General features: G+C 29.1%; 46 protein-coding genes and 1 pseudogene (2 of these 47 running past the window's edge). 18 read left to right on the top strand and 29 right to left on the bottom strand.

The features are described 5' to 3' along the window. From lpdA to PWA39_RS01750, 7 genes are all read right to left on the bottom strand, one after another. Window positions 1–239 carry the 5' end (the start) of a dihydrolipoyl dehydrogenase gene (lpdA, locus tag PWA39_RS01780; RefSeq protein ID WP_069099450.1) on the bottom strand. The gene continues 1,597 nt to the left of window position 1, outside the view, so 239 of the gene's 1,836 nt are visible here — the first part of the coding sequence; it begins with the start codon at window positions 237–239; its stop codon lies off the left edge, out of view. Beyond that, entirely contained in the window at window positions 239–1,168 is a 930-nt protein-coding gene (locus PWA39_RS01775; RefSeq protein WP_069099451.1) for a 2-oxo acid dehydrogenase subunit E2, read from the bottom strand. The genes lpdA and PWA39_RS01775 overlap by 1 nt, the downstream gene beginning before the upstream one ends. Before the next feature lie 879 nt (window positions 1,169–2,047). Then, on the bottom strand, window positions 2,048–4,378 hold the full coding sequence (locus PWA39_RS01770) for an ATP-binding cassette domain-containing protein (protein WP_069099452.1): 2,331 nt from the start codon (window positions 4,376–4,378) through the stop codon (window positions 2,048–2,050). Next, complete coding sequence (locus PWA39_RS01765; protein ID WP_069099453.1) at window positions 4,378–5,418, bottom strand: ABC transporter ATP-binding protein; 1,041 nt, start codon at window positions 5,416–5,418, stop codon at window positions 4,378–4,380. The genes PWA39_RS01770 and PWA39_RS01765 overlap by 1 nt, the downstream gene beginning before the upstream one ends. Continuing rightward, window positions 5,418–6,575 (bottom strand): ABC transporter permease, encoded by a 1,158-nt coding sequence (locus PWA39_RS01760; protein WP_069099454.1) that lies wholly within the window; start codon window positions 6,573–6,575, stop codon window positions 5,418–5,420. The genes PWA39_RS01765 and PWA39_RS01760 overlap by 1 nt, the downstream gene beginning before the upstream one ends. After that, window positions 6,562–7,608, bottom strand: a complete 1,047-nt coding sequence (locus tag PWA39_RS01755; protein WP_044284193.1) for an ABC transporter permease — start codon at window positions 7,606–7,608, stop codon at window positions 6,562–6,564. Before PWA39_RS01755 ends, PWA39_RS01760 begins: the two co-directional genes overlap by 14 nt. Window position 7,609: 1 nt before the next feature. Further along, a complete protein-coding gene (locus tag PWA39_RS01750) occupies window positions 7,610–10,420 on the bottom strand; it encodes an OppA family ABC transporter substrate-binding lipoprotein (RefSeq protein WP_069099455.1) in 2,811 nt (936 codons plus the stop codon). A 1,238-nt stretch (window positions 10,421–11,658) separates the two neighbouring features. Here PWA39_RS01750 and PWA39_RS01745 point away from each other — a divergent pair. The 7 genes from PWA39_RS01745 (at window position 11,659) to PWA39_RS01715 (ending at window position 18,165) form a co-directional block, all read left to right on the top strand. Continuing rightward, a complete protein-coding gene (locus PWA39_RS01745) occupies window positions 11,659–12,327 on the top strand; it encodes a 3-keto-L-gulonate-6-phosphate decarboxylase UlaD (RefSeq protein ID WP_069099456.1) in 669 nt (222 codons plus the stop codon). Then, window positions 12,302–13,198, top strand: a complete 897-nt coding sequence (locus PWA39_RS01740) for an L-ribulose-5-phosphate 3-epimerase (protein ID WP_069099457.1) — start codon at window positions 12,302–12,304, stop codon at window positions 13,196–13,198. Before PWA39_RS01745 ends, PWA39_RS01740 begins: the two co-directional genes overlap by 26 nt. Further along, the gene (locus PWA39_RS01735; protein WP_069099458.1) at window positions 13,182–13,904 is read left to right on the top strand and encodes an L-ribulose-5-phosphate 4-epimerase; all 723 of its coding nucleotides are present in this window, start codon (window positions 13,182–13,184) and stop codon (window positions 13,902–13,904) included. The genes PWA39_RS01740 and PWA39_RS01735 overlap by 17 nt, the downstream gene beginning before the upstream one ends. After that, entirely contained in the window at window positions 13,888–14,766 is an 879-nt protein-coding gene (locus PWA39_RS01730) for an HAD family hydrolase (RefSeq protein ID WP_069099459.1), read from the top strand. Before PWA39_RS01735 ends, PWA39_RS01730 begins: the two co-directional genes overlap by 17 nt. Next, a complete protein-coding gene (locus tag PWA39_RS01725) occupies window positions 14,759–15,289 on the top strand; it encodes an MPN499 family protein (RefSeq protein ID WP_069099460.1) in 531 nt (176 codons plus the stop codon). Before PWA39_RS01730 ends, PWA39_RS01725 begins: the two co-directional genes overlap by 8 nt. Window positions 15,290–15,385: 96 nt before the next feature. After that, window positions 15,386–16,933 (top strand): hypothetical protein, encoded by a 1,548-nt coding sequence (locus tag PWA39_RS01720; RefSeq protein ID WP_069099461.1) that lies wholly within the window; start codon window positions 15,386–15,388, stop codon window positions 16,931–16,933. A 5-nt stretch (window positions 16,934–16,938) separates the two neighbouring features. Further along, window positions 16,939–18,165, top strand: coding sequence for a YbhB/YbcL family Raf kinase inhibitor-like protein (locus PWA39_RS01715; RefSeq protein ID WP_069099462.1), 1,227 nt, complete (start codon window positions 16,939–16,941; stop codon window positions 18,163–18,165). 604 nt (window positions 18,166–18,769) lie between these two features. Here the strand turns inward: PWA39_RS01715 and mnmA are convergent. Together mnmA and PWA39_RS01705 are read right to left on the bottom strand one after the other, a co-directional pair. Further along, window positions 18,770–19,885: a tRNA 2-thiouridine(34) synthase MnmA gene (mnmA, locus tag PWA39_RS01710; protein ID WP_069099463.1), complete on the bottom strand. Its 1,116-nt coding sequence runs from the start codon at window positions 19,883–19,885 to the stop codon at window positions 18,770–18,772. A gap of 18 nt (window positions 19,886–19,903) precedes the next feature. After that, on the bottom strand, window positions 19,904–20,776 hold the full coding sequence (locus PWA39_RS01705) for an MAGa3780 family membrane protein (protein ID WP_069099464.1): 873 nt from the start codon (window positions 20,774–20,776) through the stop codon (window positions 19,904–19,906). 296 nt (window positions 20,777–21,072) lie between these two features. On the opposite strand from PWA39_RS01705, the gene PWA39_RS01700 reads away from it, so the two are divergent. Together PWA39_RS01700 and PWA39_RS01695 are read left to right on the top strand one after the other, a co-directional pair. After that, window positions 21,073–21,501: a DUF3899 domain-containing protein gene (locus PWA39_RS01700; RefSeq protein WP_044285954.1), complete on the top strand. Its 429-nt coding sequence runs from the start codon at window positions 21,073–21,075 to the stop codon at window positions 21,499–21,501. 153 nt (window positions 21,502–21,654) lie between these two features. Further along, the gene (locus tag PWA39_RS01695) at window positions 21,655–23,565 is read left to right on the top strand and encodes an Mhp366/Mhp367 family surface (lipo)protein (protein ID WP_081311146.1); all 1,911 of its coding nucleotides are present in this window, start codon (window positions 21,655–21,657) and stop codon (window positions 23,563–23,565) included. A 56-nt stretch (window positions 23,566–23,621) separates the two neighbouring features. Here PWA39_RS01695 and PWA39_RS01690 read toward each other — a convergent pair whose 3' ends face one another. Further along, window positions 23,622–24,350 carry a YebC/PmpR family DNA-binding transcriptional regulator gene (locus PWA39_RS01690; RefSeq protein WP_069099465.1) on the bottom strand — a complete coding sequence of 243 codons (729 nt, stop codon included), beginning with the start codon at window positions 24,348–24,350 and terminating at the stop codon, window positions 23,622–23,624. Then, entirely contained in the window at window positions 24,351–25,091 is a 741-nt protein-coding gene (gene nadE, locus PWA39_RS01685) for an NAD(+) synthase (RefSeq protein WP_069099468.1), read from the bottom strand. 93 nt (window positions 25,092–25,184) lie between these two features. Between nadE and PWA39_RS01680 the strand changes: the two genes are divergently transcribed. Beyond that, window positions 25,185–25,652, top strand: a complete 468-nt coding sequence (locus PWA39_RS01680) for a hypothetical protein (protein ID WP_069099466.1) — start codon at window positions 25,185–25,187, stop codon at window positions 25,650–25,652. A gap of 723 nt (window positions 25,653–26,375) precedes the next feature. Then, window positions 26,376–27,574: pseudogene (locus PWA39_RS01675) on the top strand (IS256 family transposase). A gap of 921 nt (window positions 27,575–28,495) precedes the next feature. Here the strand turns inward: PWA39_RS01675 and PWA39_RS01670 are convergent. Next, on the bottom strand, window positions 28,496–29,680 hold the full coding sequence (locus PWA39_RS01670; RefSeq protein ID WP_069099199.1) for a hypothetical protein: 1,185 nt from the start codon (window positions 29,678–29,680) through the stop codon (window positions 28,496–28,498). 185 nt (window positions 29,681–29,865) lie between these two features. After that, entirely contained in the window at window positions 29,866–30,984 is a 1,119-nt protein-coding gene (locus PWA39_RS01665; RefSeq protein WP_211264765.1) for a hypothetical protein, read from the bottom strand. Window positions 30,985–31,186: 202 nt separating this feature from the next. Here PWA39_RS01665 and PWA39_RS01660 point away from each other — a divergent pair, with 202 nt between their 5' ends. From PWA39_RS01660 to PWA39_RS01650, 3 genes are all read left to right on the top strand, one after another. After that, entirely contained in the window at window positions 31,187–31,453 is a 267-nt protein-coding gene (locus PWA39_RS01660) for a hypothetical protein (RefSeq protein WP_240534004.1), read from the top strand. Between the two features lie 185 nt (window positions 31,454–31,638). Beyond that, window positions 31,639–32,832: a DNA cytosine methyltransferase gene (locus PWA39_RS01655; RefSeq protein WP_124983459.1), complete on the top strand. Its 1,194-nt coding sequence runs from the start codon at window positions 31,639–31,641 to the stop codon at window positions 32,830–32,832. A gap of 17 nt (window positions 32,833–32,849) precedes the next feature. Further along, window positions 32,850–35,900: a DUF262 domain-containing protein gene (locus PWA39_RS01650; protein ID WP_069099197.1), complete on the top strand. Its 3,051-nt coding sequence runs from the start codon at window positions 32,850–32,852 to the stop codon at window positions 35,898–35,900. Between the two features lie 180 nt (window positions 35,901–36,080). Here PWA39_RS01650 and PWA39_RS01645 read toward each other — a convergent pair whose 3' ends face one another. The 7 genes from PWA39_RS01645 to PWA39_RS01615 form a co-directional block, all read right to left on the bottom strand. Continuing rightward, window positions 36,081–37,454 (bottom strand): M17 family metallopeptidase, encoded by a 1,374-nt coding sequence (locus PWA39_RS01645; protein WP_069099196.1) that lies wholly within the window; start codon window positions 37,452–37,454, stop codon window positions 36,081–36,083. Window positions 37,455–37,626: 172 nt separating this feature from the next. After that, complete coding sequence (trmB, locus tag PWA39_RS01640) at window positions 37,627–38,232, bottom strand: tRNA (guanosine(46)-N7)-methyltransferase TrmB (RefSeq protein ID WP_069099195.1); 606 nt, start codon at window positions 38,230–38,232, stop codon at window positions 37,627–37,629. Window positions 38,233–38,264: 32 nt separating this feature from the next. Beyond that, the gene (locus PWA39_RS01635) at window positions 38,265–39,149 is read right to left on the bottom strand and encodes a hypothetical protein (RefSeq protein WP_069099194.1); all 885 of its coding nucleotides are present in this window, start codon (window positions 39,147–39,149) and stop codon (window positions 38,265–38,267) included. A gap of 138 nt (window positions 39,150–39,287) precedes the next feature. After that, window positions 39,288–40,229 carry an aromatic motif membrane protein gene (locus PWA39_RS01630; RefSeq protein WP_069099193.1) on the bottom strand — a complete coding sequence of 314 codons (942 nt, stop codon included), beginning with the start codon at window positions 40,227–40,229 and terminating at the stop codon, window positions 39,288–39,290. Then, window positions 40,216–42,285 (bottom strand): aromatic motif membrane protein, encoded by a 2,070-nt coding sequence (locus PWA39_RS01625; RefSeq protein ID WP_069099192.1) that lies wholly within the window; start codon window positions 42,283–42,285, stop codon window positions 40,216–40,218. The genes PWA39_RS01630 and PWA39_RS01625 overlap by 14 nt, the downstream gene beginning before the upstream one ends. Further along, window positions 42,285–43,001: an ABC transporter ATP-binding protein gene (locus tag PWA39_RS01620; RefSeq protein WP_069099191.1), complete on the bottom strand. Its 717-nt coding sequence runs from the start codon at window positions 42,999–43,001 to the stop codon at window positions 42,285–42,287. The genes PWA39_RS01625 and PWA39_RS01620 overlap by 1 nt, the downstream gene beginning before the upstream one ends. Further along, the gene (locus PWA39_RS01615; RefSeq protein ID WP_240534003.1) at window positions 43,001–44,656 is read right to left on the bottom strand and encodes an ABC transporter permease; all 1,656 of its coding nucleotides are present in this window, start codon (window positions 44,654–44,656) and stop codon (window positions 43,001–43,003) included. The genes PWA39_RS01620 and PWA39_RS01615 overlap by 1 nt, the downstream gene beginning before the upstream one ends. A gap of 263 nt (window positions 44,657–44,919) precedes the next feature. On the opposite strand from PWA39_RS01615, the gene PWA39_RS01610 reads away from it, so the two are divergent. Beyond that, window positions 44,920–45,834, top strand: coding sequence for a Rossmann-fold NAD(P)-binding domain-containing protein (locus PWA39_RS01610; RefSeq protein ID WP_069099189.1), 915 nt, complete (start codon window positions 44,920–44,922; stop codon window positions 45,832–45,834). A gap of 71 nt (window positions 45,835–45,905) precedes the next feature. Further along, window positions 45,906–47,642 (top strand): phosphoenolpyruvate--protein phosphotransferase, encoded by a 1,737-nt coding sequence (gene ptsP / locus PWA39_RS01605; protein WP_069099188.1) that lies wholly within the window; start codon window positions 45,906–45,908, stop codon window positions 47,640–47,642. Between the two features lie 97 nt (window positions 47,643–47,739). Here ptsP and PWA39_RS01600 read toward each other — a convergent pair whose 3' ends face one another. Next, window positions 47,740–48,207: a hypothetical protein gene (locus PWA39_RS01600; protein WP_069099187.1), complete on the bottom strand. Its 468-nt coding sequence runs from the start codon at window positions 48,205–48,207 to the stop codon at window positions 47,740–47,742. 140 nt (window positions 48,208–48,347) lie between these two features. On the opposite strand from PWA39_RS01600, the gene PWA39_RS01595 reads away from it, so the two are divergent. Then, complete coding sequence (locus PWA39_RS01595) at window positions 48,348–48,650, top strand: adenine nucleotide alpha hydrolase family protein (RefSeq protein WP_274827489.1); 303 nt, start codon at window positions 48,348–48,350, stop codon at window positions 48,648–48,650. Between the two features lie 606 nt (window positions 48,651–49,256). Here the strand turns inward: PWA39_RS01595 and PWA39_RS01590 are convergent. From PWA39_RS01590 to PWA39_RS01555, 8 genes are read right to left on the bottom strand one after another with little or no spacing between them, the layout of a single operon-like run. After that, the gene (locus PWA39_RS01590; RefSeq protein ID WP_069099256.1) at window positions 49,257–51,200 is read right to left on the bottom strand and encodes a transketolase-like TK C-terminal-containing protein; all 1,944 of its coding nucleotides are present in this window, start codon (window positions 51,198–51,200) and stop codon (window positions 49,257–49,259) included. After that, on the bottom strand, window positions 51,175–52,695 hold the full coding sequence (locus PWA39_RS01585) for a PTS sugar transporter subunit IIC (RefSeq protein WP_069099255.1): 1,521 nt from the start codon (window positions 52,693–52,695) through the stop codon (window positions 51,175–51,177). The genes PWA39_RS01590 and PWA39_RS01585 overlap by 26 nt, the downstream gene beginning before the upstream one ends. Window positions 52,696–52,711: 16 nt before the next feature. After that, a complete protein-coding gene (locus PWA39_RS01580) occupies window positions 52,712–52,987 on the bottom strand; it encodes a PTS sugar transporter subunit IIB (protein WP_010321201.1) in 276 nt (91 codons plus the stop codon). Further along, a complete protein-coding gene (locus tag PWA39_RS01575; RefSeq protein WP_069099254.1) occupies window positions 52,977–53,432 on the bottom strand; it encodes a PTS sugar transporter subunit IIA in 456 nt (151 codons plus the stop codon). Before PWA39_RS01575 ends, PWA39_RS01580 begins: the two co-directional genes overlap by 11 nt. After that, entirely contained in the window at window positions 53,419–53,733 is a 315-nt protein-coding gene (locus PWA39_RS01570) for a hypothetical protein (RefSeq protein WP_069099253.1), read from the bottom strand. Before PWA39_RS01570 ends, PWA39_RS01575 begins: the two co-directional genes overlap by 14 nt. Beyond that, complete coding sequence (locus tag PWA39_RS01565) at window positions 53,734–54,402, bottom strand: hypothetical protein (RefSeq protein WP_069099252.1); 669 nt, start codon at window positions 54,400–54,402, stop codon at window positions 53,734–53,736. Beyond that, window positions 54,395–55,018, bottom strand: coding sequence for a hypothetical protein (locus PWA39_RS01560; protein WP_069099251.1), 624 nt, complete (start codon window positions 55,016–55,018; stop codon window positions 54,395–54,397). Before PWA39_RS01560 ends, PWA39_RS01565 begins: the two co-directional genes overlap by 8 nt. Next, window positions 55,005–55,658 carry a beta/alpha barrel domain-containing protein gene (locus PWA39_RS01555; RefSeq protein ID WP_069099250.1) on the bottom strand — a complete coding sequence of 218 codons (654 nt, stop codon included), beginning with the start codon at window positions 55,656–55,658 and terminating at the stop codon, window positions 55,005–55,007. The genes PWA39_RS01560 and PWA39_RS01555 overlap by 14 nt, the downstream gene beginning before the upstream one ends. A 343-nt stretch (window positions 55,659–56,001) precedes the next feature. Between PWA39_RS01555 and PWA39_RS01550 the strand changes: the two genes are divergently transcribed. Next, window positions 56,002–57,671, top strand: the 5' end (the start) of a protein-coding gene (locus tag PWA39_RS01550) for a ZmpA/ZmpB/ZmpC family metallo-endopeptidase (protein WP_069099249.1). The gene runs 2,314 nt beyond the window's last position; the window shows 1,670 of its 3,984 coding nt (coding positions 1–1,670); the start codon lies at window positions 56,002–56,004; its stop codon lies off the right edge, out of view.

The raw sequence follows: 57,671 nt of genomic DNA, 5'->3' as shown, positions 1-57,671 counted from the left end.
CCTGATCCATCATCAATATAATAAATTTCTTGACCAACGTGAATTGTATCACCTTCAGACATTAAAACTTTAACAATTTTTCCGGTTTTTGGCGAAGGTATGTCAGCGGTAATTTTGTCAGTTTCAACTGAGAATAACGAATCACCTTCATTTACTTGGTCGCCTTCTTTTTTGTAAATTTGGGCGACAACTCCTTCATGGAGCCCTTCTCCAATGTCAGCAAATTTAAATTTATACATTATAAAATTCCTAAAATTTCTGGTTTTTCTAATAATTCTTTAACTCTTGCGGCAAAACGACCAATTGTTGCTCCATCAATTCAACGGTGATCGGCTGCAACTGTTAGATGCATAATTTTGGCCGCAACAATTTGTCCGTCTTTAACTTCGGCAGAATCAATAATTGCGCCAACACCAGCAATTGCTAGTTCTGGATAATTAATTACTGGAACACCGTAAAGAGAACCAACAGATCCATAATTAGTAATAGTGAATGATCCGCCTTGCATTTCACTTGGTTTGATTTTACGCTCACGAGCTGCTTTGGCCAGTCTAACAATTTCACTGGCAATTTCAACGATTGAAAGAGTTTGGGCATTTTTTATTACTGGAACCATAAGACCAGCTTCAGTATCAACGGCCAAACCTAAGTTTATAGTATCAGGATAGACAATTTCATTTGCAGCTTCGTCGTATTTTGCAGCAATAATTGGGTATTCGCTAAGTGCAATTAAAATTGCTTTTGCAATAAAAGCTAAAAATGTTAGTTTTATTCCAGTTGTTTTTTGCACTGATTCTAAAACAGATTTACGAAGTTTTCAAAGATCTGTTACATCAATTTGGTTTACTAAATTAACGTAAGCCACAGAATTTCATGAATTTGTCATTGCTCTTGCAATCGCTTTACGGATTGGAGCAATTTTTTCGCGTCTTCCATCTAGTTTTGATGTTGGACTTACTGTGGTTGTTGAGGCTGGTTGGGTTTTTGGAGTAGGAGCCTCAACTTTTGGAGCTTCGACTGCAGGAGCAGGCGAAGATTTTAGAGAATTTAGATAATTCTCAACATCGGATGACTCAATTTTTCGTCCTTCAATTTTAAGATCAGCAAGATCGATATTTGCTTGCTTAGCCATCGCTCTTGCTTTTGGGGTTGCTAAAATTTTTGACATATAATTTCCAAACTAATAATTTAAAATATAAAGATTTTCGGGTTGTCTAGATAAAAAAATAAAGATACTTAATTAAAAATACAACAATTAATTATACATTAAAAATCGGCAAAAAAAAGAATTTTTTCAAATTTTCCAGCATAAAAGATTTTTATCAACAAAAAAGTTTAGTATTTTAAATTTTTAGACTAAAAATTACTTATTTTGGCTAGTTTAACTTAAAAAGCTAAATTATAAAATATTTAAACTGCTTTTTTAGTTAAAGGCCCCGGCAAAAATTAATTTATGGACAAAATAACAAAATCATGAAAAATACAACTACTATTTAAACTCAATGCAAATAGAAAACTCGTTTTTATTTGCAGCGAGCCTAAAAAAACATATGAAGTTTTGAAAGAACAATAACCAAAAGCCCTAAATTTGTAGATTTCTAAACGGTAAATTTAAGGCATTCCATCATATTTATAAATATAATGGATAATTCGCAATATTTAATTTTTTCAGACAAAAAACATAATCAAATCCTCCTTAATTCAATATCAATTTATTAATTCATTCTTAGTGTTGTTTATTATAACATAATTTTTTCTTAGACCAAACATTTTTTTTTTTTTTTTTTCAAAAGGTTAGTTTTAAAATAATAAAAATCCCCTCCGCTGAAACTCAAAGGGGTATTTTATATTTGTTTAATTAATCTATTTATTAAGGTTTATTTAAGGTTGCTTTTTTGTAAATGTTGAATTCTTTGAAGATTTCTCCAAAAGCACTGCTAGCAAATCGACGCTCTGGGCTTTTTTAAGGCCTAAAGGATCAAAGATAATATTGCCAAAGTCTAGATTTTAAATTTTTAGACTAAAAATCACTTATTTTTGGTTAGTTTTAACTTTTTTTCAAAGTTCAGCTATCAAGTTGTTTTTTTGTACCATAGACAAAATGGTTTTGGGTAAGTTTTAATTCTTCAATAACATTAGGGAATTTTTGTTCTTCAAGATAAACATTATTAAATAAAATTGGACTAAACGGAATGTGCGCGTTTGAAATTTTCGGGATTGAATTTAATAAATTAATTGTATAAGGATGAGTTGGATTTTGGAAAATTTCGTCAGTTTTACCTTTTTCGACAATTTTGCCAGCATGCATAATTAAAACTTCATCAGCAAGATATTCAACAACAGAAAGATCGTGGGCGATAAAAATTAAGGAAAGATTTTTTTCTTTAACTAATTTTTTTAACAAGTTAATAATTTGTGCCTGAATTGAAATGTCAAGTGAAGCAATTGGCTCGTCAGCAATTATAACTTTTGGCTCAACAATTAAAGCCCGAGCAATTGCAATCCTCTGACGCTGACCGCCCGAAAACTCGTGCGGATAACGGTAGGCAAATGAGCGTAAAAGCCCAACATTTTCAAGTGCTTCATAAATTAGTTCGCTCAGAATAAATTTCTTAATTGAACGCTTTAGTAAGAAAAATGTAGGCGCTTTTTTGATTCCATAAAAAAGTTGAATGTTTTTATAAACATTCCTAATGTTGATTTTCTCAACATTAAGCGTCTTGATTATGGCGATTTTTTCATTAAAACGGTTGTCAATGTTTCTAATTTGGTCGCTAAATTCCCCAGTAGATTTAATTTTTGCAATAAATTTTTGGTGAATTGCAAGAACTTTTTTCTCTAAGAGTGAAATTTTGCTAAAAAAATCAGTTTGAGCCTGTTTTTGAAAGTTTATTTCTTTGGTTTGCTCGCTAAGTCAGTTGTTGTAATTTTGAATAAATTCGTTCTTAATTGTATCATATTCGACTTGTTTTTTGGCCAAAATTTCTTCTAATTTTGCAAGTTTTTCAATATTTTCAGTGCTAAAATTTCCTCTTTCTTTATTAACAGTATAAATATTTTTAAATTGGAGATATTTTGTTCTAAAGTTGACTTTTTGAGCAAAAATTTGCTTGTTTTTCTTTGCACTTTCAAGGAAGCTATTTAATTCAAGTTTCAAAAGATGTTCAGAAATTTTAGCACGAAAATCTTTTGTGCTCATGTAATTTTTGGCATTAGTTTTGTCAAAAATTACGTTTTTATAAGTTTCTGACATCGTTTTTTTGAAATTATTCAAAATTTCAATGATTTGCTCAATTTGGCTGATTTCCAAAAAGGAAAATAAATTTTTTTCTCAGATTTTTCGGGCGTGATGAGCTAAAAACTTGCTAATTTGACGGTTAATTATTGCCTGTTTTTTAAAAAAGGAATATTTTTCCAAATCCCTTGAAGTTAGGGCGTTATTATTTGCAATTTTGTACTCATAGAAAAATTCGGCAATATAAGATGAGACTAAATTATTTTGATTTGTGAATTTAAATAGTTCTTGACTAGCCTCTTTTTTTAAATTAATCCCTGATTCATTGAGTGTTTTTTTGAAAAATGATTTTTGAGACTTAATTAGTGATCTTAGGTCTTCGACATCTTTTAGTGCTTGGCGATATTCAGCCTCGACTTTTGCCTGCTCTTTTTTACGGTAAATTTTTTGAATTTCGTAAAAATAATCGTGTAATTTGGCCACATTTTCGTAAGCTAAGTTATAAATGCTTGCCAAAAGTTTTTGTTTGCGTTCAAAATAAAGCAAATATTGGCCAAAAAATTCGTTATTTAAATTTTGATTGCCACTTTCTGGACTAAATTTTTCAAGTTCATTTTCAATTAGTTTGATTTGCTCTTGTCAGTAGGCAAAAAATTGCTCCATTTCGTGATTTTGGCCTTGGAGCATTAAAAGCTCAATTTCAAGGTATTTTTTTTCAAGAGTTCGCTTGAAGTGAAAAATTAAATCATTTCAGTCAAGAAAAATATCTTTCATTTTGGATTTAATTATGCCGTTAATTACGAGTGTTTCTTTTAAAATTGAGTAAATATTTTTTTGCTTATTAAGTGAAGAAAAAGGATCTTGAAAAATCATTTGCATGTTTTTTCGTAAAAACAGGTTTTGTTTGCGCGAGAGTTTTTTACCGGAAATAATTTGACCCAAAAGTTGAACTTGACCACCAAAGTTTTCATAAAGCCGAACAAGACAGCGACCAATTGTGGTTTTTCCTGAACCTGACTCGCCAATTATGCCTAAAATCTGGCCTTTTTTTAACAATAAATTAATTCCATCAACAGCTTTGACGGTTGCAAATTTGTTTATAAAATATTTTTCTAATTTTTTTGTCTGTAATGCAATTTCCATTATAATACTTCTTTAAATAATTTTATTCTCATTTTTAATTCAGGATTTAGTTCAACTTTTGGCGCAGACGGATGTAAAAGTCAAGTGGCGGCATAGTGGCTTTCAGAAATTTTAATAAGTGGGGGCTCTTTTTCAAAATCAAGTTGCAAAGCATATTCATTTCTTGGAGCAAAAGGATCTCCGGCTGTTAGGTGTCTTAAATCGGGCGGAGACCCGCTAATTGTATAGAGTTCTTCTTTTTTTGAACCCTCAGGAATTGCCGAAATTAGCGCTCAGGTATAAGGGTGTTTTGGGTTTGTAAAAATATCTTGGCGAGTTCCTTTTTCAACAACACGGCCAGCATACATTACATAAATATAGTCACAAAATTTAGCAACTATTGAAATATTATGGGAAATAAAAATAATTGAAACTTTATATTGATGGCGAATTTCATCTAAAAGTGCCAAAACAGAAGACTGGACCGTTGGATCAAGTGCCGTAGTTGGCTCATCGGCAATAATAATTGAAGGCTGAGCGGCGACTACCATTGCAATCACTACCCGCTGTTTCATTCCGCCAGATAAGGTATGCGGATAAGAATAAAAGCGGTCTTTTGCATTTTCAAGTCCAAAAGACTCAAGCAGCTTAATTAAAAAGTCAATTTTTTCTTGTTTATTTTTAAAACGCTTGTCGTTTTTGAGACCATCAAGCAATTGTTTGCCAATTGTCCGGGTTGGATTTAGGGCAACTAAAGGGTCTTGAGGAATATAGCCAATTTTGTGACCACGGATTTGCCGTCACTGATAGTCTTTCTTGAAATTTCCAACATCAAGGCCGTCAATTTCCATTTTGGTGGCAGTAGTTTTTGCAAAGTTATTGATTCCTAAAAGCGATCTTGAACAGACAGACTTTCCTGAACCCGACTCGCCAACAAAGGCAACAATTTGGCCTGAATAAACACTAAGATCAATGCCTCTGATCACTTCAAGATACTGTTTTTTGCCGGTTTTGAAACTAACACGAAGATTTTTTACGTCTAAAATACGTTTTTTTTTCATTATTTTCTGCCTCCAACACGAGGATCAAGGGCATCATGAATTCCGTTGGCAATAAATCGACTTGTAACTGCTAAGGCAACCAAAACCATTGAAGGTAAAAGCAAGGCAATTGGATTTTTGTCAGCCAGAGGAACTGAAGAGTTAATAATTAGTCCTAAATTTGCTGATGACTCAGGTCCTTCTTGTAAAAATCCAAGGAAAGCTAGTGATGCGATTGTTGAAATTGATGAAAAAATACTTGCAATAAAAGTTGAGAGTAATTTTCCGAGAATATTTGGCAAAATGTGTGAATAAATTTGTCTGAATTTTGAAGCTCCAATTACTTTTGCCGCATAAATATATTCTTCGTCTTTGACAATAACAGTATAGGACCTTGCTTGATAAGTTGGAATTGTCCAGCCTGTAAGCGACAAAAGAACAATAATTGTGATTGTATATGGCCCTCAAATTGCAATAAAAATAATAAAGATAATAATTCAAGGAATTGCACCAAAAATGTCAATAATTCTAAGAACAATATTGTCAATTCAGCTTCCAATGTGATAGCCAAGATAAGTTCCTAGCACAATTCCGATTAAAAATTGAATTAAAGCAATAAGTACTGAAATTCCAAGTGCATTCAGAGTTCCTTGTCAAGTTCTGAGTCAAATATCACGGCCAAATTGGTCTGTTCCAACTAGTGAAATGAAATTTTTGCCATTTTCAAGGGCGCTCATAACTTGATAAGGATTCACATTAATTTCTCAACGGTTTGGAAATAATTCTTTGGTCGCACCTTGAATAAGAGTGATATTTTTTTCAACTTCAATTGCCCGGATTTTTTCGAGAATATCGGTTGAAATTGTTGTTTTTATTGTCCCTAAAGTGCTTGGCAGCTGTTCATAGACAAGCGAAGGATCGGCATTTGAAATTGGCTTATTGACACTATAGGGGCTAAAAATTATTGTAAAAATGGCAATAATTAGCACACTAAGAAATAAAAACGTGGAAATAAGTGAGATTTTTGATTTAAAAAATTTTTGGACTGTATCTTTTCAGAGTTCAACAATTTTTCCTGTTACTTGGTAGTTTTTTTCCGAAAAACTTGCTAATTTAAGGAGTTTTATCTGGTTTTCTTTGAGATTATATTTTTGGTTAAATTCTTTAGGATCGAGCATTTTTTTCCTCCGCAGGTCGATAATTACGTGCTTTTCAATTTTTAATTCGCGCTCAGTAACTTACTGGTGAGTCTTGACCAAAAGAAATTCGCGGATCCATAAAAACATAACTTAAATCACCAATAATATCAACAACTAATGAAAGCGAAGTAAAGAAAATAATTGAAAACATTGAAATATTAATCTCACCATCAAAGGCAGCGCTAACTAAGATAGTTGAACTACCGGGAATTCGGAAAAATTGCTCAAGGACAATTGAACCTGAAAGGAGAATAATATAAGAAAAAATCAAAGATCTTACAAGCGGAATTGCTGCGTTTTTTAGCACATATTTGAAAAAAATGTCCAGTTTTGAAAGCCCTTTTGCTTTTGCAATCAAAATGTATTCAGACGACAGCACACTAATAACTTGGTTTCGAACTAAAAAAACATAGCCCGCAATTGAAGTGATCGTAAAGACAAAAATTGGCGGCAAAAGTGAGGCAAATGACGTTAGACTCCCATAGGTTTCGGCATCTTTAAACTCAAAAGGAAGTCCAATTTTAATTGCAATTAAAACAACAAAAGGCGCTAGGACAAACGATGGAATTGCAACAAAAAAAGTTGAAATTCCCGAAATTGCCGCATCTTCAAGTCGATCACGCCGATAAGCGGCAATTGTTCCAAGAACTAGTCCTAAAGTGCTACTTATTAAAAATGAAGGCAGCGACACTAAAATTGTATAGCGCAAAGGCATGAAAAATAATTCAGGAATTTTGCCATCTTCACCAGTTTTAAAACGGGCGCCAAAATTTCCTTGAAAAATATCGGCCGTATAATAAGCTAGTCTTGTCAGAGTCGGCTGGTCAAAATAATATTTTGCGTGTAAATCAGCGATTTTTTTGGCCTGATCGGTCCCTTTTGCACCTTTATCGATAACATCACCAAAAGGATCAGGCGAAAAATTAGCAAGTAAAACAAAAACTAAAATATAAATTGCCACAAAAGTTAAAAGCGCAAGTCCTAACCGTTTGAGAGAATATTTTAATATCATTTTAATTTGTTCCTTTTTTATTAAGGTTTTGGAATTTTTCTTTGAGTGGCTTAATTGTAATCATGTCTGGCGGAACATAACCTGAATAAGTATTGTTTGAATATGGAATTGAAATATTTGGATTTTCTAAAAATGCATATGGCGTTGAAGATGCTACATTCAAAAGATCATTAAGTCCAAATCCTAAAAGTGAGGTTAATTCCGCGGTTAATTTAATCAGTTCTTCATCAGAATTTTCTTCTTGGTAGGACAGGTTAAAAATTGCTGACTGGGCGCTAAAATCAAAAGAAACCTTGTTTTTGTCGTCTTTTTGTTCATTAATTTGGTCAACAAAAGTCTTGTATTTCATAACTTTTTTAGTTGCATCTTTTGGATCAGGGCCTTCTTTGACCTCGCCAGTAAAAAAATAAGTAAGATCAGGAGCCAAATGCTGATCTGTTGCACCAAAATCTGGCGCATTTGGTGCATCTTTTCAGTCTTTAAATTCTCTTATATAACCTTTTTGGGCAAATTTGTCAAAAAAATCTTTAGCAGCAAGGGCATAACGATATACGTGTGGATAGGATTTTGCAATTTTTGACTCTGGACCTTTGGCATAAATAGCTGACAGCATTGCATAACCCACACCATGTCGTTGAATTTTACCGTCTAAAGCCGTCCCAATTCCGTCATAATCATAGCCCCAACCACCAAAATCAAGTCCGCCTGTTCGTGTTAGTAAATAATTTAAACGACGAGTTCGGTCTGTCAGTGGCCAAACTAGCTTAATTTTTAGCCGTGGATCAAGATCCATTATCGCTTTTGCGCCGTTAGTAATTGCGCCAATTTCTTTGTTGCCAGAATTTACAAAATAACTGTGGTTGGTTCATTCAACTTTTTGGTCAGCGGGAATGTTATTTTTGGCATAAAAATCATCAAGTAGCGCTTTCATGCGTGCTTTTAGCACTTCAAATTGAGGCGCCTGGAATTGTTTAGTGGCATCATTGACATTTTCAAAATTTTTTTTCTTCTCATCTTCGGGAGTTTTGGTATAATATATTTCCCCTGTTTGATCAAGGAGTTTAATTGTATTTGCTTCTTGGTAAAAATCGCGGGGTGTTTTTGAATCTGGCTTTGAGGTAATTTTGTTATCTGGAGAGACAAAATTGTATCAAGGCAAGCTTGAGTTTGAAATTGATTGGGCTGTTGTGTATAAATTTCAGGCATTTGCAATTATTTGCCGAAATTCAAGACTTGGACCTGAAATGAGATTTTCAACAACTTTGGCATTTCCCTTTGCAATATCAGCAAGTGAAGCACCAAAATTTAATTTTGCAAAATTATCATTAAATCCATAGTATTTTTCATCAAAAGCAACACCAACTTCCGGTCTAAATTCTTGTTTTAGCGAACCTGGAACAAGTATAGAATAATACCATTTGTGCAAATCATCTTTACTTTCTGCTTTTTTTAGTTTTCAGCCGTATGTTTCTTGATCACCTGAGACTAAATTTTTAATTGAATCATTTAGCGTGTCAAAGCTGATAGCCAATTGTGTCTGTTCGCGATAAGAGTTGAATTTTGCATTTTCAAACGCCGAAGGACTGCTATATTTAGAATAAAGAGTAGTAATTTTGTTGAAAATGTAAGGTAATTGCTCTTTTCAGCCAGTTCGTGGGTAATATTTGTTGATTTTTCAAGTCTCACGATGAGTTTCCTGACTAAGTTGGGTATAAGGTGAGACAAAAAGCTGATCTTTGCGGAAATCTTCGCCATACCAGTAGGCTCCATATTTAAGTGCTTCGCCAGTTTCGCCAAAACGGCCTGATGGTTTTCCGTCTTTTATAGTTTGAGTTTCACTGTTTCGTTTGTCGATAAATCCAGAAGGCGCCGGATAAATCATCCCGCCAAGTATTGACTTTTGGTAAAATCCGTTAAAAAATACTTTGTCTTTTGAAGCGCCTTTGTAAAAACTTACCGATTTTTGCCCTTGAAAATTAGCGTTTTTGCCTTTGTATTGTTCAATATATTTGTTTTCATCATCCAAATCAGCCAAATCTATTCCAAAAAGATCTAATAAATACCAGTTAATAAGAGTATTTGTAAAATATGTTGACTTTGGATCGAAATTAGGAATTTTTTTCTGAGCTTCTTCGTCAATTTTTTTGCTTCCGCCAACGCTTGCCCGGTATTGTGGATCTGACAGCCTTTGGGCTTTAAATCCGTAGTAATAATCCTCAGGTTTTAGCGTATATTGGCTTGGATTGCCTTGATAGTCTACCCATTTTACGTCATTTTTTAAGAAAAAATGAATTGATTCAGCCTCATCAAGTGCCTGAACAAAAAAGTCAGAATTAATTGAATTTTTTTGGTCTGATTTTAATTTAATAACAAGCGAATTGGTGGTCTGACCAGGTTCAAGATAGCCTTTTTCATGAGCATCGCTGTCAAAAACTAGCTCACTACCGTCTTTTTTTCGTACTACAATCGCCCCGGCATTAACAAAAGACTCGTAACTATATGTTGGCTTTGTAATTGAATAATTAAAACTTTTGTCTTGTTTTTCTTTTGATTCATCGCTAATTCCATCTTGTTTGATCTCAACACTATTTTCATAAACAGTTTGGACTAAATAAGAAGCTGTATAATACCTACTAGGGACTGTAGGCGAGGTAAAAGTGTTAGTTCAAGTTTTAAAAGCACCAGGATCAGAAGTGGCAGAATTAACAGTCGTAATTCATTCTTGCCTTTCTCAAGCGGGCTGAATTGAGCATGAAACAAAAACTGCCGTGCTGAAAACACTAAGTACTGAACCGATAAAAAGTTTTTTCATTTCCCTCCTTTTTTAAAACAAAAACTACTATCTTTTTCGATAGTAGTTTTTGTTTTTTTATCCTATATAACTTAATGTTATGAACAAATTGTGTCAAAAACTACTATTTCAAAGAAAATGGAAAACTTAACATTAAAATTATTAATAATGTTAATTTTGTTTTCTCATGCTTTTTTAATAGAGTTTTTTGATTGCATTATTTTTCCTTGCTAGAAATTATACACTTTTTTTAAAAATAAACAAACAAAAAAAATAATTTTTTTCTTAGGATAAATTCTAGATACATATATAATAAATATAAATTATATATATGATATTTTTTAAGTTTATTGTTTAGTAAATCTAGCTGTAAAAAATTACTTAAAGAAAATGCTTTAGCAAAAATCTGACTAACCGTTTTTAATGACCAATAAAAAAATGATCTAATATTTCAAAAATTTAAATCCGGTCGATTATTTTCCTGAGTTTGCCAGTTTGATGCAAAAATTCACTTTTTAGTGAATACAAATAAGCAAAAATATCGGTTAATCCGTGTTTTTTAACCTAAAATCTTAATTTTTTTTTTTTTTTTTAAAACTAACAGTTTCAAAAAAAAAAAAAAAAAAATGCTTGGTTAAAAATAAAAATAAGTTATAATTAGACTCACTAAGAATAATTAATAAATTTTAATATTGAATTAAGGGGGAATTAAGAATGTTTTTGCCATAAAAAAATTAGAAAATGCGAATTTTCCATTATATTTTTAAATATGATGGTATGCCTTAAATTTAACCGTTTAAAAATCTTCGAATTTAGGGCTTTTAATTATTGTTCTTTCAAAACTTCATATGTTTTTTTAGGCTCAATGTTAGTAAAAACGAGTTTTCTATTTGCATTGAGTTTAAATAGTAGTTGTATTTTCTTTGATTTTTGTTATTTTATCATAAGTTGATTTTTGTGAGTGTTTTAGCTAAAAAAGGTAGTTTAAATATTTCATATTTTGCTTTTTAAGTTAAAAAAGCGGCCAAAACTAAACCAGGGCATTTTTTTAAGATTAACTCATCAAACTAGCAAACTCGTGGAATTAGTTTAAAAAAATACTTTAAACAAAAAAACTAATTAGCTTTTTTAATGACCAACAAAAAATGCTCTAATTTTTCAAAAATTTGAATCACGATCGATTGTTTTGCCAAAAATGATCTAAAAATCATAAAAAAATGTATAATTTATATATAAATTTATAAGGAAAGGAATGAAACATGGCACTACCACTTTTACAAATTGCTCTTGATAATCAAAGTATTGAAGAGGCGATATTGTCTGCAAAAAAAGCAGAAAAATATATTGATGTTATTGAAGTTGGAACAATTTTACTAGCCGCTGAAGGTAAAAAAGCTATTTCCGAACTTCGAAAAAATTTTCCTGATAAAATAATTGTTGCCGATGGTAAGATCGCTGATGCTGGAAACGTTTTTGGAAAAATGTTTTTTGACTCAGGTGCCGATTTTACAACTGTAATTTGCGCAGCTGAAACTCCGACAATCAAAGATTTAGTCAATCTTTCTCATGATTACAGTCAAAAAATGGCGAAAAACCTTGAAATTCAAGTAGAAATGACAAATAATTTTACTTGAGAACAAGTTCAAGACTGAAAAAATGCAGGTGTTCCCCAAGTTGTTTGACACCGTCCTCGCGATTCGCAAGCTAACGGAGTTAAATGAACCCAAAAAGATATTGATATTGTAAAAAAACTCGCTGATTTAGGATTTAAAGTTACAATCACTGGCGGAGTTGAAGTTGAGGATATTAAATTATTTAAAGATATTCCAATTTACATTTTCATTGCCGGCCGTTCAATTCGTGATGCTGAAAATCCTGAAGAAAAAGCAAAGGAATTTAAGGATGAATTTAAAAAATACTGACATTAATTTTCCTTTAGGAATTTACGAAAAAGCAATTGATAAACGTTTGACATTTGTCGACAAAATTAAAGTGGCAAAAAAAGCCGGATTTGATTTTATTGAAATGTCTGTTGATGAAAGTGATGAATTTGCTGCTCGTCTTGATTTTTCTAAAAATCAAATTAAAGAAATTCGCGATGCTTTATTTGAAAATGATTTTTATATAAATTCTATGTGTTTATCATTGCACCGAAAATTTCCTTTTGGCGCAAAAGATGAAAATGTTCGCCAAAAAGCGCTTGAAATTATGGAAAAAGCACTAATTTTAGCAAAAAATCTCGGAATTAGAATTATTCAGCTTGCTGCTTATGATATTTATTATGAACAGCCTCATCCTGATTCTGAGATTTTTTTCATTAAAACAATGAAAAAAATTGTTAAATTAGCAAAAAAATATAGTGTCACAATCGCATTTGAATCAATGGATACAAAATTTGCTGGAACAATCTCAAGACTACTTTATCTTCAAAAACAAATTGGCTCAGGCGTGCTTTTATACCCGGATTTAGGTAATTTATCCCGTTTTTCAAATGATTTAGAAGCAGAAATTAAACTAGGAAAATCAGAAATTGTTGCCTTTCATTTCAAAGATACTCTCCCTGGAATTTTTAAAAATCTTGAGTTTTCCCAAGGTGATGTTGATTTTGTTTCTGCTTTTCGCTATATTTTAAAAGCCCAAATTGCCGTGCCTTTTGTAATTGAAATGTGACACAAAGAAGAAAATTTTGACCAAAATTTACCACTTTCTGATAATTTGGCAAAACAAAGCCAAATTATCGCAAAAGCACGTGATTTCTTCATTGAAAATTTAAGGATTGCTTATGAAAATCAAAGATAGGGACGAATTAGTTTTACTACAAAAACAAGTTTTAGAGGCTAATCTTTTATTATATAATTCAAAATTAGCACTTCACACTTGAGGAAATGTTTCGGCCATAAGTTCAGATCGCTCATATTATGTAATTAAACCTAGTGGAATTTCTTATGAAAAAATGAAATATTCAGATATGGTTCCTGTTGATCTTGAAAATAATGTTCTCGAAACTGATTTAAATCCATCAAGTGATACGCCAACTCATTCACTTCTTTATAAAGCAGATCCGCGAATTAAGGCAATTGTCCATACTCACTCGCCTTTTTCAGTGGCTTGAGCCCAAGCTGGCAAAGAAATTCCTGCCTTAGGAACAACGCATGCTGATAATTTTTATGGTTCAATTCCCTGCACAAATTCATTAACTGACGAACAAATTAATGGTCAATATGAACATAATACTGGTCTAGTCATAATTGATCACTTTAATAAAAATAATATTGATTTTATTGCAACTCCGGCCGTTTTAGTAAAAGAACACGGGCCTTTTTGTTGGTCTAATAAATCTGCAGAAGACGCTGTTAAACTCGCTATGACTCTTGAAGAAGTAGCAAAAATGGCCTTTTATACAAAACAAATAAATCCTGATCAAAGTCAGGCTAATATTGTTTTACAAAAAAAACATTATAACCGAAAACATGGTAAAAACGCATATTATGGACAAAAACAATAATACAATCAAAGAGAAATTAAAAAATATCGAAAATTTTGTTTTCGATCTCGATGGAACTTTATTAAAATCCGATCACCAGATCAGCCCAAAATCTGTTGAAACAATTGAAAAATTAAAAAAAGATGGCAAAAAAATTATTTTTTGCTCGGGTAGACCTTGATATTTTATAAAAAAATATTATTTTGCACTAAAACCAGATTTTCCGATAATAAGTTGTAATGGTTCACTGATTTATGACTATAAAAACGAATCTGTTGTTTTTAGTACAACTTTTAGTCCAAGTCAAGTTTTAGAAATTTTTAAGAGCCTGGCCAAAAATCAAGTCTTTTTCTTGATTTATACAACCAAAAATATGCTAGCTTTTAGCCAAAAACAAACAACATGCCCATGATTTTCTTTCCTTAAAAATGAAAATGAAAATTTTTCTGAAGCTGAAAAATTACCTTTAAAATTTTATGACTATGAAAGTTTGTCCCAAGACGAAATTTCTAGCCTTGACGTGGTAAAATTTTTACTTATCAAACGAGATAGTAACTTAGAACTTTTTGAAAAATCAATGGCTGAACTTGAAAATGTTGAAGGAATTTATTTTGTTCAGTCGCAATCTTCAGTAATTGATATTATGATTTCTGGCTCAAACAAAGGTCAAGGACTAAATTATTTAAAGCAAAATTATGGCCTAAATCTCGATAAGACTTTATCTTTTGGCGATGCAAAAAATGATATTTCAATGTTTGACCAAACTAAACTAGCCATCGCAATGGGTCAAGCGACTGAAGAAGTAAAACAACATGCTGATTTTATAACAGATTCAAATGATGCCGAAGGAATAGCAAACTTTTTTTCAAAATATTATGGCTAATATCCGATTAAGAGAAAAAATTTCAAAACTTATTAAAATAAAAGTTAACCACTTATCAGATGGATATTGACTTGTTCCTAGTTTTACTAAACTTTTCTCGCCAAGAATGACGGCTTTTGTTATAAAAAAAGCAAAAACCTTGGAAGAATTAGTCGAATTTAACGACTTTTATAAAAAAGAACTAATCTTTAGTTTTAACGGTGATTATAATTTTTATAATTTTAATATTCTGATGAAATTACGTAAAATTGATTTTCGTCTTGATATAAAAGCTGTTTTAAAAAAACCTGATGATGCTATTTTTATTTTTTTTCCTGTTCCAAATTGCAAAATAGTTTTAGATAAAAAATCATTAAAACTAATTTATAACGGAATTATTCCCTTTTTTTCAAAAGAATATTATTCAAATTTAGCTCTTTATCAACGCGAAAGATCCGCAAAGCTACAAAATAATGATGTTTTTAAAGGGTTTTTTTGAAGGCGAAATGGCTTTGAAGAAATTTATGTAAAAAATGAAGCATAAATTGAAAAATATGGTATCATTTTACAAAGTGAAAAAACTAAAAGAATATCTTTTTTCTTTTAGTTTTTTATTTAAGGCTTAGAAGTAGGTGTAAAAATGAAATTAAAATTTAAAAAATCTTTGGCTTTAATCCCTTTGTCTTTCCCACTAATTGTTGTTTCATGCATCGAAAATCAAGGCCAAGATGTAAAAAATTTTTCAGATAGCTTAAGCCAAGAAAAATATAAATTATTAACCGAAATTTTGAATCTGCCACTATCAATTGAAACTCAAGATATTGCAAATAATGCCTTTGCCAATTTAATTTACAATTATAACAAAGAGTTAAATCTCCAAAATTTTCTTCCAAACGAATCTAATGAAGTAATTAAAAAGAAGCTTGAAAAACTTGCTAAAACTCCTAATTTTCCTGAAATTGTTAAAAAATATTATCAAGGCACCTCGTATTTAACAGCTTCTGAATTTTTAAAACGATGAAAAGAATCGCAAGAAAAATACCTAAAATCCACAGATTTAAAGGTATATCCTGAATTTTTACCCGAAAATTTTGGATCAGGTATTGCTGTAAATAATTTCGAATTAAAGGAAGAATATGTATCCTATAAGGTAATCAAAGCGCTTGCTAAACTAGCTCTTAAAATGAAAAGAGAGCAAGAAGCTAAATCCCAAAACCAGCAAACTCAAGGAAATTCAACCCAAGAAGATGACCAAGTTACAATAGGTCTTACCGGAATTCAATTAATTGCTAGTCAGATAATATCTGCAACTACGCAAGCTCTTTCAAATTCCTATTGATGAAATTATGACTATAAAATCTTGAATAGACTAAATAAAATTATCCAAGATAATTTCAAAACTAATTTGGATGTTCCGATTTTTAATGATAAAAATTACCAAAAAAAAGCAGAACTAGCTGAGAGATTAGAAAAATATACAATAACAGGCAAAGATGGGCGAAAATATAAAGTTCAACCGCGTGCTTTTTTTCTTAATGACGAAAAAACTCATGTAGATGAGTCAACTAATACAATAAAAGATGCAATTTATCGTATTTATTGAATAATTGACCAAAATCCTGATACCCCTGAGACTAAAAGTCAACCTGAAAATCAAGGTCAAAATCAAAATGAACCTAAATCTACAAGCCAAAAAAACTTAATAAATCAAAAACCAAACCTTTTTTCACAAAATTCATCCCAAAAAGTCACAACTTTCCAACAAAATTTGCCTTTACCAGTCCAAGGCCCTCAAACTAGAGAAGAAGTTGCACCTCAACAAATTGGGATGATTGATGATTTTGATAAATATAAATTCACTGACAAAATCCAGAAATATCCTTTTAGCAATTCTAATAATTTCCATCAAGGCGGACTTTATAGTGCAAGTTTGCTTCAACTTGAAGATGAAGTTAAGAAACAAGACCCTAAAAATCCAAAAATATTTTACGTTGAAAGACGAATAAATATTAGTGGTTTTCTTAAAAGTGGTAACCTTTTGCCTTTCCAACCTATTGATCTTGAGCAAAATTTAAAAAAACTATCAGAACCAGACAAATATGTCCAATTTCTTAAAGCAACTCCTATCCTAGGTCCACCAACAAATGAAATTGTAATAATTAATACAAAAAATATTGATAAAGACTAAAAAATATGATAAAAATTTATATCCCTGATGTTAAAAATGGCGTTTTAGACACCCAATTTGGTAATGGCAATTTAGGTAAAAAATACCCTAATTCGGTAAGTTTTCCGTTAAAATGAGACAAAGTCAAAGGCGCAAAATCATATGCCCTTACTTTAATTGACTATGAAGCAACAGCTGAATTAGGTTTTGTTTTTATTCACTGAGTTGCGGCCAATATTAAAAAAAACAAGCTAAAATGAGATGACTCCTTTTCGCGACAAGATAAAATGTATCAATTTGAGAATTCAATGACCCGTCATGCCAATAATTATTTGCTTGATTCATTTTATCGACCTCATCCTGATGGAGTTTATTTCGGGCCGCTGCCGCCAGCTAATGATCATAACTATCGACTCGAGGTTTTTGCCCTTGATGTTGAAAATATAATTCCTGAAGATTTAAAAAATAAGCCTCTGTTTTACGATGATTTTCTTGAATTAATCAAAAATCATGTTATTGATTTTGGAATTAGTTCGTTTTTATACCGTTCTCATGGAAAAGTTGAAAATAATTTGCTTGTAAAAAAACAGATTTCCAAAAGTGAGCTAAATGCACCACTGGCCAAAGAAGAGCAAAATTTTTTTCTTGATTTTTTACCGATAAATTTTAGCTCATCAGCACTAATTGCCAGAGAAAATGATTATCATCTTTTAGACATCGAATTTTTAGGAAAACAAGGCACAAGTCCATTTTTTAGTGCCCGTAATTTTGACATTGAAATTTATTCTGAATCTGATAAAATTAAAGAATATGCTATAATTATAACTAGTTTTGCCGAAAATTTTTCGCTTGGAGTTGGACTAAATGTCTGAAATCGGGTTGGAATTATCAAAAAAACTGATGATTATAAAACGACTTTAAGTGCTGGAAAAAATAGTTTTGATCTTTTTGATAGTGATATTCCTGTTTTTAATAGCTTTGGATCATTTTGTGCTGATTCAATTGCTAAAAAAATTAATTTAGATTCTTCTGAAAAATTTGAATTTATTAAAGCAAAATACGGAGTTATTTATCTTCCTGGTCTTACAAACGGCCAAGGAAAATACCAACTTGAAATTTTTGGCCTAAATCAAGTAATTGACTGGAGTCAAATTGCACGAAATTTAAATAAACCATTGACATCATTTGAGGTTCTTAGCGCAATAAAAGGCAAAGTTATTGGCTATAATCGTACTTTTTTTAAATTAATTTAATTTTTTTTACCTAAATAATCAAGTTTTTCCTGAGTTTGCCAGTTTGATGGCAAAAATTCACTTTTTAGTGAATATAAATATTCAAAAAGACCCGGATTTACAGGTATTTTTTACACTAAAATCTTAATTTTTATTATTTTAAAATTAACCATTTGCAAAAAAAAAAAAAAAAAAAATGCTTGGTCTAAAAAAAATTTCTGTTATAATAGAGTCACTAAGAATGAATTAATAAATTTTATATTGAATTAAGGGAGGAATTAGTTATGTTTTTTGTCTAATGTGCTCTGATAGTGCGAATTTTTCATCATGTTTTTAAATATGATGTAATGCCTTAAATTTAACCGTTTAGAAATCTTCAAATTTAAGGCTTTTAGTTATTGTTCTTTCAAAACTTCATATGTTTTTTTAGGCTCGCTGCAAATAAAAACGAGTTTTGTATTTGCACTGAGTTTAAATAGTAGTTGTATTTTTTATGGTTTTTGTCAGTGTTTTAAACTAAAAAAGTAGTTTAAAAATTTCATAATTTTGCTTTTTTAGTTAAAAAACCCTGAAAAACTGGACACTTTTTAAGATTATCTCAACAAACTGGGAAACTCGTGATTTTTTAACTTAAATAATCAAGTTTTTTGCCATCACGGAAAATAAGTGATATTTCGCCAGCTAAAACAACTTGATCTTGAGAATAAATCACAACTTGTTGGCCAGGCGTTACTGCAGTATAATTTTGATAATAAACATAAAAAGAATTTTGGTCAATTATTTTAATATTAACCTCAACAAATTCTTGACGGTAGCGAAATTTGGCTTTTAAATTTTCAAGTGGAAAATTTTCTGTCAAAAAATTAGCATTAATTGCTAAAAGCTGGTTTGATTCAAGTCAAATTTTTTGACTTGATGGAGCCGCATACAAAATTTTTTCTTGAAGATTGTGACCAACAACAAAATAAGGTTCATTCATTCCGCTTAGGCCAAAACCTTTTCGTTGCCCAATTGTAAAATACATAATTCCAATATGTTTTCCGATAATTTCATTTGTGGTAATATCGACGATTGGACCAGGTTGAGCAGGAATATAATTTTGGAGAAAATCAGTAAATTTTCTTTCACCAATGAAGCAAATTCCGGTTGAGTCTTTTTTTGTTGCATTCATTAGCTCTAAATTTTTGGCAATTTCTCTAACTTCACTTTTTAAATAATCGCCAAGCGGGAAAATTGTTTTTTTTAGCTGATCTTTTGAAAGTTGTCCTAAAAAATAAGTTTGATCTTTATTTTTGTCTTTTGGAGTAAACAAATTTCCATTTTTTGTTTTTGCATAGTGACCCATTGCAATAAAATCGGCTTGATGAACATTAATTGCATAATCAAGAAAATGTTTGAATTTTATGTTTTTGTTACACAAAATGTCAGGATTTGGAGTTAAACCGGATTTGTACTTTTGAATTAGATCGCTAAAAACTTCATCTCAATATTGTTTTACAAAATCTACACGGAAAATTGGCAAATTTAGTTGCTCTGCCACTTTTTTTGCATCCTGCCAATCTTGCTCTTGCGGACAAATATGATTGTCGCCTAAATTTTTCTGACCTAAAAAATCATTGTTAAGGTCAGAATCTCAATTTCTCATAAAGACACAAATAACTTCATGCCCTTGTTTTTTTAGAAGGTATGCGCTAACCGCAGAATCAACGCCACCTGAAAGACCAACAACAATTTTAGCCACTTTTTTAACAAATTACTCCTAATTTTTTGGTTTGGAAACTCAGAAAAATGCTTTTAAACGATTATAAATCGATTTTATTTCTCGGGTTACACGCCAATTTGTTGCTTTAATTCCAAAAATATTAATATAAAAAAGTGAAATCATATATGGAAGAAAAACAACCGAAGAAGCCATTAACAGGTTTAACAAAATTACGACTGAGTGGCTGTTTCCTGAATAAAAAAATGGATGTAAAAAATTTACAAATGGATAAATAGTTAAACCTGTGTAAAAAAATACCATATTTTTTATCTCTTGAGCTCCGACTTTTTTAATTTCAGGCGCAACTCATTGTCTAAGTGTGAAAAAATACAGAAGCACACAAAAAATATAATAACAAACTGAATAAATAACCCCAAAACCTAAACCTAATTTACTAACTGAAAATTGTTTTCGATACCAAAAGAGTACAAATATTGCAAAAACTGGATGGAAAAAATGGACAGTTGATGTTGTTGCTAAAACTGATCAAGTCAAATTTAAATTTCAAGCCAATATAGATCAAAAAACAATCAAAACAATTGTTAAAATTACTGTAAAAACAAATAAAATTTGAAATTTTCGCTGGGTTGCGTTAAGGACGAACGTAAATAAGGTAATTCCGTAAATTAAGTTTGACTGGTAGGTCAAGTAAAAAAAGGCACTAAAATTTTGGAAATAATTAGTAAAGCTTATAAAATAATATTTGTCAAGAACAAATTCGCTACAGTTTTCAATCATTGAATATCCGATTAGCGAAATTGTAATTGAAATAATAAGTAAAGAAAAAATTAATGAAATCTTTCGTTCTTTTTTTCAATTGGAAAAATGATCAAATTTTGTTGCTAGGTAAGTATCGTTATTTTCTATCATGACTAAATAATATATAAAATTATATTATAATTAGTAAAAAATGGTTAAAAGTTTTTATAATTTTTTAGCATTTTACCAAATTATAAAATTTGTTATTGTTTAGACTATAAATATATAAAATATATAATTTTATTCAGTTTTTCCTAAAAGACTGAGCACTAAAACTAAAATGATACAATCATTTTGCAAAAATGGAAAAAAAATAATTTGACTATTAACCGTTTAAAAATAAAAAATCAATTTTTAGTATATAATATATTTAAAATTATTTTACTTAAATTCGACGGTTTATTATCATGTTTATTTTTTCGTTTTTTTACAGCGCTATTTTCAGACGGAAAATCCAGAAACGTTCAATTTTAGCTTTGATTCTTTGAGCACTATTTTTAGCTATTATTGGTTTTGTGATGGGTTTTGTTCAAGAAAAAGTTTGATATGACGTAGTTTCAATTTTGGGACTTTTATCAATTTCAATTTCAGTTCTTGCGACGGTATTAAGACTTGGTTTATTTAGTAGTTTTTCAATTTCTTATCATAAATGGCGAATTCAATCGCAAAATAGGATGTTAGAAAAACGAGGATTTAAACCTGTTAGTCCAAAAATTGATTATAATTTTGTCAAACAAAAACAAAAAGAGCTATCTATTCTGCCAATTTTTCTGGGATTTGTTGTTGGTTTTGTGCTTTTAATTATCACTTTACCGTTTTTAATCATTAACTCTTAAAAATTTAAAATCCTTTTTAATCATTTTTAACTAAATATCGAATAATCTTACCTTTAACGTCAAATATAATAATATTTATTTTTTTGACATATTTTTTGTTATAATTTTATATTATAAAATTGATTGTCGAATAAGGAGAAGGGCGGTTTAGTTATGAAATTTAAATTTTTCAAATCCTTAGCACCTTTGCTTTTGGTTAATTTTTTTGTAATTTCATGCACTAATTTTATACCTTTCCAAGATAGAAAAAATAAGGATGAAAGTGCTAAAAATCCAGTAATTACTGAAGAAAATCAGCCAAAAAATCAAATTTTACCAGAGTTAGAAACTCCAAAAAATGATTTGGCACAAATTACTCAAAATTTGAATCCAATTGGAAATATCAGAACAATAAATGATTCAAATAATGATTCACCATTAACCCGTGAAAATAATAACCGTATCGCTGAAAATTCCACTTCTAAAAATAATCATAATTTAGCAAATTCATCAATATCAACAATTCAAAATCCGTCTTTAAACAAAAGTCAAATCGACAATTTAAATTTTTCATCATTAGAATCTTTAGTCAAATCAAATAAACCAAAACCCAAGCCAAAGCTTGAACCAAAACCAGAGCAAAAACCTGAACCTAAAGTTGAGCTTGATCCAAAACTTGAGCAAATACTTGAACAAAAACCTGAGCCAAATCCCGAACAAATTCCGCTGGTAAATTCAGAAATAAGCCAAGTTGTTGAAGATTTGCCTGTTGAAAAAACACCGATAATAAATGAAAAGTTAGAATTTTCAAAACTAAGCAATTATGACAATAAACCCGCCCAAAAAATCGGATTTGATGTAACTAATAAAGTTCGAGGTAATTCTTTTTCATATGAAGCTTTTGCCCTAAAGCCAAACGTGATAAAACAAGAAAATGATGATCATTTTCTAGGTGAAAAAAATGAAAACTTGAATATTTATTGACTTGACAAAATAAATACAGGCAGTCTTTCTCAAAACGAAGATGCAAGGAAAACTTTTTTTGGTTACTTCAATCCTCGTTTTCGAGAAAAAAATTTTAAACCAGATTATTTTGGTTTTAGATCGCTTGACTATTCAGATCAAAGATACAAAGATATTTTTCAGAGAAATGTAAGGTTTTCAACCGGAACTGCCATATTACTTGATTCTCACGAAGGTGAAAGTGTTTTTTTAACAAATAAACACGTTTTATATGTTAATAAGAGACCTTTTTGAGAATTAATGGCTTATCCTTTCATGCGTTTTTATTTTAATGATAATGTTAATACCCTTAGTTCATTAGCTAATTCTGGAATGTTAAGTTTATTTTGAATAAAATCTGAATATGACAAACAAATTGAGCAATTAATGAAAAGAAACAATAGAAATCGAAGAAGTAATTCAATCTATATAAGACCAGTTACCTCAAGACAATTAAGTGAATTTAGCATTAATTTGCACAAAAGATATTTTCGAGAAGCTAAAAATTTCAACAATTTTGGCAAGGATATAGGGGTATTTTACTTTAACCATGCTAAATTTAGAGAAGATATTAAAGGTATATTTGATTTTTACCAAAAACATAAAAAATGACTTTTATCTTCTTTTCGTTATTCAAATGGCAAAACTGTTGAAGACGATGTGAATAGATTTACCAGTCAATTTGAAAAATTTTCTAATTTCTGAGATCATGTCCAACAGTTTCCGCCACTAAAAATTAGTGAAAAATCATGAAAAAACGGCGAAATTGACTATACAACTAAAATTGGCGGCTTTTGACCTGGGTTTGCATTTTCAAAAAACATGTTTAAAGGTGTTTATATTAAAAATGGCGCCCCAAGTTTTTTTGTAACAAATGGTCCTGGGGCTTCTGGTTCTGGAGTTTATAACACAAATGGCGAATTAATTTTCTTAAATCAGTTAATTACTCTCGCAAAAGATCAAAAAAAACTTTACTATGATCAAAACAATTTAACATCACATTTGACTACCGGAATTTTACTTCGAAATGATAAAATCGATTTAGTCTCAGAAATTAAAAAATTTTATTATAATAAAGAATAAAATTTTGAAAAATAGGAAGCTTGAGTGCTTCCTATTTTTGTCTTAAAAAAACTTTTTTAAACTTTTAGATTGTGATAAACATTTTGAATATCGTCATCTTCAAGAAAATTATCAATTTGATTTAGTATTTTTTCAGTGCTTTCTTGATCAAGTTCGACTCAAGAATTAGGGAAATAACTAATTTCAACAGCGCTAAAATTTACACTAAAATTGTTTTCAATTGCTGATTTTAAGTCCTGAATTGCGCGTGGTTCGCAATATATTAAGTAACTTTCTTCATCTTCTTGAAAATCATCACCGCCATTTTCAAGAACAAACATCATAAGGTCATCGCCATTTATTTGATCAGTTTTGTCAATTTCAAGATAACCTTTTTGCTCAAATAAATAAGGAATTGAATTTTGTTTTCCAATTTGCCCATTTGCACGCCGAAAAAGTGCCTGAAGTGATGAAACTGATCGATTAACATTGTCAGTTAAAATTGTAACAATTAGACTAATTCCGTTTGATAAAGTTCCAGAATAAATTATTTCTTTAAAAGTTTGACCTTCGCTAGTTGCTCCATGGCCTTTGGCAATTGCTTTTTCAATGTTTGATTTTGGCATTGATTTTGCTCGCGCTTTAGAAATAATAAGTCTTAAAGATGGATTAGAATTAGGATCAGGTCCACCTTTTGCTACTGAGACCATAATTTCTTTTGAAAATTTGTTAAAAATCTTTGCTTTTAGGGCATCTTGGGCACCTTTTCGGTGCTTTATGTTAGCTCATTTTGAATGACCAGCCATTTAAAAATCTCCTAATTTTTTTGCAGGTCTTGGCACTGGATTACGTTTGTGGGCACTTAAATTGTGTAATTTTTCAATTTTTTCTCTTACTTGATCACTAACTAAATTTGGATCTGTAAAAAATAAATCTAAATCTTTATAAGTAAAACCTAATTCATCTTCATCTTTTTGGTTATCTCAAAGATTTGCGCTTGGGGATTTTTGAATTATTGAATCCGGAATTCCAATTTGTTCGCTGATTTGATAAACTTGCATTTTTGTTAAATTAACAATCGGCAATAAATCCACGCCACCATCACCGTATTTTGTAAAATAGCCAAGATACATTTCAGAAAAATTATCAGTTCCAAGAACTAAATAATCCAATTCTTGAGCAAAAGCATATAAACTAATCATGCGAAGGCGAGGTTGGATATTGTAATTTGCCAGTTGGTTTTTAAGACTAAATAAGTCTTTTAAATTTTGGAAAGCTGAACTTAAGTTAATTTCCTTAGTGGAAATTTCAAATTTTTTGACTAATTGGTCAATATCATTTTTGTCACTGCTCATATCACGAATCGGCATAATAAGACCTAAATGCGAATTAGGGAAAGCTTTTTTTCCTAAAAACGCAACAAGTGCAGAGTCAACTCCACCAGAAATACCAAAAATCACGCCTTTTTTATTTGCTTTTTGTACTTCTTGGCGAATTCATTCTATAATATAATTTATATAATTATTTATTTGTACATTATTTTTCATAATTAGAATAATTTCTTGTATAATTGTATCACAAAAATAATTTTTTAGTATAAAATTTCATATAAAATATACAATTTTTCCAGGAGGATATAAATGGCTTATCATAACGATGCCGCTCAATTATTAAAATCAACTAAATCATGAACAAATAAATTATTAATTGTTCGTATAGTTAAATTTGCTTTAGGTGTTATAACACTTATTGTATTTTTTGCTGGAATTACTGCTTCTGTAGGTGAGATTGCTGCCAATCCAGGAGAAGCTAGAAAAACATTCTCATTATTTTTTGGAGCAACTACGTTTGCAATTGTAGTGTTTGTTTTTTGGGCTTTATTATCACTTGCTTACTGAATTTTATTAATTATTTCCCCTTTTAAATTACATGACCTACCAAGACGAATGAACCTAAAAAATGTTCACTTTGTTTCAAAGTTTCAGGGAATTTTTGTTCTTTCTATTGTCGCAATTTTTATTATTTGAGTTGATATAATTTATCTTATTATGCTTAGATCATTTATTTCAAAGTCAGAAAAAGAACTTATTGAAGATTCTCTTGATTAAGTTTTTATAATACATAAGACAAAAATTTTTTTTAAAATTAAAATAAAAAGGTGGAATTTCACCTTTTTATTTTAATTGAATAATATTGGAAATTACTTATGTCTTATTAAATCTAAAGATTCAAGATATTTTACTACTTGACCTTCGGTATCCCGAGTTTGACAGTTTTATGGCAAAAATTGGCTTTTTAGTGAATCTAAATATGAAAAAATACCAGTAAATACGGGATTTTTGACGTTAAAATCTTAATTTTTATTATTTTACAATTAACCATTTGAAAAAAATGCTTGGTATAAAATAAAATTATGTTATAATACATCTCACTAAGAATAAATTAATAAATTTTGATATTGAATTAGGGAGGAATCAGGGAGTTTTTGTCATAAAAAAATCAAAAAATGCGAATTATCCATTATATTTTTAAATATGATGGTATGCCTTAAATTTAACCGTTTAGAAATCCATAAATTTAGGGCTTTTGGTTATTGTTCTTTCAAAACTTCATATGTTTTTTAGGCTCGCTGCAAATAAAAACGAGTTTTCTATTTACATTGAGTTTAAATAGTAGTTGTTTTTTATGATTTTTGTTAGTTTTTTAGGTAATGTTAAATATTTTGTGTTTTTAAAGTAAATTTATTTTGATAAAATTTATTATGAAGGACCAAAATATGAAAAAACAGCAAAAAACATTATCCCCATTTGAGTTAGAAGCTAAAAAACTTGTTGACAAATACGCTGATTATAAAAAAATAAAAAAAGAAGATTTTCACAACGAAATTTCGCATATGTTTAAAACTTTTACTGAGGCGCTCTTAAGGGCGGAATTAAGCCAACATTTAGGCTATGAAAAAAGTAACCGAAGCAAAAAAGGCGTGCATAGGCCAAATAAGCGAAACGGATTTTCGGGTAAAACTGTGAATTTTAATAGTAATAATTTTCATCTAAAAATACCAAGAGATCGAAATGGCACTTTTGAGAACAAATTACTCGGTAAATACGAAACAAATTTAGGCGATATCGAAGAGCAAGTGTTTTCACTTTTTGCATCAGGAATGTCATATGAAAATATTGTTAACACAATAAAAAGCATCTATAAAAAAGAAATAAGTAATGCCTGAATTTCTTCAGTTACTGACAAATTATTGCCTGAAATTGAAAAGTGAAAATCGCGAAAAATTGAGAATTCCTATCCAATTTTGTACATTGATGGGATGTTTTTTAATGTTAAAGAAAACGGTGTTTTTGTCAAAAAATCACTTTATCTTATTCTTGCAATTGATTGGGACGGAAATAAAAAAGCACTGGGATTTTGGATTAAAAATACCGAATCAGCAAGTAATTGACTTGATGTTTTTAGCGAACTAAAAACTCGCGGGCTGGAAGATGTTCTAATAATTTCTTGCGATAATCTAAGTGGAATTACTCAAACAATTGAAGCGGTTTTCCCGCAAACAGATGTTCAAAAATGTGTTGTTCACCAAATTAGAAACTCGCTTTTAAAAGTTTCTAACAAAGACAAAAAGAGTTTGTCCTTGATATGAAAAAGATTTATCAAGCGGCTAATCAAGAATTTGCAATGCAAAATCTTGATAAATTTGCGGAAAAAATGAGGCCAAAAATATCCTTCAATTATCAAGTCTTGGTATACAAATTTCGCTGAACTAACGACATTTTTTAAATATCCATATGAATTGAGGCAAGCAATTTATACCACAAATTTAATTGAGTCAATGAATAGAATAATTAGGAAAAATACAAAAACAAAAGGCGGAATTCAAAGTGTAAATTACCTTTCAAAAATAACTTATTTAACTCTCCAAAACGCATCTACAAAATGACAAAAGGTAAGAAATTGATTCATGATTAAAAAACAATTAGAAATTATTTTCCCTAATCGGTTAAATAATGTAAAATTAAATTAGATTACATTTCTATTTGAAAAATCCATAAAAATTTAAAACACAAGATTATGAACACACCCGTTTTTTAACTAAAAAGGTAGTTTAAATATAACATTTTGCTTTTTAAGTTAAAACTTTAGCTTTTTTAGTTTGATTAATAAGTAGATTTAGCATTCGTGAGTGTTAGATTTAAAATTCAGTGTTTTGCTTTGATAGTTATTTTTCCTAAGTTTCCTAGTTTGATGGCAAAAATTAAGACAAAGAGTTGAATTTAACATTTTAAATGCCAAATAATATTTAACAATCGCGAAGCGTGTTCCTAGTGACCCGAATATTTGAAATAGGTAGTTAACTTTTCCAAAAAAGTTAAAAAAGTTCCCAAAAATAAACCAGGACAAAAAAAATTAACAATAAGTTGTTGGCTTCTTTGTCCGAGTTTAGATTTAGTTATCGATAATATAAAGACATTTAGGTCTATTGATAAAGATTTTGTTATTCATTCAGACCATGGATTTCAATACACTTCAAAAATCTATATTGACAAAATAAATAAAATGGGAGGAACTGTTTCGTTGTCCCGTGTAGGAAATTCTTTGGATAATAGGGAGGCCGAATACTGATTTTCAACTATAAAAAGTGAATGCTTAAACGAGTTAGACTACAGTAAAATAACTTTAGGAGATCTGAAAAAAATAATTGCAGATTATATATTTATACAACAATTATAGAATTCAATCGATTTTAAATTGAAAAACACCACAGCAATATGCTATGATGTTAAAATAATATTAAACTATTAATTTTTTTATCCTAGTTTAAACCGGACACTTTTTTAATATTATCTCATTAAACTAGGAAACTCGCAATATTAGAAATTCAGACAGGCTAACTAAAGCCTGTCTGAATTTTATTCTAATTAATTAAAACAAAAAATACTAAAATTTAAACTAAAATACTCTTATTTTGCTTATATTTTATTAGGTTATAAATTGAAACTATAGGCACAAAAATGTCTAAGATATACAAAATTATATAAAAACCATTTTTTGTTAGACTTGAAAAATTTGCAATATAACGCGGTACTATGTAAAAAAAATAAAGTGAAAATGCAATACTAAATAAACCAAACAAAATGCCAATACTGGCTTTTTGGTCAATAAGTTGATTAGTAGGCACAACTAGTAAAACTATGGCTGCTATCATAAAAAGGATAATAAAAATAAAATGAAATATATTTTTGATAATTGAGAATTTGTAAAATTCTCAATTAGTTTTGGTTTTGGATTCTTCTGTTATTATTTCTTCATTTGTCTTTAATTCTTCTTCTATATGCGATATGTTCGAATCAAAACTTACAGTTTTGGTGTTTCTGTAAAACAACCGACCGTAGCGTCCCAAAAAACTCGCAAAAAAAGCTAAAATAGTAGATGTTTGATTTGCCTCTTCAGTTTTATCAATTGATTTATATATTTTGAACAAATAAGAAGCTAATGAAAAAAGTAAAATTCACGCAAACCAAAATGTAAAAGCGAATATTGCCCGTAGAACATCTGCAAAATTTCTAATAAAATTATTATCGATTTGCCTAATACCACTAGAGGATAACCCATATGTAAAAATTATAGCCAATAATATGGCAAAAAATAGAGTCAATAAAACAAAACGATTAATAATTTTCCATTTAGTTATTAGTTGTCTAGTAGTTCAATGATTGGCAATTGTATTTTTTGAACTAAACGAGTTATTAATTAATAAAATCGACACAGTTAAAGGGAAAAGTAAAAAAGCATTTGAAAATTGTTTAAGATTTATACCAGATTGTTTAAGAATTTCATCATCCCTTAAATTTCAAGCTAAAGAAATCCGAAAAAATAATGAAATGAAAAACAAAAAAATAGCTATTAAAAGTATTGTCATTAATACTCTTCCCATTAAAGAGTCTAGGTCAACATCACTTTTTCTGTGTGAACTCAGTCTAGTAGTATAATCATATGAACTACTTCCTAAAACAACTAGCGAAAGAAAAAACATTGTTTTAATTATTGACAAAACAAACAAAATTCAAAATTTTCTAGAATTTTTATCATTTAATTTTTTTTCTTTTATTAGATTAGTTAAATTCGTCATATTTCAATTATTTTTAAATTTACCGGCTAGGTAATTTTATATTTTTAATTGGTTATTTAGTATAATTTGTCTAAACTCTAAGTTTGTAAAACCAGAATATGTAAAAAAGTATTTTAAAATAAGATATTTTTTTTCACAATTACTTAATAAAAAATTAATAGTAGAATATAAAATTATGATAATAATTAAACTAAAATAGTCTTGTTTTGCTTATATTTTATCAGGTTATAAATTGAAACTATAGGAACAAAAACGTCTAAAATATATAAAATTAGTCAAGCTCGTTTGGAATGCATGTTAACAGAATCTGCTAAATAACGAGGCCCAATGTATATAAGGTAAGTCATAGTCGAAATATTAAATAAATTAAAGAAAATTAGACTAACACCAGTGTTACGAAAAATTTCATTTTTAGTTATAGCTAGCGACATTGTCGCTGTAAAAATTATAAGAAAAATTAAATAGAATATATTTTTTACAATTGTAAATTGATAAAATTGTCGACTAATTTTGTTATTAATTACTTGTGTTTCTACTTCATTTTGGCTTGTTAGTTTATTTTCTGTAATTTTTAATTTTTTAGAAAGTCTCAAAACATTTTTTCAAGCATTGAAGTAAAAAAATGGCATGAAAAAAACGTAAGTAGCTGATTCCCAATAAGTTTTTTCTCTTTTGTTGATTAATCTGTATATTTTAAGAGAATAGGAAGCCAAAAAATAAAATGGAATTAAAAAATAGAAAATCCCAACAAAGATTATTATAATTACAACATCATTAAATTCTTCAAACATTGTATTATTTGTGCTAGAGCGAAGAATTAACGAAACAATAGCAAGTACAATCGAGGAAAGCCAAAGAAGAACAACCAAATCCTTAATAAAGTTAATAATTTTTCATTTAAGTATTAATTGCCTTGTAGTTCAGTCATTGCCAATTGAAATTTTATCTCTAAGCGACTTAGTAATTAATAAAATTGAAGTAATTAAAGGAATAAGCGCAAAACCAATCGAATATTGCTTAACATCTAGCCCAGTTTGTCTAAAGACTTCATCATTCTTTAAATTTCAAGCAAAAAAGATACGCAAACCCAATGAGGCAAGAAATAATAATCCAAATATACCACTTATTGTAGTTTTTAATCTTCCAATTGGTGTTGTCGAATCTGATCCAATTGTTTGTTCGCCATCAACACCGCTAATACCAGTTAAAATAACACCTACAACAAAAATTATTGTTTTAAAAATTGACAATAAAAAAAGTATTATAAATTTTATGGAATTATCATAATTAAATTTTTTGTTCATTTTTAAATTGATTAAATAACGGATATTTAGCCTTTTTTTAATATACGCTTATGAATATTAATTAAATAACCCTATTTACCTCCATTATAGAAAATTGTATAATTTATTATACCATAAATATATAAGAATTATACAAGCATCAAATGCTTAAAAAAATCCTTATTTTATTGATATTTTAGTATAATAAGCCCTAGGTTTTCTTGTGGTCTTAAACGAAGATTTTAAACCCAAAACATTAAAAACATTATTTTATGTAAATGACAAAATCGCTGAATTGGATAAAGAAAATGTTTTTGTTCAAGATATCAGCTACACGCAAGGTTCGTCAGGTTCTCCTCTATTTTACAAAAACAAAATTGTTGGCTTGTATAGGGGTAAAAAATTAAAAAAAGGCAAATTAACGCCGTTTTTTAGACTTATTGATTTAGACACTTATCAAGAAATTAAATCTGTAGTTTCAAAATTATAAACATTCCCAGCTTTAGTTCATAATAAAAAAATATTTGATATTAGGCTATTTTTCCAAAAAAGTTCAATATACTGTGTATAATTTACTAATATGATAAAAATTGTTAATTTTGGAACTATATATATATATATATATATATATATATATAGTTAACATTAATAAAACCCAAACAAAAAGGATTTCTAATGTCTAGGATTAAGGTATTAGAAACCTTTTCTGGAATTGGGGCACAAGCAAAAGCTATTGCTAATTTTGAAAAAGGCAAGAAAAAATTTTTTGAAATTGTTGCCACAGTTGATTGAGATGCTCGATCAATTATTACATATGCTCAAATCCATCATAATGTTTTGTCTGATGTTGATAAAATTTTAAAAAAAAATCAACTTAGTTCACCAGAAAAAATAAATTTTTTTTTAAAAAATTTTGAATTGTCACTAGATTCAAAAAGACCTTCACAAATAACAAGAAAAGATTTAACTTTTAAAAAAATTCTTGTGGCTTCAATTATAAAAAGCAATAATTTAGGCTCAATTACAAATTTAAATGTAGAAGAAATTAATCGCTTAGCGCCTGATTTTGTCACTTATTCTTTTCCTTGCCAAGGTCTTTCGATTGCTAACATGGGTCGTGCTAATGGTATTTTTGATAAAAATTCAACAAGTTCTCTTATTTGAAATGTTTATTCGCTAATTAAGGGAATGAAGACTAAGCCAAAGTACCTTTTAATGGAAAATGTACCTAATTTGATATCAAAAAAATTTATTAATCAATATAAAAAGTGAAAAGAAACTTTGGAACAAGAAGGTTATAAAACTTTTACTGCAATATTAAATGGACTCAATTTTGGCTCAATTCAAAAAAGAAATCGAGTTTTTGCTGTTAGTTTTCTAAAAGAAATAAAAACACCTTTTGCCAGCGACTTAGAATTTAAAAAATATATCTTAAATTTAGGCCAGGATATTTCGGCCAATTTGGATAAAAGGAAGAAAATTTTTCAATCGATTTTTAACTTTGATTCAAAAAATAGTGAAAATGCTGGCTTTTTAATTAACGCGACTCCATCACGAATTAGGATGGTCGAAAAAGTTGAAAAAATTAATGAGTCAAAAAATTTTATTATTAGAACCTTGACAACCAAGCAAGACAGAAATCCAAACACCGGGATTATTAAATTTGAAAATAATTTAGAAAAAAAACTAAACTATCGTTTTATCTCAAATCGTGAAGCTTTTAGATTAATGGGTTTTGAAAATAGTGACTTTGAAAGGCTCGGTCCTTTAATTTCAAAAAATATATTAACAAAAGAATCATTATATCGCCAAGCCAGGAAATTCTATTATAGTAACAATTTTAGAAGCGCTAATAAATTTAATTTATAAGATCGACAAGGAGAATTATGGCCAAGAAAAAAGCTAATAAAAATGGAAATAGTGCAAAAAATAATAACTTAAAGCCATGAAAAATTGGTACTGCTATATTTGCATATATCAAACCTTTTATAGAAGATTTAGGCCCAATAATCGACAAAAAGTATTTAGATTATAAAGTAGATAATAAGAAAATAGTTCCTTGCTCACAATTTGCACACAAAAAAATTACTACTAAAGATTGACAACGACAAAAGTACATATCCTGGTCAACATTTCGTCAACGTATTGACATACTTGAAGGTCTTCAAATTGTATCTATGAATAAAAAAAATGATCCTCCTCTTATTAGACTTAAGATTAAGAAGGATTTAGCCAATTTTTATAAACAGAATCGCGATGAATGAGATGGAAATTCAACTTTTAGGCATAATCATATTAAAAATATCGCTTTAAATTCATTTGAAAAATATATATCTTCATTCAAAAAAGCAAGCAAAGCCATTGATAAAAAATTAAATTCAATTTGTTTTAATTTACTTTTATCATTTGATGCTTTGTATCTTAATAGCAAATATAAAGAAATTTTAGTAAAAAACAGTGGTAAAAATGATGATGTTATAAAAGGTGCTATTGAAAGTTTTGGTAGCCTTTGAATACCAATAATGGAAGATATAAAAAATGATCAAGAAAGAAACATCCTCAAAAGCAAAATAGGAAATTATCTACAAAAAACAATAGAAATTTTAGAAAATGGTGAAATTCAAAATTCCCAAAATTTAGTAGTTAACAACAAAATAAAAAATAATGAGTCTAAATTCATTAACACAGAAGATTTAGTAATAAATGATGAAAAACTAAATAAAAATAATAGCGAAGTCCTTGATATGAAAGATGAATTTGAAGTTGTTGATGTGAATGATGAAGACGAAGACGAACATGAAGACGAAGATGAAGATGTAAATGAAGATGATGAACCAATAAAAAGTAAAACAAATAAAAGCTGGATTAATGAAATAATGAAGACTGAAATAAAAAAGAATTATTTCAAAAATGATAATAATATTAATTTAGCAAGAGAAAAAAGCAAAAATGTGTCTTCAGAAACAATAACAGTACAAGAATATTTACAAAAATTTCATGAATACAAAATCTATTTACCTTTTTTTCAAAGAAATTATACTTGAGATCCTGGTCTAATAGCGAATTTTTTTGACCTAATTTTCAAGGAGTTTGATACTAAAGAAGACTTTTTGTTTTTAAACACGATTATTTTTGCTGAAAAAAAAGCAAGCGAGGGGTTTTGAATTGTTGATGGGCAACAAAGAACTGTTTCTATTCTCTTAATTTTGATCAGTATACTAAAGATGGCGAGCCACCGTGACGAAAATATATTTTTAGAACAGGCGAGCATTTATCAAACAATAAGCAAAATATTAGAAAACTTTTCTAAAAACAATAGCCAATACACCCCTTTGCTAAATTTTTTTAAAAATAATGGAAAAATGGACGACCCTATTTTTTCCAATAATATACAAAAAATTTTAGAAAAATTATGAGAAATTAAAACTAATAAAAACTCAGTAGGCTGAATAAATGATTTTACAAATTTTATTCTGAATAAGATTTTATTAACATTAATTAGAATTTCGGAAATTAAAGATAAGCAATTTGCAAAACTTTTTATTAGTATAAATGTTCAATCAAAACCAATTGATGTGGTTGATTTAATTGCCTCAAGGGTAAATGAAGAATCCCAACAAGAACAAATTCCATATGTCAAACTGATAAAAAAATATTTTTGTTATGGTGGAGAAAAAGAAAATAAAAAGAAACTAGGGGCATTTTTGCAAAATCAACAATATTTTATTAAGGATGAATTCAATACCCAAAATACAGAGAATAATTTATTTTCCTTATACCAACAACTTGATAATTTATTAAATAAATGAACAAATAACAAGGCATTAACTAAAGAAACGCTAGAAGAATTTGTTAAAAAGATATTAGTTTTTGAATATGCATATGTCGGACATATAAATGTTTTATCAGGTAAAAAAGATATAACTGACAACGACGGCATAAAAGTTTTAATCCAAAAATTTAAAGAAACAATTCATAGAAATGAACTAGCTTTTATAAATTTACAAATCAATATGATTTCAAAAAAAGGTGCTAACAACCCGTATTCATTAATAATCCAAAGCGCAATAAAGGAATTTGAGATTTTTGATGATGGTCTAGACTTGACCGAGAAAAAAGAAAATTTAGAGTTATTTAGTTCTGTTTTATTTCAAATTGAAAAGTCTAAAATTATTTATTACAGTAATTTTCGTGGCCAATCATTAAGAAAAGGAATCTATACGATGTTGTTGCAACAAAAAAATAATCCAAGTTTTTTAAAAAATGACAAAGAACTTTATCACAAATTAGTAGAATCGCCGACAAATGCAAGTGATGATATTAATTCTGAAAATTTTATAGCCTTCATAGATAAAGAAGGCAAAAATGATAAAAATTTAAAAAAAAATGTTATTTTGAGAGTACGAATTAGCCTTAGAAATAATGGAGAAATTCATCCAAAATATAAAAAGGATAAACATTTTGAGACTGAATTTACAAGTCAATTAACGAATTTATACAATAATACAGATGATCCTATTTCAGTTGATCACTTTTTTCCGCAAAATCCTAGCAAAGATTATAATATAGGTTTTTTAATAAACAACGACAAAAGTTACGAAGAAAAGTACAATAAAATAGTACAAAAAATCGGAAACTTAATACTTCTTCATAAAGATACTAATTCAAGAAAGCAAAATAAAAATTCTGAACAAATCTGCCAAAATGTACAGGATGTTTTGATTCAAGGTGTGGTTGATAAAAACGGAAATTCTAAATTAGAAAGTCTTTGCAATAAAGGTCTTTATTATGAAATTGACCCCGCTGATAAAGATCCTAAAAATCTTGAAAAATATAAAGAGGATTTTAAAAAAATTGAACAACTAATTAATAATAGAACTAAACAAATATTCGAGATTTATTTTGAAATTTTCTTTGGTAAAAAGATAAAAAACTAAATAAATTAAAGCGTTTTTTAGAGTTTTGAATGCTATTTTTGGTCGGGTCTGGCAGTTTATTACCAAGAATAATTTAAATCAAAACTGTTTTTAACTAGCTCAAACTAACTAAAAACAGTTAAAAAATAATTAAAAAAAATAGCCAGTGCTATCTTTTTTAATGAGATTAATTTAGAATTTTTACTTTGTTAAAATGTATTCAACTAGACTTTTAACCATTACACCAGTTGGAAGATTACGAACAAAGGCGGTTGCGGCAATATCTAAATGAAGAAATGGTTTGTCTTCGACAAATTCAGCAATAAACATTGCAGCAGATGATGAGCCAGCTTTACCGGAAAAATCAGTGTTTTTTAGATCTGCTACTTTTGAATCACGAATATTTTGGGCAAAATCTAGATGTAGTGGCATTCTTCAAATTAATTCGCCAGCTTCTTTTGATGCCTCATTAAAACTTTTTCAAATTTTGTCATCATTAGCAAATGCGCCAGTAAAAGTTTCACCAAGAGCAACACGAATTGCACCTGTTAGAGTTGCAACAGAAATAATTTCGGTTGCATTTTCTTCACGAATTGCATATGTTATTGCATCTGCTAAAATCAAACGACCTTCGGCATCAGTGTTGTTAATTTCAACAGTTTTACCATTTTTTGATTTTCAAACAGAATCAGGTGTATTTGCATCACCATTTAGGCGGTTGTCTGTTAGTGGTAAGACGGCAACAACATTAGCTAGTGGATTAAATTTTGAAAGGGCATCAATAGCAGCGGCACAAATTATTGCCCCTGACATGTCGTATTTCATGTCATTCATATACGTACCAGTTTTTATATTATATCCACCAGAGTCAAAAGTTATCCCTTTTCCAACAAAAGCAGTTTTATATTGACTTCCTGGTAGTCCATCATAAGAAATAACAACAAGTTTTGCATCATAAGTTGAGCCACGATTTACAGCTAAAAGTAAATTCATCCCTAATTTACGGATTTCTGACTCGCCAAGAACTTTTACAGTTAATTTAGGGTTTTGGGAAATTTTTTTCTGTATTTCAGCTGCTAAAAACTCTGAAGAGGCAATGTTTGGCGGGATATTTTGATAATAGCGAGCATAATTTACAGCATTATTGATTATTTGGTATTTATTAATTATCGGTTTTAATTCATCTAAATAACTTGAGACAACTAAAATATCACGGTATTTTGTTCGCTGTTTATCATATTCTGCTCTTAGGGAAAAAATATCAGAACGAACAAAGGCAACAACTTCAATTAAATAACGAAGGAAGCTATTTGGAAATTTATCAAAATCAATTTGGATATCTCGTGGGTAATTAGCTAGTTTTTGTGCGATTTTGCGAAATCTTGAAGGTGTAAATTCTTTTGTGCGCGAACCTAAATTAATATATGCTTTATTTTGGCCAAGATATTCAGTGATTGCAAGGTCTTCTTTTAATAGCATTGGGATTTGCGAGTCAAAATAGACAGGTTCGATTGTTATCCTATTTGATTCAAATTTATTGGAGTATTTGACAAAAATTTCTGAGAATTTTTTCATTGTAAATATGTGAGCCTTACTAAATTAATTATATATAGCTTAAAAGTTTTGTTATAGAAATTATAGCCTAAAAACTATATTTTTTTGAAAAATAAATATAAAAAAAGTTATCTTAAATTAATGCACTAATTTGATAAAAAAGCAGTCTAAAAAATATTAGAAAAATCTTAGTTTAATTAAAAGTGGCTTCTAAATACTGGATTTTATAACCAAGTCCAACTCATTTTTCTTCATAAGAAGTCATAACATTTTCGCTAACGCGCGAAGAATTTAGCAAATCATTAGTCTGGTAGATTATTTTTCAACCATTTTGTTCTAAGGATTCAATTGAGTACTGGAAAAATTTTTGGTTATCTGTTTTTAATTTTAGAAGACCATTTTTTGTTAGTATTTCTTTATAAATATCAAGAAAAAGTTTGTAAGTAAGTCTACGCTTATAGTGTTTTTTCTTTGGCCAAGGATCAGGAAAAGTAAGCCATAGCTGACTTACTTTTCCGTTCAACATTGACAATAAATTTTTTGCATCACATATAATGATGAAAAAATTTTTTAAATTATAAGCATCAACATATTTTAAAGATTTAACAGCAGCAGAGGGAAATTTTTCAACACCTAAAAACTTTTTAGAAGGATTTTCAAAAGCAAGTTTTGTAATCATTTGCCCTTTACCCATTCCTACTTCTATTATTCAAGAATCATCAACAAATATTGGATTTTCAACTAGTAAATTATGTTTTTGAATTCTTTCAAGTGCATCTGGAATATTTCTTAATCGCATATTAAAATAGATAACTATTTTTAATTATTTTTTTATGAATGGCAATTGATATCATGTTGTCCACGAATTTCAAAGTGCTCATCAACAATTCCACTCTCAATTTCTTCAATGGTAAATGTAGTGTGGTGAATGTGTTTTAAATTGTGTAAATCAACAGGAATTTCCATTTCGTGAACAATGTTTAATTGACTTGCTTGAACTTGTTCAGCATTAATAATTTCAATTTGTCTTGCAATATCAAGATTTTCTTCTAAATTAACAACAGGTTCTGGTTCTATTTCTACTTGTGGTTCAACATAAACTTGTTCAGCTGGTGCTTCGTAGTAAGTTGGCTCAAAAACAGGTTCTTCATAAACTGGCTCTGGTTCAACATAAATTTCAGGCTCAGGCTGTACAAAAACAGGTTCTTCTGGTTCTACATATTCTTCTTCAGTTGTTTGAACTTGTAAATCTAATGGTTCATCAAAAGCAGGTTCTTGTTCCATTGGTACAACACTTACAGGTTCAGGTTGTTCAACAGGAGGATTGTCAAATTCGTTTTCTAATTCAGGGTTATCTTCAACTTCTGTTCCTCAGTGAACAATTTTAACACTTTTTCCGTCTCGAAGATCAGCGGTGAAAATCATAATTAAGGTGATTATGTTTCAAATTACAGATAGACCAAGAATTACTCCACCTGTGATTGTTAAAATTTGGACATCTCTTGCAATTTCGTCTTGGGCTGTTGATCCTAAATACATCATTTGGGAAATGAAAATCATTAAAAGACCAACGAGAGTAAAGGTAAATCTAATAATTGCTAGACTTATTCTACCCAAATACCAAAAACCAAATCCAAACAAACCAAGAAAGAGCTCATTGTAAAATGCGTCGCTTTGCAATAAGCCATCTTTCCTTTTTTTGTCTAAATATGCCATTTTTACTCCTTTTTTTAAAAAATTAGGTATTTTATATTTCTTGAAAGAATCTAAAAATTAATTTTATCTATCGATTTAAAATTATACATGAAAATAAAAAAAACCAATAAAAAAATAAATTTTTTTTAATAAACTATCTTACTTTTTTTGAAAGTCAACTAGAGTATAATATAAAACATTTCCACCAAGATTTTCTTCGAAAATTAGTTTTTCAACAAGAGGAACGCTAACACCTGCAACGCCACTTCGGTAGTTTGTAGTAATTCTTGCATATTCTTGCAGTGGGAATTTTTCAGTTTTTTGGTCGATAAATTTAGGGTAAATTTGAAGTCAAGGACTTAAAGTTGCTTCTAAATTAAGCATTTTTTGGTTTTTGAGCTCTTTTTTAATAGTTATATTAAAAATAAAATTATCTTGATTTAAAAGGAAAACTTGATAAGTTTTAGTTTCAATATTTGTCTCTGGATCAATTTCGCCCGGCGATTTTACAATTGCAATGTCAATAAATTTATTTGAATTAGGTTGATAAAAACTGTTTTTTAAAGCTTCATTTCTAAGACCGATATTTAGTTCATCATTTTGTTGCTGAAATTGGTCAATTTTTGCCAGACCACGGACAAAAACAGCAGAATTCAAATTTTTTAAAAGCCAAAGTCAATTGTTTTCAAAAAGTTCATTAACGCTAAATTTCGCTTTTTCAAACAAAACAGGGTTAGAATTACCTCTTCCAAAACCACCAATTATTGAATCACTTGGTGAGTTGTTTATTGTGTTATAAAAGCTTAAATTAAAGGCTAAATCGTTTAAATAGTTATCAGAATCAATCGTTGAAATTCGGTTTATTAGTTGCTCTTTTGAGTCAGCATTTTCATAAATTTTATCTAAAAGTTGATTGATAATACTGTTTTCTAAAAAAGGCTCAGCTTTTTCTTGCTGAACTATATCATTTTTTGCAAATTTTTCGTATTTAGCTTGGTAATTAGTTGGCTGATTTGAAGGCTGAGCACAACTAGCTAAAAAACCAGCTGATAAAAATGTTAATAAGCTAACAGAAAATAGTAATTTTTTATTTTTTTTCATCTTTTTCCTTAAAAAACATTTGCGCAGGCAAATTATAACGGAATTTTTTTACAAAATCATTTTCAAAATCATGATAAGCTTCCTGAGAGGCATGATAAAGTGCTTGGTGGAAAATTTCGGTAAGAACTTTGGCCGAAATTTTATTTTTTGTTTTAGGAAAATGATATACAAAAGGATTTAGGCTTACTTTTGGCTCTGAGCCTGAATTATCAACTCTTAAATTTATTAGTGTGTTTTGCTTTAATATATAAAGATCTTTATAATTACTTACAAATCTTGATGTGTCTCCTTCGGAAATTGACTCAAGATATTTATTTGCATAATAAAAAGGCTCTGTAAGATCTTCTTGGTCTTTAACAAGTTGTTTAAATTCATCGCTATGAGCAACTTTTATGCTGCCATCTTCGTCAAATTGATCAGGAAATGAGTATCATTTATAAAAATCAAGTCTAAGTTTGTCAAGTCTTTCAAGAATAAATAGTCAATTTGTATCAACAAAGTTTTTATATTCTTCAATTGCGGCTTCAAAATCTGCTGAATCAGTATTATTTAATTTTTCTTGAATTTTTTTTCATTCAGACTCTAATTTTTCAATGTTTTCTTTTGCATAGTAAGCATTGAAAAATTGGACTTTTTTGTTTTCATTATTTGGTCAAATAGTTTGAAAAATAAACTCAAAAACACGGCGATTATTGAACTCTTCAGCTGTTTCATTTTTTATTTTAATGTCCAATTTTTCATCAATAAATTTAGAATAATTGTCCATAAAACTTGAGTTTTTCTTTGGTGATTCTTCAGGTTTTGGGCTAATATCGCTACCTTTTTCCAAATCTATTGAATATAAACTGTATTTGTGAAATTTATAAGGAGAATTAAATGAAGAAATATCAGTAGTAATATTTGAGAAAAAATTAGAGCTAGTTAGATCATTTTTTTCGTTAAATAGCTGATTTTTTACAGTGTTGTCAAGATTTGCAAGATCATTTTTATACTTTTCTTCAAGTTCGGCAAGCTCTAAATTAGCATCAGAAATTTCTTGGCTTGAGTTATTTTGTTCAGAATTACTATCTACGTCTTGGAAATTTGTGACACTAACGTTTCGTCGCGTTCTACCAAATCCTCGACGAGTTAGACTTTTTAGTAAGAAGGCTTTTGCATCTTCTGAACATGCTTCTAAATTATTAATGCTACAAAAATTCCCTCCTCCATCTTCGTCCTCTTCATCTTCAGAATCAAGTGAGTGCCCGCTTGAGCGTTTAAATCTAGCGATTTTGTCTTCTAATTCGGCCTTTTTTCCTTTAAAATCATCGGTTAGATTTTCGCGTGCGGTTTCGAGTTTATCTTTGAAATACTTTTGTTCTTCAGATTTTACTCAATTTTCAATGGCATTTGCAAAAGAAAAATTATCAGCAATTTGATCTTCAAGCACAAACATATTAAAGTCAAGTTTTGTTTTTAATTCGTTATTAGTTTCAAAAACAGTGAATCTAATAAATTTATTTTTGTCAAAAATCAAATAATAAACGCTATTTTTATCAAATTGATCAGCTTCTCTATCAATTTTAATAAAATCAAAATTCTTATTTGAAATTTTGATTTTGGTATCTTTTAGCAAATTTATTTTTTCTTCATTAGCATTTTTAACAAATCTTCCGGTGTAAGGGTTGAAAATAAAAGATAATTTGTCAATATTTTCAAGTAAAAATAGTCAATTTTTTGATAAATATGAATGAATTGTAAATCGCGAATTTTCGCGTGTTTCGGTGTATTGATCTTTGAAAAATCTAAAATATGGTCTTGAAAAAATGAGAGAATATTTTAATTCGCTAGTTAATTTTGGCAAATTTAGATTAATTTGGTTTGAAATATAGTCATCTTTTTGAAGTTCGTTATTAGAAAAAACTGAATTAACAAATTCCTGGAATTTAAGATTTGTGAGCAATGATTTATTCTCAGGCTTTGGTTGAGATTCGTAAAAATTATAAATTCCGCTGCAAGAAATAAACAAAAAAGACGTTGGCAGTGTAGCTAAAATCAGTAATTTTTTCTTTAACATTATTTAGTAGTCCCCGTGTTTAGTATATATTTTTGGTACATTTTTTGCAAATTTTCAGTTTTTTGACCACAGTAGTAAATTTGTCCTTTATTTATTAGTGTTAAACTATCAATTAAAGAATCAATTTCTTGCAAATTATGGCTTGAAAGGAAAATTGTTTTTCCTTGCTTGTGTAAAATTCTAATAATCGCTAAAAATTCACTTCGCGCTGAAGGGTCTAAGTTTGAAAAAGGCTCGTCAAATATTATTAGTTCTGGATCATGAATCAAAGACTGAACAAGCATAATTTTTCTTTTTTGACCTGAAGAAAAGTTAAATGGTTTTAATTTTGCTAAATCTTCAATTTTTAACAGTTTTAAATAATAATCAATTTTTTGCTTTACTAACTTAGAGTTCATTTTTGACATTAGTCCAAATTCATACAAAAATTCGTATGAATTTAGTTCAGGCGGAAAAATTGAATTTTCGGGAACATAACCAATAAATTTTTTTGCTTGTGGCAGTTTATTTGAAAAATTATTAATAAGAATTGTTCCTGAAAAATTCTGGTATGCATCGACAATACACTTAATAACAGTTGTTTTTCCCGCTCCGTTTTCACCAATAAAGGCATGAATTGTGTTTTTTTTAACCTTAAAAGTGACATTTTTTGCCCCTTTTTCGGATTTAGGGTAAATTTTTGTTAAATTTTTAACCTCCAAAACTCAATTTGACATTATTTATAATCCTTTCTAGTATAAATTCGAAAGATAAAATAAACTAAAACTATTGAAATAAATGCTCAAATCAGCGGGTAAAAATTTTTAATTACAACGTGATGATTAGATTTTATTTCCATAATTTGTAAAACTGGTTGGAATAAAAAGTTGTTGCTTTTTGCTAGATTAAATCTTTTGATTACTTTGTTATCAACTAGTCTTTGTTCGGCGCTAAATGATGAAAATCCGCCGATTTGATAATTTTGTTGGTCAATTTTGACAAAAAATGGTGCTGGATCAAAATTATTTTTGTCATTTTTTAATAAATTATTAAGAACAAAGCTATTTTGTTTATTAAAATAAAGTCAATAAATGAGTGAGGTAGCCAAATATATTTTTTTCTGAACTTGGTTTTCAATTTGGCTTATGTCCGGATTTTTCGCAAGGACAACAGTTTGTTCATCAACTAAATCTAAAAGTTCTTTATCAGTTGAAATTGCAGCAGAAATTTTTTCAAGAATATCTTTTTGGGTATTTTCTTCTGTAAAGCTTTCAAAAAATGCGCGTGCGTATTTGCTAAAAACCTCAGATGAAACAACTTGTTTTATTAAATTTCACTTTAATTTACCAACAAGATCAGATGTTAGCCCGAAAGTTTGGGAGTCTTGTGGAAGCGTTTTATCAAAATTGGAAGCATCTTCATTAGCATAAATTATTTCTCGATTTTCCAGATCTTCAAAATGTGAATCATTTTTAAGAGCCCCAGGAACTAAAATTACTTCTTGGTTATTTGAAAGTTTGTATCTTTGAAGACTTGGGACTGTTGAGAGAAGATAATTTTTTTCTTTGGATTCTAAATTGTTTGCATAAATGTAATTTTTAAGAAAACTATCCTGATTTCCGGCAGCATTTTCGATTGCATCACGATCTTTTGGTTCAAAAATATTAATTAATTGATAAGGAATTAATAAATAAGAAGCCACTTGCCAGATTTGGGCTGCAGCTGAAGAATCATTTCATGCTTGTTGAATATAATTTATTTGTCGATCGGTAAAATTAGGGTTGTCAACTTGTTTTGGAATTATAAAAAAACGGTCTTGCTTGTCATTTAAGTAAAATTTTTCAACATCAGCAATTGTTTTTGAATCATAGCCATTATGTTCTAAATTGAGAATTTCAGCAAATCTATTAATGCTTGAGGTTGAATTAAAAGCTGTTGTTGAGCCAATTAAAATAAAAGGCGCAAATGAAAAAATAGCGATAGCAAGCGATGATTTCGAACTAAATTTGTGGCTAACAATTACTGTGATTCCGCCAAAAATAGTAAATGAGAAAAATGGTGATAAAAAACCAAATAATAAAGGTGTATTAACTTGGTCAAAAAATGAATAATTAATTAAATAAAATCCTATTAATAAAAAATCAATAAAAACTGACCAAATAAGTCCAAAAAATGTTAAAAACAAGATTTTTGTCGCAATAAAATAGTGACGAGAATATGGTTTTGTGAAAGTTATTATATCAAGACTTTGAGTTGCTAAATCTTTAAAAATAGATAAAAACATATAGGATGATATAATTATTGTCAGTGAAAGATTTATAAAAAGGGTAATAAATGAAAAAAGACTAAAATTTGTCTCAGTTGCGTAAAATTTTGTAATTAAGGACAACATTACTGTTGTTAAAAAAGAAAGAATAATAAAAACATATACTGCTTTCTTTTTAAAACCTAATTTCAATAAAAATTTAAAATATTGATTTGATCTAAAAATGTTTGTTCTGACTTGTAGCAAAACGAACCTCTTCTACTTTTCTACTAATTTATAGTATAATAAAATAGTGAAAATTTAAAATTAGAGTCTAAGCTCGACTGTGTTAAATACTAAGTAATTATACCACAAACTGTTAAAAAATATTTTTTACAAAAGGATAAAATATGATTATAGGACTTATCGGAGTGACAAACACTAGCATAAATTTAATTTATAACTTAATTTTGGCAAAAACAGATGTTGATTTTTTGCTAATTGACGAAAATTTTATAAAAACAAACCAAATTATTAAGGAATTAAATCTAATAATCAAACAAGGCGGATACAAAAATAAAGTATTTTTGGAAGATTATAACTCCCTAGAAAAAGCAAATATTTTGATAATTGATCCAGCCCAAAATTTAGTTCCTGGAATGAGTCTAGTTGATCTTGCACTTGAAAATTCAGAAAAAATTTATAAAATTGGTTATTTAGTTCGACACTCTAGTTTTAACGGAATTGCTTTTGTCTTAGGTTATAACAATTCAATTTTATGTAAAATTTTTAGTTTTGCTAGCGGACTTATTGGCAAAAAAGTATTTGGAATTGGACCTAATTTAGAAAACATGCATGCAAATTTGTTTATTAATGATTTAAATTTAAATATTGTAAAAGATAATGAATTTTTAGTATTAGGCGATCATGGTCATTCATTTTTGCTTGATTCAAACATTGAAAAAAATGAGACTACCATTGATAAAATCAGCAAAATTGATGATTATGTGACCCAAACAAACAACGAAATACTCGAAAATTTAATCAGAAAGACGCCACACAGTCGAGTTTTAGGACTAATTTTGTCCAAAATTTTGCTTGATATTTTAAATCAGAGACAAAACTTTCACCTTTTAAATTGTTGAGTTGAGTCTTTTTATAATATTAGGGATGATTTTTTTTCTCTGCCTGTAAAAATCGATATTTTTGGACAAGTTAAAGCAAAAGATATCAAATTAACTCAAGCAGATCGTGAAAAATTAGTTAAATTTATTTGGGAAAAAAATAAACTTTTAGACTTAACTAATAAATTTTTGAGTCAATAAGATTTATTTATTTGTATTTTAGGCAAAATATTTTATAATTTAATTAATTTTTTTAAAATCGGAGGTCTATAATGTCAAAATTTCGCTCATATAAATTTAAAGGAATTGGTGCTTCTAGCGGAATATCGATAGCAAAAGTTTTTAAACTTACAGAACAAAAAATTGAAATTAGTGATGCAAAAATAACAGATATTGATGCTGAAATCAAAATTTTTCAAGACGGAGTGCGAAAATCTGTCGAACAAATTGAAAAAATTAAAAAATTAGCAACTAAACTTAATCAAGATGAACTTGAAATTCTTGATGCTCATATTTTAATTGCAACTGATCCGGTTTTGGAAGATGATACAATAAATATGATAAAAAGTGGATATTCAGCTGCATATTCCTTAAAAGAAACAGCCAAAAATCATACTAATTTTTTACTTGAAACTGGTGATGAATATTTAATGGGTAGAGCGGTTGATATTAAAGATGCTTCACAAAGAATAATAAAAAACATCCTAAATTTGGAAATAATTGATCTTAGCGCGATTGATGAAGATGTAATTATTGTTGCTGATGATTTAAAACCTTCTGATACTGCTCAATTAAATGAATATGTTAAAGGTTTTGCCACAAATATTGGTTCAAAAACATCTCACTCTGCAATAATGGCTCGAAGTCTGGAAATTCCGGCAATTTTAGGTATTGGCGATATCCTTGAAAAGGCTGAAGCTGGTGATATTTTAGCAATTAACGGTGATCTTGGGCAAGGAATTCTTAACCCAAGTGAAACTGAAATTAAAGAATTTGAAATTTTAAAACAAGAATACGAAAATGAAAAAGCAAAACTTCAAGACTATTTAAATAAAGAATCAAAAAGTGCTGACGGAAAAAAAGTTGTAATTGCTGCAAATATTGGCTCAGTTGATGATTCATATGCTGCCAAAAAAGTAAATGCTGATGAAATTGGTCTTTTCCGCTCTGAATTTTTATATATGGATAACCAAAATTGGCCAACTGAAGATGAGCAGTTTTTTAGCTATAAAGCCGTACTTGAAACTCAAAATCCTAAAAAAGTTGTTGTCAGAACGCTTGATATTGGTGGCGATAAAACCTTAAAATACTTTGATTTTGCAAAAGAAATGAATCCTTTTTTAGGATATCGGGCAATTCGATTGTCACTTGACAAAACCGATATTTTTAAAACTCAACTTCGGGCATTAGTTCGGGCATCTGAATTTGGAAATTTAGCAATTATGTTTCCAATGGTTGCAACTCTTGATGAATTTTTTGCCGCAAAAGCAATTTTTGAGCAAGTTTATCAAGAAGTTAGTCAAGAAAATCCAAAAGTTGCAAAACGTGAAGACATTAAAATTGGTATTATGATTGAAATTCCAATTTCAGCAATTCATGCTGATCAATTTGCAAAATATGTTGACTTTTTCTCAATTGGAACTAACGATTTAATCCAATATTCCTTTGCCGCTGATAGAATGAATGAAAAAGTTGCCTATTTATACCAAACTTTAAACCCTGGACTTTTAAAATTAATCAAAATGGCAATTGATGCAGCTCATAAACACGGAAAATGAATTGGAATGTGCGGTGAAATGGCTGGTGATATCAATGCTGTTCCACTTTTATTAGGTCTTGGTCTTGATGAATTTTCAGTTTCAACAAGTAGTGTTTTAAAAGTAAAGAAACTAATTTCTGACCTAAATTACGAACAAATGGTAAAAATTGCAAATGAAGCCTTGCAATTTGATACCGAAGGTGAAGTAGTAAAATATCTTGAATCTTTAAATTTAATAAGACATAAATAATTTCCAATATTATTCAATTAAAATAAAAAGGTGAAATTTCACCTTTTTATTTTAATTTTAAAAAAATTTTTTGTCTTATCTTATGTACTACAAAAAATTAATCAAGAGAATCTTCAATAATTTCTTTTTCTGAGTTTGAAATAAATGATCTAAGCATAATAAGATAAATTATATTAATGAAAGGAATAAAAATTGCAACAATAGAAAGTACGAAAATTCGCTTAAACTTTGAAATAAAGTGAGCGTTTTTTAGGTTCATTCGTGCTGGTAGATCTTTTAATTTAAAAGGGGAAATAATTAATAAAATTCAGAAAGCAAATGATAATATAACCCAAAAAATAAGCATTACAGCTGTAGCCGAGACTGATCCTAAAAGTGTTGAAACTGCTTTTTCAATATTTTTTTGGTCGGTGCTGGCCTGACCTACAGCACCAAAAAATCCAGCAATAAATACAATAAGTGTTATAAGACCTAAAGCAAATTTAACTATACGAATAATTAATAATATTTTTGCTCATGATTTAGTTGATCTTAATAATTGAGCGGCATCATTTTGATAAGCCATCAATATCCTCCTGGAAAAATTGTATATTTTATATGAAATTTTATACTAAAAAATTTATTTTGCACTATAATCATACAAGAAATTATTCTAATTATGAAAAATAATGTACAAATAAATAATTATATAAATTATATTATAAAATGAATTCGGCAAGAAGTAAAAAAGCAAATAAAAAAGGTGTGATTTTTGGCATTTCTGGCGGGATTGACTCTGTACTTGTTTCATTTTTATGAAAAAAAGCTTTCGCTAATTCGCGCTTAGGTCTTATTATACCTATTCGTTATATGAGCAGCGACAAAACTGATATTGACCAATTAGTCAAAAAATTTGAAATTTCCACTAAGGAAATTAACTTAAGTTCAACTTTACAAAACTTAAAAAACTTGTTTATTCTTAAAAAACCAACTAGCAAAAATCATAAAAAAAATACAACTACTATTTAAACTCAATACAAATAGAAAACTCGTTTTTATTTGCGTCGAGCCTAAAAAAACATATGAAGTTTTGAAAGAACAATAATTAAAAGCCCTAAATTTGAAGATTTCTAAACGGTTAAATTTAAGGCATTCCATCATATTTAAAAATATAATGGATAATTCGCATTTTCTGATTTTTTTATGCCAAAAACATAATTAATTCCTCCTTAATTCAATATCAAATTTATTAATTATTCTTAAGTGAGTCTAATTATAACCTAATTTTATTTTTGACCAAGCATTTTTTTTTTTTTTTTACAAAAGCTTATTTTAAAATAATAAAAATTAAGATTTTAGCTAAAAAATCACAGATTTACGGGTATTTTTGAATATTTTTATTCACTAAAATGTCAATTTTTGCCAACAAACTGCCAAACCAAGGAGACATTTTTGTTCTACAGTTTCAATTTATAACCTAATAAAATATAGACAAAACAAGACTATTTCAGTTAAAATTTTAGTATTTTTTTGTTTTGATTAGTCAGAATAAAATTCAGACAGGCTAACTAACCTGTCTGAATTTCTAATATTAATTTAACTTTAGATAGTTCTAGAAAACAAGTTATTTTAAATTTACTTATTTTCTAAAAATTTTAAAACTTTTTCAAATAAATAATCAACATTGAAACCTTTTAATTCATAAACAATGTCTCCAGGAGCTGACTCGCCAAAGCCACTAGCAAAATGTCCAGAAAATTTTTGGACAGTTGCTAATTTAAATCATAAAGGATCATTTGAAGCCTCAAGGGCAAAAATAGGCAACTTTTCTAATTCCAATTTTTTAATTAACAGTGGATTTTCAACTAAATTTTGTAAAATTGGAACTGAAATCAAATTAGCAAAAATTTGACTTTGGGCTAATTTATCAATTAGTTTTTTGGCCAGCTGAACCTCTGAGCCAGAAGCGAGTATATTTATTTTAGCTGATTCAGTTTTGTAAATATAGTAAGCTGAGTCAATTTTTTCAAGATTTTTGTTGACCGATTCCAAAGGTTGTCGTGTTGTAATAATTGCAACTGGCTTTGTTTTTGAATTTAGGCCGTAGTTAAAGGCAAAAATTGTTTCAAATTCATCACAAGGCCTGATTACTAAAAAATTTGGAATTGATCTTAGCATTGCCAGTTGCTCAACAGGTTGATGGGTTGGCCCGTCGCCGCCGACTTGATATGAATCATGCGAAAAAATGTAAATTGGCGACAGATTCATTAAGGCTGCAAGACGCAGTGCGGCTTTTGCATAGTCACTAAAAACTAAAAAAGTCGAACAAATTGTATAAAAATTAGCATAAAGTGAAATTCCGTTGTTAATTGCCACCATTGCAAACTCACGAATTCCGTAGTCAATTAGTTTTTGGCCGCTAAATTTAGTTTTAGTTGCAACTCCAAGATCAGCAGATCCACCTAAAATAAGTAAGTCAGTGTTGTCAATTTTTTGGATAATTTGCTCAACATAATCGCGAATTGCTAAGTTATTTTTAGCAAAAGTCAATCATTCTAAATTAAAAAGTTCTTTGTTTTTAAGGAAGTTTTCAAATCGTTGGCCAAGAAGTGGATATTTTTGCTTGTAAAGTGTAAAATTTTTTTCTCAGTCTAAATATTTTTGATTTTTTGGCTCTAATAAATCAGCCCCTATTTCATAGGCTTTTTGGTCGTAGTCAAAAGGCTCTAAATTTTCTAGTCCCAAATTAGCCTTAAATTCATAGGTTTTTTTAGCACTGACTGAACCATGATGCCCTTTGGTTGAATTAGCAAATTCTGTTCCAAAGGCAATAATAGTTGGAACTTGAATATAAACAGGTCTGTCAGATTTTCTTGCTTTTTCAAGGGCAAAATTGATATTTTCAAGCTTATTATCTTTTAAAATAATTGCATCAAAGCCAATTGATTTAAAAAAACTAGCAAAATCAAGATTATTAACTTGACTAGATTTTGTATCAATTTGAATGTTGTTAAAATCGTGGACAATTATTAATTTTGACAGTTTATTTGTGCCGGCAAAAGCTAGAGCTTCTAAGGCAACACCTTCTTGAAAATCGCCGTCGCCACATAAGACATAAGTAAAATGGTCAATAATTTTTAAGTCATCTTGATTGAATTTTTCTGACAGTCTTGTTTCAGCAAGAGCCATTCCGACAGCCATTGCTACTCCTTGGCCAAGCGGACCAGTTGAGGCATCGATATATTCTAATTTGTCAACCTCAGGGTGCGACGGTGTTTTTGAATTTAGTTGTTTATGATTTTTAATATCTTCAAGCGAAATCAAGCCCATTAAATGATACAGAGAATAAAGTCCCATCGAACCATGGCCGGCTGATAAAACAAAGCGATCGCGATTAATTCACTTTTGATTTAATGGAGTAAAATTTAAATTTTGACCAACCAGGCTATAAAAAATTTCGCTTGCTCCAAGGGCCATACCAATGTGACCACCGCCAGCATTATTAATTGAATCAAGGGCGACTGCCCGCATTGTTGCCAAAAAAAGCTTTTCTTTAGGCAGTTTTTGCTCGTTTTCCATGGTATTTTTTAATAACTCCGTCGATAATAAAAATTAAATAAACTAAAATGCTAAAGCCTAAAATTACATATTTTCCAACTTTGGGAATAAAGCCAAGAATTCCGGGAATATAGCCAATAAAATAGTCTGTATCGCCTCAGTTTAGACTAATTAAGAATTGTTTTGTGGCTCCGCCAGCGGTAATTAAATCACCAAGTGAGTTATTCTCAAGCGGTGTTCAGTTTCCAAGGGCAAAAAATACCGGAATAAATGTAATAATCAGTCCGCCAACAAAAGGTCCGATAATAGCGCCCCAGATTCCACCTTTTACGTTGCCAAAGACACCTGAAGTTGCCCCTAAAAAGAAATGTGGAACTAGTCCTGGAAGAATTACAGCCGGAATTAGTGCTCCATAGCCAAGTCCTAATGTAATAAAAAGTCCAATTATTCCTGCTAAAAAAGAGGAAATAAAGCCAATAATAATTGCATTTGGCGCATAGGGAAAAACTACCGGACAGTCAACAGCGACTTTTGCATTTTTAATCAATTTATCAGAAAAACCTTTAAACATCGGCACTAATTCGCCAACAAATAGCCTAACTCCGGCAAGAATAATTTCAACTCCGGCAGTAAAAGTAAAAGCCGAAATTATCATTGTTACAACTCAGTTTCTTGATGATAAAATTTCAATTACATTAGCATCGGCGACCTTGTCAAACCTGCCTAATTCATAAAGAAGTCCCGCTGGTAAAAAGGCAAAAATGTAAAAAAGAAAAACAGTTAGAGATATTGAAACTAAGGTGTTTCGAAAAAAATAAAGTGACTGAGGAAATTTAATTTCTTCTGTTGAAAGCAGACTTTTTTTGGAAATTTTAGCAATTGACTCGCCAATTAGACCAGAAAGAGCATAGCCAAATCCGCCGGTGTGGCCGAGGGCAATTTCGTTTGTTCCGGTAATTTGGCGCATATATCTTTGTTGGGCAGCAGGCGAGATTACCATATAAAGGGCTAAAATACTTGCTCCGGCAATTAGTGCCATTGCAAAATCTCCTGAACTATTTTGGAAATCAAAGCCAGAAGTGTACATAACAGCGGCTAGCATTAAAGAAGAATAATAAAGAACATGACCAGAAAGATAGACATATTTTAGTCTTGAAAAAGTTGCAAGAATAATATTTAAAAGCATCGCAATTACCATAATTAGCGATCCTAAAGTTGCAATACTTGGCAAACTCTGGGCGAGGGCGCCGGCAAAAGCGTCATTATTGGGAATAACACCGCTTAGATTATAAACTCTTTGAAAAAGTGGTTGAAATGAATTGAGCGAGCTAACTAAAACACCAGCACCACCACCTAAAATAATAAAGCCAACACTAACTTTAAAAGAACTAACAATAATTTGTGAGACTTTTTTGCGCATTGCAACAGCACCAATTAGGGTAAAAAGTCCAACAAGTAGAGCTGGTGTGCCGACAAAGTCTTTTAGAAAACCTAAAAGTCAAAGACCGAAATTCATCAGTTATCCTTTCATATTAGTTTAGTTTTAAGGCTATTTTTAGTTTGGATTCAAGCTCTTCTTTTGATAAAATGTTAGTTAAAATTACCATTTTTTCCTTATCAAAATCTAAACTTGGGGCAACATCAGCACCAATAACTACTAAATCAACCCCGCGGGAATTAAAACTGGAAATATTAGTGTGTTCAACTGAGTCATAATTGACATTTAATTTATCAAGCACAAATTTTACGTTCATTTCTAATAATAAAGATGAACCTAGTCCTGAACCACAAACGCATTTAATGTTCATTTTTTATACCTCGGTATTTATTTATAATTTGATAAAATTCTTTAATTGTTCTAGAAGCATAAATTTCTTTTTTGAAATCTGGATTACCAAAAAAGAGGCCAAATTCTTGAATTAAGCCAATATGATCATCAGAATTTGGCGCAGACAAAGTAATAATAATTTTTGCTTTTTTATCTTTTTGATTATTAAAAGTGATCATTTGATCTAAAACTAAAATTGAAGTTCCAACTTCTAGACAATAATCGCCAACTGGCGCATGCAAAAGTGCGACACCTTCTTCAAGTACATAATAGGCACCGTATTTTGCTGTTTGTTCCATGATTGCTTTTTCAAGATCGTAAGTTGCTTTTTTATTTTCAACTAAGATCCTTACACCCTCATGAACTGCTTGTCTTCAGTTTGTTATTTTGCAAAATTTAGTCATTTTTTCATTAAAAAGTTCCATTTTTTCCTCCTGTATTAATAAAAGCGAGTGTCATAAACAATGTAAGCGCAAGTAAAAGGACGCCAATAAAGGCAAAAAAGACGATTCACCCTGCTTTTGTTGATGTTTTTGTTTGAATTTCTTTTGGTTTTGGCATTGATTTGATGTAAAAAAATTTATTTGGATTGTTCTTTAAAATAATTGCTTCATTTTTGGACTTTTGCAGTAATTTTTCCAGTTCAATTTCACTTTTGTTTTCAATCTGGCTCATTTCAAAGTCATATAATTCAACAAGTTGTTTTTTCAATTCTTTTTTTCTCATTTATTTCCCCAATGCGTTAAATTTGTTAATAAAATTCTGTAATAAAAACGGATAAAACAAAAAATACTTCTTCAAAAATGCTAGTTTTTTGTATTTAAAATATGAATTGGCAACTTTAAATTCGTCCTTTTCTAATTTTGTCAGTAAAATTTGCCTTGATTGTTTATAGGATTGTGAATAAATTTTTCGATTTAGAAAAAAATCAAAAAATATCACAAAAACAGTTAAAATCAAAAAACACAAACTAACTATTAAATAGTTTAAAAATGCAAATAAAAAACTAAAATGAAAACTTATAAGAAAACTGGAAAAAAGAAACATATCAATTTGCAATGATTTTTTGCTCTTTAGGAGATAAAAATTATAGAAATAAAGCAAATTAACTACGCCATAAATGTTATTTTCTAAATAAAAGTTAGGGATTTTGATTATTTTTTGGCTGATTCAAATAGGCTTTAAGAAAAAATCTTTAATCAGTAAAATTATGAATTTTTGCTGATATTTATTAATAAAGTCTTGTTTTATCGTTTCAAGATCGAGTTTAATTGGAATTTTTAGCTTAGAATATTTAATTTTTAGATTAACTCTGTAGATAAAAAAGATAAAAAGTTGAACAAGGAAAAAAATAATTCAAGCAGCTAAAATGTATCAAGACAGATTTTTAAGCATTTTTCTCCTTGTTAAACTTGTTAATTGAGCTAAAATAATCAATTATTTTTTTGGGAACATAAATTTTTTGATTATTTTGTCTTAGTTTTTTTATAATATCGCCTTGGCTTCAAATTTCAAATCTAGTTTTGTTGTCAATTTGACTAAAATCAATTCGATCATCAACTAAAATGACAATTTTTGAGTTAGAAAATTTCTTATCAAGAAATTTAAAAAGTGACTCAAATTGGCTTTTGGAAAAGTAATTTTGCTTTAAAATCTTACCTTTTTTCAAAAAACTAATGTTTTCATCAATTATTATTTTATCAATACCCACTTGATAATTGATAATATTAGAAACGAAAAAAAGGTTTGATTCATTGACTATAAGACCAGGTAAAACTGAATAATTTAGTTTTGAAAAACGATTTTTTAAGAGCAAATTTGTCATAACTTTTACATCTGCAGAGGCATTTATAATTTCTAGAGCATCAATTGTGAATTTTTCTACCGAAATTAGTTTTTGTTGCGATATTTTTTCTGGGGTTTTTTCAAATAATCTTTTGAAAATGAAAAAAATCAAAATAAGAAACAGCAACCCAACCGTTGAATACAAAACAATATTAATTAAGGGCATTTTTTTGATTTCCTCAAAGTCTAGAGAATTCAGAAAAATTTGCATATGAAAAAATTATGCTACCGCCAATTGCGACATCAACTTTTCATTTTTCAAGCTCAGCTCAATTTTCCTTGCGCAATCCACCGTCAGTGTAAATTTTAATTTCTTTATTTATCAAGCGAATTTGCTCAATTTTTAAAAGAAGTTGCTGATTTAAAGGCTCGCCAACTCCGCCAATTTTATCTATTGTCATTAATAAAATGACGTTTGAACAAGAAATTATTTCACTAAAGTCTTCAATTTTTTGACTGGCTTGAATCATTAAGCCAAAATTTATACTAGAATAAGACTTATTTAATCTTTCAAAATCAGTTTTTGAAACTTGTTCAGCAGGTAAAAAAATTGTTTTAAAACCTATTTCAACTAATTTTTCAACTTTTTCAAGTGAATTTTTGCACATTAAATGTGCATCAAATTCAATATTAGGGAATAACTTTATTAAGTAATTTGCAATTTGGTAGTTTAGTCCAAAATTTGGGGCATAAATTTGATCAACAAAATCAATATGGGCGTATTTTAGGCCGTTATTCTGCAATTTTGTTAAAATTTTAATTACTTTAAAAATGTTAAGTGCGCTAATGCTTTGTGAGTATTCCACATTAAACCCCGTTCACGATTTTTGTAGTTAATTAAATTCTACTTTTTTTTTTTTTTTTGCAAGCATTTTTAAAATTTTTTTCATTCTAACCGTAAAAAATTAAAAAATCGTTTGTTTTCTACAAAAAACAGGAAATAACGTTTAAATTAGTATACTAATTTCTGGCACTTTGAAAAAAGGTGCGACAAAATCAAACAATACAAATTTACGGTGAAAATAAAGGGGTTATAATACAAAAATAGCTAGTAAAAATAAGGATTTTTTTAACTTTTATATTTGTACAATTCTTATATTTCTATGTTACAATTATGTATAATTAGTTAAATTTTTTTGGGGGGAAATTATGAAGCAATTTCTTTTACTAAAAAAAGTTAGTTCTAGTTTAGTTTTCCTATCATTATCACCAATAGTTATTATCACGGCTTGTAAAAGTGAAGTGGATAAAAAACCTGATACTTCTAAGAATGAAAATTCTAAGAGTGATTCTGGGAGCGATACTTCTAAGAATGATCCTAAAAACGATACTTCTAAGAGTGAAGATTCTAAAAAAGATCCTAAAAATGAAGCTAAAATTGATGCGGATAGTCAAGAACCAATTATTCCAAGCCAGGAAAATAATTCAAATCTAGAAAACACAGAACAAAATATTAATGTTTCTTCTATTTTTGAGGATAAAACCTTTTTAGAAAACAAGCAAGCTGAAATTGATAATGTTTCTTTAAAAATAGATGGGTCAAAAATTGAATTTAAAAATATAAATTCTGCAAATTTATACCATTTTAACAGCCAAGAAAAATATGTAAAGCTACTTTCAGTTGATAATTTAGACTCTGATTTAAGCAACTATAAAATCAAATTAGATTCAGAAGATTTGCAAAAAAATGTCTGATTGAATGTAAAATCTGTTGAAGATCAAGGCAATTATTATAAATTTGTTGGTGAATTTAGCCAAAATTTCATAAATATTTTAAATAACGGTACTGTTAGTTCTACTTTTGATATTTATATTCCTAAAACCAAAAATCAATTAGGGGCAATCACGAGTTTTGAACAATTAATTAGTCAAATTCGTGCAAATCCCTCTGGACATTTTAAGTTAGCAAATGATATTTCTGCTGAAAGTACAGAAATAGGCCAGATTTCTACATCATATTTAGAAAATGTTTATTTTTCTGGAAGTCTAGAAAGTCTTGAAGGTAAAAATTTTACTATTTATGATTTAAAAAAGCCGCTTTTTGACAATTTAAATAACGCCACAATCCAAAATATTAATTTTAAAAATCTCAAAGTCAAGTCAATAAATAATTCCCAATTTGCAGTTGGAGCAATTGCAAATTCTGTATCGGGTTCAACAATTAATAACGTTCATCTTTTTGGCGATGTTAAAGGTCGGAAAATCGTAGGCGGAATTGTCGGTGTGCTTGATAATAATTCTATTATTAAAAACTCAAGTTTTCATGGAAATATTTATTCTTCCCAATCTGCCGGCGGTCTTAGCGGAATAATAACAAGAGGAAGTTCAATTGAGAATTCTTATGCAAATATAAACATCACCTCTAAATTAATCAATTCTGATAAAATTGGCGGAATTGTTGCTGAATTAGGAGAAAATTCATCATTAAAAAACATTGTAATTGAGGGAAATGTTTTAAATAGTGGTCTTGATGAATTTGCTAATTCTGGCGGGCTAATTGGTTTGGTTTCGACAAACGGAACTCAAGACTCTCCTGATACCGGAAGTGTTGAAAATATTTATGCAAAGATAAATTTTTTCAATGCAAAGCCAATTTTTGGTAACTTTTATAAATCAAGTTTTTTTGACTATGAAAAGTCGTTTAAAAATATAAACTTTGTTAATAATGCTGATAATGAAAGTTTTCCTTGACTCAATATAGTTGATGAAAACACTTTTAATGAAAGAGCAAAAAAATGGAAAAATTTAAATAATGAAAATATTAAGCTAAAAACTCTAAATTTTTCCTATTTAAAAGGATATCAGTCTGATTTTAGCAC

Origin of the sequence: Mesomycoplasma ovipneumoniae ATCC 29419, assembly GCF_028885435.1 — a bacterium.
GTDB lineage: Bacteria > Bacillota_I > Bacilli_A > Mycoplasmatales > Metamycoplasmataceae > Mesomycoplasma > Mesomycoplasma ovipneumoniae.
The sequence above is the reverse complement of the archived record's forward strand: the minus strand, read 5'-3'. Positions and strand labels throughout refer to the sequence as shown.